The 56,970-nt window shown below is 71.1% G+C and carries 51 protein-coding genes, 1 pseudogene and 1 riboswitch (1 of these 53 only partly in view); of the genes and pseudogenes, 41 read left to right on the top strand and 11 right to left on the bottom strand.

Annotation, left to right across the window (positions count from 1 at the left end):
* Positions 1 to 1,115, bottom strand: partial view of a hypothetical protein gene (locus tag Cco03nite_RS42960; protein ID WP_203696165.1) — the 5' portion only. The gene continues 202 nt to the left of window position 1, outside the view; the window shows 1,115 of its 1,317 coding nt (coding positions 1-1,115); the start codon lies at positions 1,113 to 1,115; its stop codon lies beyond the left edge, outside the window.
* A 207-nt stretch (positions 1,116 to 1,322) separates the two neighbouring features.
* The gene (locus Cco03nite_RS43100) at positions 1,323 to 1,592 is read right to left on the bottom strand and encodes a BldC family transcriptional regulator (RefSeq protein ID WP_308440668.1); all 270 of its coding nucleotides are present in this window, start codon (positions 1,590 to 1,592) and stop codon (positions 1,323 to 1,325) included.
* A 224-nt stretch (positions 1,593 to 1,816) separates the two neighbouring features.
* On the opposite strand from Cco03nite_RS43100, the gene Cco03nite_RS29995 reads away from it, so the two are divergent.
* Together Cco03nite_RS29995 and cds1 are read left to right on the top strand one after the other, a co-directional pair.
* Positions 1,817 to 2,266 (top strand): Lrp/AsnC family transcriptional regulator, encoded by a 450-nt coding sequence (locus Cco03nite_RS29995; protein WP_203696163.1) that lies wholly within the window; start codon positions 1,817 to 1,819, stop codon positions 2,264 to 2,266.
* Positions 2,267 to 2,320: 54 nt separating this feature from the next.
* The gene (gene cds1 / locus Cco03nite_RS29990; protein ID WP_203696161.1) at positions 2,321 to 3,412 is read left to right on the top strand and encodes an L-cysteine desulfhydrase Cds1; all 1,092 of its coding nucleotides are present in this window, start codon (positions 2,321 to 2,323) and stop codon (positions 3,410 to 3,412) included.
* Positions 3,413 to 3,526: 114 nt separating this feature from the next.
* On the opposite strand, the gene Cco03nite_RS29985 is transcribed toward cds1, so the two are convergent.
* Both Cco03nite_RS29985 and Cco03nite_RS29980 read right to left on the bottom strand, forming a co-directional pair.
* Entirely contained in the window at positions 3,527 to 5,152 is a 1,626-nt protein-coding gene (locus Cco03nite_RS29985) for a DEAD/DEAH box helicase (RefSeq protein WP_373314361.1), read from the bottom strand.
* Between the two features lie 322 nt (positions 5,153 to 5,474).
* Positions 5,475 to 6,869 (bottom strand): C40 family peptidase, encoded by a 1,395-nt coding sequence (locus Cco03nite_RS29980; RefSeq protein ID WP_203696157.1) that lies wholly within the window; start codon positions 6,867 to 6,869, stop codon positions 5,475 to 5,477.
* A 149-nt stretch (positions 6,870 to 7,018) separates the two neighbouring features.
* Between Cco03nite_RS29980 and mqnE the strand changes: the two genes are divergently transcribed.
* The 6 genes from mqnE to Cco03nite_RS29950 all read left to right on the top strand — a co-directional run bounded on the left by mqnE (position 7,019) and on the right by Cco03nite_RS29950 (position 11,971).
* On the top strand, positions 7,019 to 8,188 hold the full coding sequence (gene mqnE, locus Cco03nite_RS29975) for an aminofutalosine synthase MqnE (RefSeq protein WP_203696154.1): 1,170 nt from the start codon (positions 7,019 to 7,021) through the stop codon (positions 8,186 to 8,188).
* Between the two features lie 3 nt (positions 8,189 to 8,191).
* The gene (locus Cco03nite_RS29970; RefSeq protein WP_203696147.1) at positions 8,192 to 8,626 is read left to right on the top strand and encodes a hypothetical protein; all 435 of its coding nucleotides are present in this window, start codon (positions 8,192 to 8,194) and stop codon (positions 8,624 to 8,626) included.
* A gap of 58 nt (positions 8,627 to 8,684) precedes the next feature.
* A complete protein-coding gene (locus tag Cco03nite_RS29965) occupies positions 8,685 to 8,975 on the top strand; it encodes a DUF4229 domain-containing protein (protein ID WP_203696145.1) in 291 nt (96 codons plus the stop codon).
* Between the two features lie 29 nt (positions 8,976 to 9,004).
* Positions 9,005 to 9,153: riboswitch (cobalamin riboswitch) on the top strand.
* A 103-nt stretch (positions 9,154 to 9,256) separates the two neighbouring features.
* Positions 9,257 to 10,174 (top strand): ABC transporter substrate-binding protein, encoded by a 918-nt coding sequence (locus Cco03nite_RS29960; RefSeq protein WP_203696184.1) that lies wholly within the window; start codon positions 9,257 to 9,259, stop codon positions 10,172 to 10,174.
* Position 10,175: 1 nt separating this feature from the next.
* Positions 10,176 to 11,204, top strand: a complete 1,029-nt coding sequence (locus Cco03nite_RS29955) for a FecCD family ABC transporter permease (RefSeq protein WP_203696143.1) — start codon at positions 10,176 to 10,178, stop codon at positions 11,202 to 11,204.
* A complete protein-coding gene (locus Cco03nite_RS29950) occupies positions 11,204 to 11,971 on the top strand; it encodes an ABC transporter ATP-binding protein (RefSeq protein WP_203696141.1) in 768 nt (255 codons plus the stop codon). Before Cco03nite_RS29955 ends, Cco03nite_RS29950 begins: the two co-directional genes overlap by 1 nt.
* On the opposite strand, the gene Cco03nite_RS29945 is transcribed toward Cco03nite_RS29950, so the two are convergent.
* Complete coding sequence (locus tag Cco03nite_RS29945; RefSeq protein WP_203696139.1) at positions 11,964 to 13,283, bottom strand: aminotransferase class V-fold PLP-dependent enzyme; 1,320 nt, start codon at positions 13,281 to 13,283, stop codon at positions 11,964 to 11,966. The two genes, Cco03nite_RS29950 and Cco03nite_RS29945, sit on opposite strands and share 8 nt — an antisense overlap.
* 122 nt (positions 13,284 to 13,405) lie before the next feature.
* Between Cco03nite_RS29945 and Cco03nite_RS29940 the strand changes: the two genes are divergently transcribed.
* On the top strand, positions 13,406 to 13,591 hold the full coding sequence (locus Cco03nite_RS29940) for a hypothetical protein (protein WP_203696137.1): 186 nt from the start codon (positions 13,406 to 13,408) through the stop codon (positions 13,589 to 13,591).
* A 25-nt stretch (positions 13,592 to 13,616) separates the two neighbouring features.
* The gene (locus Cco03nite_RS29935) at positions 13,617 to 13,775 is read left to right on the top strand and encodes a hypothetical protein (protein WP_239167773.1); all 159 of its coding nucleotides are present in this window, start codon (positions 13,617 to 13,619) and stop codon (positions 13,773 to 13,775) included.
* Between the two features lie 64 nt (positions 13,776 to 13,839).
* On the opposite strand, the gene Cco03nite_RS29930 is transcribed toward Cco03nite_RS29935, so the two are convergent.
* Positions 13,840 to 15,873: a HelD family protein gene (locus Cco03nite_RS29930; RefSeq protein WP_203696134.1), complete on the bottom strand. Its 2,034-nt coding sequence runs from the start codon at positions 15,871 to 15,873 to the stop codon at positions 13,840 to 13,842.
* A gap of 134 nt (positions 15,874 to 16,007) precedes the next feature.
* On the opposite strand from Cco03nite_RS29930, the gene Cco03nite_RS29925 reads away from it, so the two are divergent.
* Together Cco03nite_RS29925 and Cco03nite_RS29920 are read left to right on the top strand one after the other, a co-directional pair.
* On the top strand, positions 16,008 to 16,577 hold the full coding sequence (locus tag Cco03nite_RS29925) for an ArsR/SmtB family transcription factor (protein WP_239167772.1): 570 nt from the start codon (positions 16,008 to 16,010) through the stop codon (positions 16,575 to 16,577).
* A gap of 76 nt (positions 16,578 to 16,653) precedes the next feature.
* A complete protein-coding gene (locus tag Cco03nite_RS29920) occupies positions 16,654 to 17,502 on the top strand; it encodes a menaquinone biosynthetic enzyme MqnA/MqnD family protein (protein ID WP_373314359.1) in 849 nt (282 codons plus the stop codon).
* 6 nt (positions 17,503 to 17,508) lie between these two features.
* Here Cco03nite_RS29920 and Cco03nite_RS29915 read toward each other — a convergent pair whose 3' ends face one another.
* Entirely contained in the window at positions 17,509 to 18,453 is a 945-nt protein-coding gene (locus tag Cco03nite_RS29915; RefSeq protein ID WP_203696132.1) for a hypothetical protein, read from the bottom strand.
* A 53-nt stretch (positions 18,454 to 18,506) separates the two neighbouring features.
* On the bottom strand, positions 18,507 to 19,403 hold the full coding sequence (locus Cco03nite_RS29910; protein ID WP_203696130.1) for a serine hydrolase: 897 nt from the start codon (positions 19,401 to 19,403) through the stop codon (positions 18,507 to 18,509).
* A gap of 337 nt (positions 19,404 to 19,740) precedes the next feature.
* On the opposite strand from Cco03nite_RS29910, the gene paaA reads away from it, so the two are divergent.
* The 12 genes from paaA to Cco03nite_RS29850 all read left to right on the top strand — a co-directional run bounded on the left by paaA (position 19,741) and on the right by Cco03nite_RS29850 (position 34,460).
* Entirely contained in the window at positions 19,741 to 20,766 is a 1,026-nt protein-coding gene (gene paaA, locus Cco03nite_RS29905; protein ID WP_203696128.1) for a 1,2-phenylacetyl-CoA epoxidase subunit PaaA, read from the top strand.
* Entirely contained in the window at positions 20,763 to 21,047 is a 285-nt protein-coding gene (paaB, locus tag Cco03nite_RS29900) for a 1,2-phenylacetyl-CoA epoxidase subunit PaaB (RefSeq protein WP_239167770.1), read from the top strand. The genes paaA and paaB overlap by 4 nt, the downstream gene beginning before the upstream one ends.
* Positions 21,044 to 21,742 carry a 1,2-phenylacetyl-CoA epoxidase subunit PaaC gene (gene paaC, locus Cco03nite_RS29895; protein WP_203696126.1) on the top strand — a complete coding sequence of 233 codons (699 nt, stop codon included), beginning with the start codon at positions 21,044 to 21,046 and terminating at the stop codon, positions 21,740 to 21,742. Before paaB ends, paaC begins: the two co-directional genes overlap by 4 nt.
* An 82-nt stretch (positions 21,743 to 21,824) precedes the next feature.
* Positions 21,825 to 22,295: a 1,2-phenylacetyl-CoA epoxidase subunit PaaD gene (gene paaD / locus Cco03nite_RS29890; protein ID WP_203696124.1), complete on the top strand. Its 471-nt coding sequence runs from the start codon at positions 21,825 to 21,827 to the stop codon at positions 22,293 to 22,295.
* 10 nt (positions 22,296 to 22,305) lie between these two features.
* Positions 22,306 to 23,355, top strand: a complete 1,050-nt coding sequence (locus Cco03nite_RS29885; RefSeq protein WP_203696122.1) for a 2Fe-2S iron-sulfur cluster-binding protein — start codon at positions 22,306 to 22,308, stop codon at positions 23,353 to 23,355.
* 124 nt (positions 23,356 to 23,479) lie between these two features.
* Positions 23,480 to 26,764: a hypothetical protein gene (locus Cco03nite_RS29880; RefSeq protein WP_203696120.1), complete on the top strand. Its 3,285-nt coding sequence runs from the start codon at positions 23,480 to 23,482 to the stop codon at positions 26,762 to 26,764.
* Positions 26,765 to 26,780: 16 nt separating this feature from the next.
* A complete protein-coding gene (locus tag Cco03nite_RS29875) occupies positions 26,781 to 27,662 on the top strand; it encodes an IPT/TIG domain-containing protein (RefSeq protein ID WP_203696118.1) in 882 nt (293 codons plus the stop codon).
* Between the two features lie 5 nt (positions 27,663 to 27,667).
* Complete coding sequence (locus Cco03nite_RS29870; RefSeq protein WP_203696116.1) at positions 27,668 to 31,003, top strand: hypothetical protein; 3,336 nt, start codon at positions 27,668 to 27,670, stop codon at positions 31,001 to 31,003.
* Between the two features lie 222 nt (positions 31,004 to 31,225).
* Positions 31,226 to 32,416 (top strand): cyclic dehypoxanthinyl futalosine synthase, encoded by a 1,191-nt coding sequence (gene mqnC, locus Cco03nite_RS29865; RefSeq protein WP_203696114.1) that lies wholly within the window; start codon positions 31,226 to 31,228, stop codon positions 32,414 to 32,416.
* A 171-nt stretch (positions 32,417 to 32,587) separates the two neighbouring features.
* The gene (locus Cco03nite_RS29860; RefSeq protein ID WP_203696111.1) at positions 32,588 to 33,406 is read left to right on the top strand and encodes a hypothetical protein; all 819 of its coding nucleotides are present in this window, start codon (positions 32,588 to 32,590) and stop codon (positions 33,404 to 33,406) included.
* Between the two features lie 54 nt (positions 33,407 to 33,460).
* On the top strand, positions 33,461 to 34,156 hold the full coding sequence (locus Cco03nite_RS29855) for a demethylmenaquinone methyltransferase (RefSeq protein WP_203696104.1): 696 nt from the start codon (positions 33,461 to 33,463) through the stop codon (positions 34,154 to 34,156).
* Between the two features lie 49 nt (positions 34,157 to 34,205).
* The gene (locus Cco03nite_RS29850; RefSeq protein WP_203696102.1) at positions 34,206 to 34,460 is read left to right on the top strand and encodes a hypothetical protein; all 255 of its coding nucleotides are present in this window, start codon (positions 34,206 to 34,208) and stop codon (positions 34,458 to 34,460) included.
* A 158-nt stretch (positions 34,461 to 34,618) separates the two neighbouring features.
* Here the strand turns inward: Cco03nite_RS29850 and Cco03nite_RS29845 are convergent, their stop codons facing one another.
* Positions 34,619 to 34,747 (bottom strand): LPXTG cell wall anchor domain-containing protein, encoded by a 129-nt coding sequence (locus Cco03nite_RS29845; RefSeq protein WP_203696101.1) that lies wholly within the window; start codon positions 34,745 to 34,747, stop codon positions 34,619 to 34,621.
* Positions 34,748 to 34,992: 245 nt separating this feature from the next.
* Here Cco03nite_RS29845 and Cco03nite_RS29840 point away from each other — a divergent pair, with 245 nt between their 5' ends.
* The 17 genes and pseudogenes from Cco03nite_RS29840 to Cco03nite_RS29760 all read left to right on the top strand — a co-directional run bounded on the left by Cco03nite_RS29840 (position 34,993) and on the right by Cco03nite_RS29760 (position 54,163).
* Positions 34,993 to 36,261 (top strand): geranylgeranyl reductase family protein, encoded by a 1,269-nt coding sequence (locus tag Cco03nite_RS29840; RefSeq protein WP_203696099.1) that lies wholly within the window; start codon positions 34,993 to 34,995, stop codon positions 36,259 to 36,261.
* Positions 36,262 to 36,339: 78 nt separating this feature from the next.
* Complete coding sequence (locus Cco03nite_RS29835; RefSeq protein WP_203696097.1) at positions 36,340 to 36,708, top strand: NADH-quinone oxidoreductase subunit A; 369 nt, start codon at positions 36,340 to 36,342, stop codon at positions 36,706 to 36,708.
* Between the two features lies 1 nt (position 36,709).
* Entirely contained in the window at positions 36,710 to 37,366 is a 657-nt protein-coding gene (locus Cco03nite_RS29830) for a NuoB/complex I 20 kDa subunit family protein (protein ID WP_203696096.1), read from the top strand.
* Positions 37,339 to 38,001 (top strand): NADH-quinone oxidoreductase subunit C, encoded by a 663-nt coding sequence (locus Cco03nite_RS29825; protein WP_239167769.1) that lies wholly within the window; start codon positions 37,339 to 37,341, stop codon positions 37,999 to 38,001. Before Cco03nite_RS29830 ends, Cco03nite_RS29825 begins: the two co-directional genes overlap by 28 nt.
* 55 nt (positions 38,002 to 38,056) lie before the next feature.
* The gene (locus tag Cco03nite_RS29820; protein ID WP_203696092.1) at positions 38,057 to 39,376 is read left to right on the top strand and encodes an NADH-quinone oxidoreductase subunit D; all 1,320 of its coding nucleotides are present in this window, start codon (positions 38,057 to 38,059) and stop codon (positions 39,374 to 39,376) included.
* Positions 39,377 to 39,393: 17 nt separating this feature from the next.
* Positions 39,394 to 40,065 (top strand): annotated as a pseudogene (nuoE, locus tag Cco03nite_RS29815) (NADH-quinone oxidoreductase subunit NuoE); the annotation flags it as partial.
* Between the two features lie 26 nt (positions 40,066 to 40,091).
* On the top strand, positions 40,092 to 41,408 hold the full coding sequence (gene nuoF / locus Cco03nite_RS29810) for an NADH-quinone oxidoreductase subunit NuoF (RefSeq protein ID WP_203696090.1): 1,317 nt from the start codon (positions 40,092 to 40,094) through the stop codon (positions 41,406 to 41,408).
* Positions 41,409 to 41,410: 2 nt separating this feature from the next.
* Positions 41,411 to 43,879, top strand: coding sequence for an NADH-quinone oxidoreductase subunit G (locus tag Cco03nite_RS29805; protein ID WP_203696088.1), 2,469 nt, complete (start codon positions 41,411 to 41,413; stop codon positions 43,877 to 43,879).
* Complete coding sequence (nuoH, locus tag Cco03nite_RS29800; RefSeq protein WP_203696086.1) at positions 43,876 to 45,255, top strand: NADH-quinone oxidoreductase subunit NuoH; 1,380 nt, start codon at positions 43,876 to 43,878, stop codon at positions 45,253 to 45,255. Before Cco03nite_RS29805 ends, nuoH begins: the two co-directional genes overlap by 4 nt.
* A gap of 10 nt (positions 45,256 to 45,265) precedes the next feature.
* Positions 45,266 to 45,793 carry an NADH-quinone oxidoreductase subunit NuoI gene (nuoI, locus tag Cco03nite_RS29795; protein WP_373314360.1) on the top strand — a complete coding sequence of 176 codons (528 nt, stop codon included), beginning with the start codon at positions 45,266 to 45,268 and terminating at the stop codon, positions 45,791 to 45,793.
* The gene (locus Cco03nite_RS29790) at positions 45,793 to 46,566 is read left to right on the top strand and encodes an NADH-quinone oxidoreductase subunit J (protein ID WP_203696174.1); all 774 of its coding nucleotides are present in this window, start codon (positions 45,793 to 45,795) and stop codon (positions 46,564 to 46,566) included. The genes nuoI and Cco03nite_RS29790 overlap by 1 nt, the downstream gene beginning before the upstream one ends.
* Before the next feature lie 4 nt (positions 46,567 to 46,570).
* Positions 46,571 to 46,870, top strand: a complete 300-nt coding sequence (gene nuoK, locus Cco03nite_RS29785) for an NADH-quinone oxidoreductase subunit NuoK (RefSeq protein ID WP_203696082.1) — start codon at positions 46,571 to 46,573, stop codon at positions 46,868 to 46,870.
* A gap of 22 nt (positions 46,871 to 46,892) precedes the next feature.
* Positions 46,893 to 48,875 (top strand): NADH-quinone oxidoreductase subunit L, encoded by a 1,983-nt coding sequence (nuoL, locus tag Cco03nite_RS29780; protein WP_203696172.1) that lies wholly within the window; start codon positions 46,893 to 46,895, stop codon positions 48,873 to 48,875.
* 2 nt (positions 48,876 to 48,877) lie between these two features.
* Positions 48,878 to 50,419: an NADH-quinone oxidoreductase subunit M gene (locus tag Cco03nite_RS29775; RefSeq protein WP_203696080.1), complete on the top strand. Its 1,542-nt coding sequence runs from the start codon at positions 48,878 to 48,880 to the stop codon at positions 50,417 to 50,419.
* 2 nt (positions 50,420 to 50,421) lie between these two features.
* Positions 50,422 to 51,975 carry an NADH-quinone oxidoreductase subunit NuoN gene (nuoN, locus tag Cco03nite_RS29770; RefSeq protein ID WP_203696078.1) on the top strand — a complete coding sequence of 518 codons (1,554 nt, stop codon included), beginning with the start codon at positions 50,422 to 50,424 and terminating at the stop codon, positions 51,973 to 51,975.
* 73 nt (positions 51,976 to 52,048) lie between these two features.
* Positions 52,049 to 53,089, top strand: coding sequence for a polyprenyl synthetase family protein (locus Cco03nite_RS29765; RefSeq protein ID WP_203696076.1), 1,041 nt, complete (start codon positions 52,049 to 52,051; stop codon positions 53,087 to 53,089).
* A gap of 264 nt (positions 53,090 to 53,353) precedes the next feature.
* On the top strand, positions 53,354 to 54,163 hold the full coding sequence (locus Cco03nite_RS29760; RefSeq protein ID WP_373314358.1) for an IclR family transcriptional regulator: 810 nt from the start codon (positions 53,354 to 53,356) through the stop codon (positions 54,161 to 54,163).
* Between the two features lie 68 nt (positions 54,164 to 54,231).
* Here the strand turns inward: Cco03nite_RS29760 and Cco03nite_RS29755 are convergent, their stop codons facing one another.
* Positions 54,232 to 54,615, bottom strand: a complete 384-nt coding sequence (locus tag Cco03nite_RS29755) for a VOC family protein (RefSeq protein ID WP_203696072.1) — start codon at positions 54,613 to 54,615, stop codon at positions 54,232 to 54,234.
* A gap of 68 nt (positions 54,616 to 54,683) precedes the next feature.
* Complete coding sequence (locus tag Cco03nite_RS29750) at positions 54,684 to 56,819, bottom strand: PhoX family protein (protein ID WP_203696070.1); 2,136 nt, start codon at positions 56,817 to 56,819, stop codon at positions 54,684 to 54,686.
* Positions 56,820 to 56,970 lie beyond the last annotated feature (151 nt).

Here is a 56,970-nt window from a genome sequence, read left to right as displayed (position 1 = left end):
GTGCTGGTGGCGTCGGGGGCGCGGCGGGCGTGCCAGAGGGCGATGTTGGCCTCGCCGTTGAGGATGTCCTTCTGCAGGCGGTTGAAGGCGGGGTCGGGGTCGGTGGCGAGCTGGTCGAGGGCGGCTTCGGCGGTGTCGCGGCCGTCCGCGTCGCAGGCTCGGGAGATGCGGTTGATCAGGGCGTGCTGCTGTACGGCGGGCATGCGCAGCAGGCGGGTGCCCAGGTCGTTCTGCAGGCGTACCAGGAGGGCGGCGTCGGACAGCAGGTCGCTGAGGGTGCCGTCGGCGAGCACCGCGCGGTTCTCGGGTGCGGGGGCGAGCAGGTCGTTGAGGACGCAGACGAAGTAGGCCAGGGTCGGCAGGACGAGGATGCTCTGGCCGCCGAGCGATGCCAGGTCGAGCCGGGACAGGTGCTCGGCGCGCAGGGTGCGCTCGACGGCCCGGTAGCGGTCGGCGAGGCCCTGGCGCACCAGGGAGGCGGTGGGTGTGCCGTCGATGCCGTCCATCAGGTCGCGGCAGCTCTCGACGTTGGCCACGAGCGCGGCCCACAGGCCGTACTCGACGTCCTGCAGCAGGGGCGCGTCGGCGCCGACGTGGCGGGCGTAGTCCTCGGCCATACCCGCGCGTTTGCTCTTGACCAGGCTCTGCTCGAAGCCGGAGGCGTGCCGGGCGGCGTCGCGGGCCGGGCCGGACAGCAGCAGCATGGCGGGGGTGTTCCGGCCCGGGGCCAGCGCCTGCAGCATGGCCCGGTTGAGCGCGCCGATCAGGTCGAGGCGGCGGGTCTGGGCGGCGTCGAGCACCGGGTGGCCCAGGCCGATGGCGAGGTCGTCGGAGACCACCTCGAACACCTGGTAGGCGTTCATGCGGCCGGCGTGGTGCAGCATGGCGGGCCAGTCGTCCTCCTCGACCAGCCCGGTGAGCATCCGGGTGTTCATCGTGACGAGCTGGATGACGCCGGTGCTCTGGAGGTACTCGTGCCGCCGGGGATTCTCCGCCGAGTACGCCCAGGCGGTGAAGTCCCGGTAGGGCCCGGCGGGCATGTGCCGCCGCACGGTCTCGGTCAACGCCGAGCACGTCGCGGCCAGCAGCTGGGCGGCGCGCCGGTTGGTTGGCATGCGGCGACTCGATCCTCGGGTCCGGCACGGGCCACACGGTTCGGTGGCCCGTTCAAGGAACGTGGTGAGTCCCTTCCCGCGGGCGGGAGGCGAGCGCCGGGACGTGCCGTGTTCCTGGCGCCGGGTCAGCGCCGCTGATGAGGGTACGACCATCCGGACCGTCGTGGCGTACCGCTCGGTAGTTGTCCTGGTTGGACCGTGGCCGGGTCAGTATCCGCCCGGCCTGCTGCCCGCCGCCCGCGGTGCGGCGCCGGCGCCGGGTTGCGGTGCCGGGCTGCCCGGGGGGTTGTCCTCGTCGAACTCGCCCTCGCCCTCGAGCAGTGCCCGCACCTCCGACTCGCGGAACCGGCGGTGGCCGCCCGGCGTGCGAATGCTGCCGATGCGTCCGGCCGCTGCCCACCTGGTCACCGTCTTTGGGTCGACCCGGAACAGCGCGGCCACCTCGCCAGGTGTCAACAGGCGATCTCCTGTGTCCACGCCCACCTCCTTGCGTCGACGGAGTTGGTTCGGGCGCACCCGGTTGCCGCCTCCGCTGGGACGTACGCCCAATTAGAGCACCATCACTAGCTGATGTCCCTAAAATGGTCGTATGCACCTTTTGGGGGGTTCGCATCCATATGTTGCGAACCTCATTCGTATATTGCCCGAAGATGCGCCCCTCCGTGCCCACTCTGGAAGAAACTGCCTCTAAGGTGCTCTGTGTGGACGCGATCGACCGCAACCTGCTTGACCTGCTGCGCAACAACGCCCGCCTCTCGTACGCGGAGCTGGCGCGCCAGGTCGGCCTCTCCGCGCCGGCGGTGCACGACCGGGTCGGCAAGCTGGAGGCCTCCGGGGTGATCCGCGGCTACCACGCCGACGTCGAGCCCAGCTCCATCGACCTCGGCGTCACCGCGCTGATCGGCATCGTCGCCGACCCGGCCGTCGACATGGAGGACGTCTCCGCGGCCCTGCAAGGACTGGAGCAGATCGAGTCCTGCTACTTCATGGCCGGCGAGGAGTCCTACCTCGTCAAGGCCCGGGTCGGCACTATCGCGGAGCTGGAGCAGCTGATCGTGCAGCTGTCGCGCACCCGCGGGGTGGCCCGCACCCGCACCGCCATCGCGCTGTCCACCACCTTCGAGGGCCGCCCGCGGCCGCTGATGAGCTGAGCGGGCTCCCGCAGCCCTGCTGAGCACGGCTCGCGTAGTGCTACGGTCCGGGGCATGGAGCAGCTTGATCGGTGTTCGGACAACGACCGCGTCTGGGTGACGGAAGCGATCGGCAAGGTCGTCGCGGACGCCAACCGCAGCGCCGACACGCACCTGCTGCCGTTCCCGCTGCCGCCGTACTGGGGCATCGACCTCTACCTCAAGGACGAGTCGGTGCACCCCACCGGCTCGCTCAAGCACCGGCTCGCCCGCTCGCTGTTCCTCTACGCGCTGTGCAACGGCTGGATCCGGCCCGACACGACGGTGGTGGAGGCGTCGTCGGGTTCGACCGCGGTCTCCGAGGCGTACTTCGCGCGCATGCTGGGGCTGCCGTTCATCGCGGTGATGCCGGCCTCCACCAGCAAGGAGAAGATCGAGCTGATCGAGTTCCAGGGCGGCGAGTGCCACCTGGTCAGCGATCCGGCCCAGGTCGTGGTCGAGGCGCGGTGGCTGGCCGAGGACCGCGGCGGGCACTTCATGGACCAGTTCACCTACGCCGAGCGGGCCACCGACTGGCGGGGCAACAACAACATCGCGGAGTCGATCTTCCAGCAGATGGAGCTGGAGCGGCACCCCGTGCCGTCCTGGATCGTGATCGGCGCGGGCACCGGCGGCACCTCGGCCACCATCGGCCGGTACGTCCGCTACCAGCGCCACTGCACGAAGATCCTGGTCGTCGACCCGGAGAACTCCGCGTTCTACCCGTCGTACGAGTCCGGCGACGTGACGGTGACGACCGGCAAGGGCTCGCGGATCGAAGGCATTGGCCGCCCCCGGGTCGAGGCGTCCTTCCAGCCCCACGTGGTGGACCGCATGGTCCGGGTGCCCGACGCGGGCTCGCTCGCCGCCATGCGGGTCGCCTCCGAGGTGCTGGGCCGCCGGGTGGGCGGCTCGACCGGCACCAACCTGTGGGGGGCGTTCGGGTTGATCGCCGGGATGCTGGCCCGCAGCGAGCGGGGATCCGTGGTCACCCTGCTGTGCGACGGCGGGGAGCGGTACGCGCACACCTACTACGACAACACGTGGCTCAAGGACCAGAACCTCGACCTCACCGAGGCGCTGGCCACGGTCCGCACCTTCCTGGCCACCGGCACCTGGCAGGAGTGACCACGGCGAAGGGCTCCGTGCGCCGCCGGTGTGGCGGGGCACGGAGCCCTTTCGTCGTTCACGGGGTCCGGTGAGCCGTGGCCGCCTCAGCAGCCGCGGCCCGTCGACCCGGTGTCAGTTCGCGGAGCGGCGGTCGCCCGACGGGCGGTCACCGCGGAACGGCCGGTCGCCCTGGGGACGGTCGCCGTACGAGCGCTCGCGGAACGGGCGGTCGCCCTGCGCGCGGTCACCGCGGAACGGCCGGTCACCCTGCGGTCGGTCACCGCTGCGGAACGGCCGGTCGCCCTGGGGGCGGTCGCCGTAGGAACGCTCGCGGAACGGGCGGTCGCCCTGGGGGCGGTCGCCGTACGAGCGCTCGCGGAAGGGACGGTCGCCCTGCGGGCGGTCGCCGTACGAACGCTCCCGGAACGGACGGTCGCCGTACTGGCGCGGGCCGCGGTCGCCGTAGCCGCGTCCGCCGTCGCGGCGCTGGCCGCCACGCTGGAAGCGCGGCTCCGGCTCGTCGACCACGGGGCGGCCGGACGGCTCCTGGGCGCCGGTCAGCTCGACCAGCTTCGGGTCGTCGACGCGCAGCCGGTGCTCGGCGGGCTTGGCCACGCCGGCCTTCTCCATCATCGAGATGGTGGAGCGGCGCTGCTTGGGCAGCACCAGGGTGGCCACCGCGCCGGACTCGCCGGCCCGCGCGGTGCGGCCCGCCCGGTGCAGGTAGTCCTTGGGGTCCTTCGGCGGGTCGATGTGCACGACGAGCGAGACGCCGTCGACGTGGATGCCGCGGGCGGCCACGTCGGTGGCGACGAGGACGCTCATCCGGCCCTCCTTGAACTGCGCCAGGGTGCGCGTACGCACACTCTGGGTCTTGCCGCCGTGCAGGCCGCCGGCCCGCACGCCGACCTCGCGCAGCTGCTCCACCAGGCGGTCCACGCCCATCTGGGTGCGCGCGAACATGATCGTCCGACCCGGACGGTTCGCGATCGCCGCGGTGACCTTGAACTTCTCCTGCGGCGGGATCAGCAGCATCATGTGGTCCATGGTGGACACCGCAGCCGCCGGCGGGGCGGTCGAGTGCGTCACCGGGTTGTTCAGGAACCGCTTGACCAGCGTGTCCACGTCACCGTCGAGGGTGGCCGAGAACAGCAGGCGCTGCCCGCCGGCCGGGGTCTTGGCCATCAGCTCGGTGACGTCGGGCAGGAAGCCCATGTCGGCCATCTGGTCGGCCTCGTCCAGGACGGTGACCTCGATGTCGTCCAGCGCGCAGGCGCCGCGCTGGATCAGGTCGCCGAGGCGGCCCGGGGTGGCGATCATCACGTCGAGGCCGCGCTGCAGGCCCAGGATCTGCCGGTCGTACGGCACGCCGCCGACCGCGGTGCCGGTGTACAGCTCCATCGCCTTGGCCAGCGGGCGCAGCGCGTCCGCGACCTGCATGGCCAGCTCGCGCGTGGGCACCAGGACCAGGGCCTTGGGGTGGTGCGGGCGGGCCGGCTTGCCCTCGGCGATGCGCGCCAGCAGCGGCAGTCCGAAAGCGAGGGTCTTGCCGGAGCCGGTCTGGCCACGGCCGAGCACGTCGCGTCCGGCCAGCGCGTCCGGCAGCGTGGCGGCCTGGATCTCGAAGGGCCGGGTGATGCCGAGGCGGGTCAGCTCGCGCACCATGGCGCGCGGGAGGCCGAGCTCGGCGAAGGTCGGGACGTGCTCCACGGCGGCCTCGTCGGCGGCGGTGTCCGCGGCCTCGACGACGTCCGTCACGGTGGTGGCCGCCGCTGCGGCGTCCGTCTCGGCGGGGGCCTTCTCGGCCGCGGCCTTGCCCTCGTTGTCGATGTTGATCTCGAAGACGGACGGGAACAGGGCAGGGTCGTGCATAGTCAAAGCGAAACCTCTCGGGTGGCGCATCCCCGCGCCGCGCGGCCTCGTGCCGCTGCAAGTCACCCGCAGGAACGCTCAAAAGGCGCGCCGAGCGCGCCCAGAACAACCCGTTGAGTGTACCGGGCGTTGCGGTCACCGCCGCCCGAATAACACGTCGGTGTATCGGGCGTCACCCCGCAGGACCGTCGTCGCGGGGTGACGCGCGTCACGCGGCGGGAACCGGGTCGGGGTCCGGCGACGACGACTCGGCCGGCTTCGGGCTCTCGGCCGGCGGCTTCGGGGACGGCGACTCGGCCGGCTTCGGCGAGGGCGACGGCGAGGTGCTGGCCGGGGCGCTCGGCGAGCTGGACGGCGAGGTGCCGGTCGTCGGGCTCGGCGAGGTGGTCTTGGTCGGCGACGGCGTGGTGCCGTGCGTCGGGTTCGGCTGGTTCGGCGCCGGCACCGCGTCGACCACCCGGGTCGCGAAGTCGATGCTGCCCAGGCTGACCGACGCGCGCCGCACCACGTCGCCGGTGCGCGGTGAGTGGACCATCCAGCCGTCGCCGAGGTACATGCCGACGTGGTGGATGGTGCGCCAGTCGTTCGGGTCGGTGGCGAAGAAGACCAGGTCACCGGGGAGCAGCGCGTACTTGCTCACGGTCTTGTGACGGGTGCCGTAGTACTGGTCCTTGGCGACGCGGTTGAGGGTGATCCCGGCGGCCTTGTACGACGCCAGCATGAGGCCGGAGCAGTCGTAGGTGTTCGGGCCCTCGTCGCCCCAGCGGTAGGGCTTGCCGCGCTGGCTGAGCGCGAACAGGACGGCCTTCTGCGCCTTGGCCGCGGCGACCAGCCCGGCGTTGCTCTTGCCGGGGCTGTAGTTGCCGAGGTTCTGCTCCTGGATCTCGCGCAGCCGGTCCGCTTCGGACTGAAGCTCGGCGAGGCGCCGCTTCAGCTCCAGGAACGCGACCTCTTTGCGCTTGAACTCCTTCTCCACGGCCGAATACGCCGTGGAGGCCTGCTGCTCGGCGGTGATGGCGGCGGTGAGCACCGTGTAGGCCTGGCGCTCGGCCTGCTGCGCGGTGGCGAGGTCGTTGAGCACGGCCTCGGTCTCCGGCGTGGACTCGGTGCGCGGGATCAGCTGTCCCAGCTCGCCGAGCGAGTCGCCCAGCCGCGGCGGCGCCTTCACGGCGGCCTGGTATTCGGCGACGGCCGCGGCCTCGGCGGCCTCCTTGGCCACGCGCAGCGTGTCGGCGGTGGCCCGCCAGGCGTAGTCGGCCATCGCCTTGGCCACGACCGAGTTGGTGTAGGCCTGGTACAGCTCGCTGCGGCGGGCGCCGAGCACGGACAGCTCCAGCTCGGCGGCGCTGTACTGCGCCAGCAGCGCGGCCTGGGCGGTCAGCGGCTGGGTGCGGGGCATGCTCAGCGAGCCGAACGGCAGCGTCGGCAGCCCGTCGGGCTGGGGGCGCAGGCCGGCGTCCGGAATCGACGTGATCTTCGAGCCGATCGGCGGGTCCGCGGACGCGGGCACGGCGATGCCACCGGCGATGAGCGCGCTGAGAACAGCCGAACCCACCGCGACCTGACTCTGCCGTCGAGCCTGCCCGCTACGACGCTTGGACATCGTTGGCCCCGTCCTCCCCGTTGGTCCCACAAAGTTCCTACCGGAAATCACGATCGCTGTCGACCCTTCTGTCCCGGTGGCGTCTAGGTGAACACCAGCTGTCAAGGGCAGCAGCAGGCACGTCGGGGCCACGTCGTAGGCTCACTGCCATGGACGTGGGTTTGAAGCGGGAGCTGGAGCAGAAGGTCTACGCCGGAGAGCGGCTCAGCCGCGAAGACGGCGAGGCGCTCTACGCGAGTGACGATCTGGCCTGGCTGGGGCGGCTCGCGCACCACGTCCGGACGGAGAAGAACGGCGACCGGGTGATGTTCAACGTCAACCGGCACCTGAACCTGACGAACGTCTGCTCGGCAAGTTGTGCGTACTGCTCGTTCCAGCGCAAGCCGGGCGAGAAGGACGCCTACACCATGCGGGTGGAGCAGGCCGTCGCCAAGGCGCTGGAGATGAAGGACGAGCAGCTCACCGAGCTGCACATCGTCAACGGTCTGCACCCGACGCTGCCGTGGCGCTACTACCCGCGCGTGCTCAAGGAGCTCAAGCAGGCGCTGCCGAACGTCAAGCTGAAGGCGTTCACCGCGACCGAGGTGCAGTGGTTCGAGAAGATCTCCGGCCTGACCGCCGACGCGATCCTCGACGAGCTGATGGAGGCGGGCCTGGAGTCGCTGACCGGCGGTGGCGCCGAGATCTTCGACTGGGAGGTCCGCCAGCACATCGTCGACCACGCCTGCCACTGGGAGGACTGGTCGCGCATCCACCGGCTGGCGCACAGCAAGGGCCTGCGCACCCCCTCGACCATGCTGTACGGCCACATCGAGGAGCCGCGGCACCGCGTGGACCACGTGCTGCGCCTGCGCGAGCTGCAGGACGAGACCGGCGGCTTCACCGTCTTCATCCCGCTGCGCTACCAGCACGACTTCCACGACAGCGCGGACGGCAAGATCCGCAACCGGATCCAGGCGCGCACCACGATGGCGAGCCCGGCCGAGTCGCTGAAGACGTTCGCGGTGTCCCGGCTGATGCTGGACAACTTCGACCACGTCAAGTGCTTCTGGGTCATGCACGGCCTGTCGCTGGCCCAGCTGTCGCTGAACTTCGGCGTCGACGACCTGGACGGCTCGGTCGTCGAGTACAAGATCACGCACGACGCGGACTCGTACGGCACCCCGAACACCATGCACCGCGACGACCTGCTCCACCTGATCTGGGACGCGGGCTTCACCCCGGTCGAGCGGGACACCCGCTACCAGGTCGTCAAGGAGTACGGCGCGCCGGTCAGCATGGCCGAGCGGCGCAGCGAGCCGCAGCAGGTCTGGGCCTGACGGGTGGCCGATCCGCAGAGCCCGGCCGACGAGCAGCGCAAGGGCCCGCGGCGGGACGCCTCCGGGCGCATCGTCTCGCTCACCGACCTGGTGGGGTACGCGCTGGCCGGGTACGCGATCAGCGTGCTCGGCATGGTCGCCTTCGACGGCCTGTTCGCGCTGCTCGGCATGGGCGAGTTCGGTGACCTCACCGGCTGGCTCGCGGTGATCTTCCCGGCGATCATCTTCGTGGAGCAGTTCAAGGCGGCGGCGGGCCACCGCGGGCGGCTCGCCGTGGCCCCGGCCGCCGGGCTGGCGGCCGTGGTGCTCGGCGTGCTCGCGGTGGGCGTGGCGTCGGGCTTGCCGCCGCTGGTCTCCGGCGGGCTGGGCGCGCTGGTCACCACGGTGGTGTACGCGGTGCTCTGGCACCTCGGCCTGGCGGTCGCCGAACGGGGCTGACCGACCCTCCACGCGGGGCTGACCGAGGCCGGACAGGTTCGGCGGCTACCCTGGACCGGTGAGTCCTGCTGTCAAGTACACGCTCGCCAGGCTGATGCTCTTCCTGGCCGTCTTCGCCGCGCTGTGGTTCGTGCCGAACCTGAGCATGCTGCTCAAGTTGATGATCGCCATCCTGGTGTCGGCGGCGGCCAGCTACTTCCTGCTGCGCAACCTGCGCGACGACGTGGCGGCCCAGGTCGAGGGCGTGGTGGACCGCCGCAAGGCCGAGAAGGACCGGCTGCGCGCCGCCCTGGCCGGCGAGGACGAGGCCGCCGCGCCCGTCGAAGAGGTCCACAAGACCCAGGCGTGATGAGCCTGCGCACATCCTCCACTCCGCGTCGTGAGCATCGGCACGGGTGTGTATTAGCGTGTCGCCTGACTGTCCCGCAGCGAAGCCGGTGCGAACCCGGCGCTGTCCCGCAACTGTGATCCCACTCGATCTTCTCGGGTGGGCGAGCCAGGTCGCCTGCGGCAGTCGCGAACCACGCTCTCGAGGAAGGGCGTCTCGCGGACCGGGCTGCCCCACCTGATCGGGCCCTGTCGGCGAAGGACCTGCCTCGACCGATAGGAGGATCAGTGCGTACCCGTTTCCTGTCCCGCCGTGCGCTCGGCGCGCTGGCCGCCGCCGGCCTGGTGGCCGCGCTCGCGGCCTGCGCCACGAACGACCCGGCGACCCCTGCCGCGTCCGGCGCCGCTGCCGCGTACCCGGTGACCGTCGGCTCGGTGACCCTGCCCGCGCAGCCCGTGAAGATCGTTTCGCTGTCGCCGACCACGACCGAGATGCTCTTCGCGCTCGGCGCCGGCGGCCAGGTCGTCGCCGTCGACGACAACTCGAACTTCCCGGCGGACGCGCCGAAGACGGAGCTGTCCGGCTTCCAGCCCAACGCCGAGGCCGTCGCGGCCAAGAGCCCCGACCTGGTGGTGCTCAGCACCGACGCCAACAACGTCGTCGCCCAGCTGACCACCCTCAAGATCCCGGTGTACGTGGCCCCCGCCGCGGTCACGCTGGAGGACACGTACCAGCAGCTCGCCGAGCTGGGCGAGCTGACCGGGCACAAGGCCGAGGCGGCCGCGCTCACCCAGAAGATGAAGGACGACATCGCCAAGCTGGTCAAGGACCTGCCGAAGCGTGCGACCCCGCTGTCCTACTACTACGAGCTGGACCCGACGCTGTACTCGGTGACCTCGAAGACGTTCATCGGCTCGCTGTTCGAGCTGGCCGGGCTGAAGAACGTGGCCGACGCCGCCGACACCAAGGGCAGCGGATACCCGCAGCTCACCGCCGAGTCGCTGGTCAAGTCGAACCCCGACCTGATCTTCCTGGCCGACACCAAGTGCTGCCAGCAGAGCCTGGACAGCGTGAAGGCACGCGCCGGCTGGGCGGGCATGACCGCCGTCAGCAAGGGCCAGGTCATCGCGCTGGACGACGACATCGCCTCGCGCTGGGGCCCCCGCGTCGTCGACCTGATCCGCGCGATCGTCGAGGCCGCGAACAAGGTCCCGGCCTGACGTGACGACCCTGCGACCGGCACGGCTGCGCCCCGGGTGGCTCGCCGCCGGGATCGGAGCCGTGCTGGTCGCGCTCGTCGCCGGGGTCGCCCTGGGCCCGGTGACGCTACCGCCCGGCTCGGTCGCGGCGGAGCTGCTCAACCTGATCCCCGGCGTGGACCTGCCGTCGGGGCTGGACGAGCGCGAGATCGCCATCATCACCGAGCTGCGGCTGCCGCGGGTGGTGCTGGGCCTGCTGGTCGGCGCGATGCTGTCCCTGGCGGGCGGCTGCTACCAGGGCGTCTTCCGCAACCCGCTGGCCGACCCGTACCTGCTCGGTGTCGCCGCCGGAGCCGGGCTGGGCGCGACCATGGCGATCGCGTTCCGGGCCGGGGCGGTGCTGCCACCGGCCGCGTTCGCCGGGGCGGGCATCGCGGTCGTGGTCACCTACCTGCTCGGGGTGGCCGGTGGGCGGGACCGCTCGTCGGCGACGCTGATCCTGGCCGGGGTGGCCGTGTCCAGCTTCCTCGCCGCGATCCAGACCTACCTGCTGCAGCGCAACGTGGACACCATCCGCGAGGTGTACTCCTGGCTGCTCGGGCGGCTGGCCACCAACGGCTGGCACGAGGTGACGCTGCTGCTGCCGTACGCGCTGGTCACCACGGTCGTGGTGCTGGCCCTGCGCCGGGAGCTGGACGTGCTCAGCGTCGGCGACACCGAGGCGGCGAGCCTGGGCCTGCACCCGCAGCGCTCCCGGCTCATCCTGCTGGCCGCGGCCTCGCTGGGCACCGCCGCGGCGGTCGCCGTGTCAGGGCTGATCGGCTTCGTCGGCATCATCGTGCCGCACGTGGTGCGCCTGCTGGCCGGTGGCTCGTACCGGTCGATCCTGCCGCTGTCGCTGCTGTTCGGCGCGGCCTTCCTGGCCCTGGCGGACCTGGCCGCGCGCACCCTGATCGCCCCGGGCGAGCTGCCGATCGGCGTGGTCACCGCGTTCTTCGGCGCGCCGTTCTTCATCCTGGTGCTGCGCTCGACCCGGCGGGTGAGCGTCTGATGCTGGCCGTCGAGGACGTCCGGGTGACCCTGGGCGACGCCGAGATCCTGCACGGCGTGGACCTGACCGTGGCCTCCGGCGAGTGGGTGACCGTGATCGGCCCCAACGGCGCGGGCAAGTCGACCCTGCTGCGGGCCGTCGGTGGTGCGGTGCCGTTTCACGGAAAGATCATCATTGACGGTACGCCGACCAGCGCGCTGCCGCGCCGCCGCCGCGCCCAGCTCGTGGCGACCGTCGCCCAGCAGCCCGTGGTGCCGCCCGGCATGCGGGTGCTCGACTACGTGCTGCTCGGGCGCACCCCCTACATCGCCCCGCTGGGCCGGGAGTCGGCGCAGGATCTGTCCATCGTGGAGCAGGTGCTCGACTCCCTCGAACTGCGCCGGTTCACCGGCCGCGAGCTGGAGACGCTGTCCGGCGGCGAGCGCCAGCGGGTGTTCCTGGCCCGCGCGCTGGCCCAGGGCGCGCCACTGCTGCTGCTCGACGAGCCCACCTCGGCCCTGGACATCGGCCACCAGCAGGAGGTGCTGGAGCTGGTCGACCGGCTGCGCCGGGAACGCTCGCTGACCGTGCTGGCCACCATGCACGACCTGTCCATCGCCGGCGAGTACGCCGACCGCCTGGTGCTGCTCGCCGATGGCCGGGTCGCCGCCGACGGGCCGCCCGCGCAGGTGCTGACCGAGGAGCTGCTCGCGCTGCACTACCGCGCCCGGGTCCGGGTGATCGCGGGCGAGTTCGGCCCGATCGTGGTCCCGGTGCGCGTCAGCTGATCTCGCGTACCGCCGCGAGCGCCCGGTCCACGTCAGCCTCGTTCGTCACGATGCTCGTCCCGAACCGCAGGTAGGACGGGTTGTACGGCGTCGTGCTGGTGATGATGTCCTTGGCCGCCAGCACGGAGACCGCCGCGGCCGGGCTCATCGACTTCAGCTCGCAGCAGACCAGCCCGGCGGACAGCTCTGCCGCCTTCGGCGTGATCAGCTCGACGCCGTCGATCGCGGCCAGGCCTTCCTTGAGCCGGGTCGCCAGCTCGGTCGTACGCGCCGCGACGCGGGCGCGGGTCAGTGCGGCGTGGAAGTCGAAGGCCTGCTCCAGCGCCCACAGGTGCTCGAAGTTGTGGTAGCCGCCCGGGGACGCCGACGGCGCGGGCAGGGCCGGGTCGAAGCCCAGCCAGTGCGCGAAGCCCGCCTGCTCGAACGTGGGGATGGCGGGCCGGAACCGGGCCCAGGCCTCGGGCCGGCCCCAGACCATCCCGGTGCCGCGCGGGCCGAACAGCCACTTGTGGCACCCGGAGACGAGGAAGTCGCAGCCCAGCTCGGCGGGTCCGGCGTCGACCGCGCCGAAGCCGTGCACCCCGTCCACGCACAGCAGCGCCCGCTTCTCCGGGGGCAGGTCGCGGTTGTGCGCGGCCAGCACGTCGGCGATCGCCCGGATTGGCATGCGCAACCCGGTGCTGGAATGGACCCAGGTCACCGCGACGATCCTGGTCGCCGGGGTGAGCGACTTGGCGACGGCCTGCGCGATCTGGTCGGCGCTCGCCGTGGCGGGCTCGGCGAACAGCCGCACCCTGCGCACCGTCACCCCGTCGCGGGCCGCGCGCAGCCGCAGCGACTCGTGCGTGGAGTAGAAGTCGTGCTCGGTGGTGAGCACCTCGTCGCCGGGCCGCAGCGCGATCCCGCCGTAGAGCAGGCCGAGGCCCATCGTGGTCGAGTCGGTGAAGTACACGTGGTCGCCGGACCCGCCGAGATACTTGCCCGCCGCGAGGTGCAGCCGCTGCCGCGCGTTCTCCTCCTGGGAGTGCAGGTAGCCGACCGTGTCCCGGTCCAGGCCCTCGCGATGCCGCGAGATCGCGGTCCGTACGTCGGTCGGCGGGCTGGCGAACACGAATGCTGCGAACTGCGCCTTGGCCGTGTCCAGCAGGAACTGCCGCCGAACGCTGTCCCAGCTGTTCGGGTCCAGTGGCGCGTACACGGGCGGCGGATTCTCGACGACCGTGTCCCCGTCGCATGCCGACAGTGCGCCCAGCGCAGCGGTGGCGGTCAATCCGCCCAGCAGCCCCCGACGGCTGACAGAAAGCTCACCCATCGCCATATCGGACCACGACCGCCGCCTGTCCGCCATCGGAAACAGGGCGGGTTCCTCACCGCAGCGCCGCGCACATCACCGACGTAGTCAATAGACTTGTGGCGTTCCTGGGGAGGTGACGGTTGCACGAGGACCGCGTCAAAGACGAGTTCGCCCGGATCGAACTCGTCACTCGCATGCAGCGCGACGGCGAGATGATCAGCCAGTATGAGTACGGCCTGACATTTCATCGTCGTCGGGTGGAAGCTGATCGATACCAGTTGGGCAGGCTCGACGAGAGGTTGGAGGTCGGTCGTGACAGTGGATGAGCACATCGCCGCACTTCATGCGTTCATGCGTGCGGATCATGAGGAATACATCGCCCAGGTACGCGGCTGGGCGGAGAGCGCCGATGCGGAGGGCCGTGTCGCGGCCGCTCGGCAGCACTGGGGCCACGTCCGTACGCTGGAGGCCATGGACAAGCCGTGGGAGACCAAGCCACGCGCTGCCTGACATCATCCCGCGACCTTCCACCAGAGCCCCGCCCGGACCTGCCGTGCGGGGCTCTGGCCTGTCGTCAAGCGCGCAAGGGTTCCGGGAGGGGTTCGGTGTGCAGGACGATGAGGCTGGTGACGGCGCGGGTGAGGGCGACGTAGAGGCGGTGCAGGCCGCGCGGTTCGGCGGCGACGATGGCGGCGGGTTCCAGCACGATCACGTGGTCGTACTCCAGACCCTTGACCATGGTGGCCGGCACGACGGTGAGGCGGCCGTCGCCGTCCAGGTCGGACGGTTCGAGACCGGCCGCGTGCAGGGCGTCGAGCACGTCCGGCACGGCCGCGTCGGCGGCGATGACGCCGACCGAGCCCTCGCGGGTCAGCGCGGTCCGGGCCGCGGCGACCACGTCGGCGGACTCGGTGACCTCCAGCGAGCCGTCCCGGCGCAGCGAGCGGGCCGGCGGCACCGCCACGTCGAGGGCGGGCAGCAGCCGGTTGGCCAACGCCACCACCGCGGACGGGACCCGGAAGCCGGTGCTCAGCGGCACGATGCGGCCGTCGGGGCGGCCCAGGTGGCCGAGCATGTCGCGCCAGTCGCGGGCGGCCCACGGCGTGGTGCCCTGGGCGAGGTCGCCGAGGATGGTCAGCGAGCCGTGGCCGCTGCGCCGGGCCAGCGCCCGTGCCTGCATCGGGGACAGGTCCTGCGCCTCGTCGACGACGATGTGCCCGAACCCGGCCGGGCGGTCGAGCAGCCCGGCGATCTCGTCGGCCAGCACCGCGTCGGCCGCGGTCCACGGGGCGCTACGCAGGCTGCGCGGCGGCTTGGCCCAGTGCAGCAGTTCCTGCTCCTCGGGGGCGAGCAGCCCGTCGGCGGCCCGGCTCAGCGCTTCGGCGTCGGTGTAGAGGTCGGCGAGCAGCTGCTGCGGGGTGACCGCGGGCCAGCAGTGGTCCAGCAGTTCGGCCACGGGCTTGACCTTGCCCATCTTGCGCAGCCAGGAGTCCGGCGGGGAGTCGCCGCGGCGGGCCTCGGACTGCCGTTGCAGCAGCCCCACCACCCGGGCGCGTACCCGCTCCCGGCCCAGCGCGTACGGCGGCTGCTCGCGGCGGACCTCGTCGACGACGCGGCGCAGCACGCCCTCGTCGACGCGCCAGCGGTACGAGCCGTCCGAGACGGTGATCGGCCCGGTGGGGCGGGCGATCCGGGCCCACAGGGCGCGGTGCAGCACCTGCGCCATCCGCGCGTCGTGCTTGAGGGTGGCGGCCGCGACACCGTCCTCGGCGCGCACCGGCAGGTGGTCGAGCAGCTCGGCGACGGTGGACTGGGAGACCTCCAGCTCGCCGAGGGCGGGCAGGACTGCGGAGATGTAGTGCAGGAACGCGCGGTTGGGGCCGATGATCATCACGCCGGACCGGCGCAGCCGCTCCCGGTGCAGGTAGACCAGGTACGCGGCGCGGTGCAGGCCGACCGCGGTCTTACCGGTGCCGGGCGCGCCCTGTACGCAGATGGTGTCCTCCAGATCGGCGCGGACCAGCTCGTCCTGCTCGGGCTGGATGGTCGCGACGATGTCGCGCATCGGGCCGACGCGGGGCCGCTCGATCTCGGCGGTGAGGATGGCGCTGTCGGTGCCCAGCTCCTCGCCGTGGTCGAGGTGCTCGTCCTCGAAGCTGGTCAGCGCCGTGGCGCCGCCGGGTGCGGCGGGCGCCCAGCCGAACCGGCGGCGCACCGCGACGTCCTGGGGATCGCGCACGCTGGCCTGGTAGAACCGGCGCGACATGGGCGCACGCCAGTCGAGTACCAGCGGCTCGCCGACCGCGTCGGAGACGTGCCGCCGGCCGATGTGCCAGCGTTCGGCTCCCATGGTCAGCTTGCCGAAGAACAGCGGCACGGCGGGGTCGTCGGAGAGTTCCTTGATGCGCTGGGCCATCTGGCGGCCGAGCTGCTCGGCGGTGTACGCGTCGCCGGCGACCTGGTCGCCGACAGAGAACAGCTGCTCGGCGCGCTCGCGCATGGCCTTCAGCGCGGCGCGGGAGGTGACCAGGTGGGCTCGTTCGGCGGACAGCTCGTCGGTGGGCGATGTGGTGGGGGTCTCGTGGGCGGTCGGAGTTACGGCGGTCATGGCCGTCCTCTCGGGTGAGAAAGATCGGCCGCCCGGCGCTGCGCTCGGTGGATAAGCGCTGTCGGCAGTGCCCTTCACAATCGACCGACCATGGTAGCTGTCATCGACGGGCAGTCACGTGATTTTCTTTACCGGTGAGCTCCGAGGGACTGCTGAAGATCACCGACCCGTCGGTGATGCGGGCGCTGGCGCATCCGGCCCGTATTGCGATCATGGATCATCTCTCCGCCACCGGTGAGGACGCGACGGCCACCGAGTGTGCGGAGATGGTCGGCCTGTCCCCCAGCGCGACCAGCTACCACCTGCGGGCGCTGGCCAAGGCGGGGCTGATCGAGGACGCGCCGAGCCGGGGCGACGGCCGGGAACGAGTGTGGCGCGCCCGCACTCGCGGCTGGGAGGTGGAGATCGGCCCGGACGGCGGCTCCGAAGCCCGTGCGGCCGAGAGCGCGGTGGCCGGGGTCTTCCTGGCCCAGGGCGACGAACGGGTGCGCCGATGGCTGTCGCGCTCGCACGAGGAGACGACGCAGTGGTACGACGCCGCGCTGATGAGCGAGTTCGGCATCGTCATCACCGCCGACGAGCTGACCGCGCTCACCGACAAGATGGCCGAGCTGCTGGAGCCGTACAAGGTGAGCAAGCGCCAGGAGGTGCCCGACGACGCACGGCGGGTCACCTGCCAGATACGCGCGGTGCCGGTCGACTGACCGGACCCGCCACTCAGGTCACACCTGCCGCGGGCACCGCCCGAATGGTCGCCCGCGGCGGGTAGGCTCCCTGATCATGAACGCGGTGCGGCGTCCCCGGGTAGGGCACATCCAGTTCCTGAACTGTCTCCCGATCTACTGGGGACTGATGCGCTCAGGCGCCCTGATCGACGTCGAGCTGCGCAAGGACACCCCCGACCGGCTGAGTGAGGCGCTGGTCGCCGGCGACCTCGACATCGGCCCGATCTCGCTGGTGGAGTACCTGCGCCACGCCGACGAGCTGCTGCTGCTGCCCGACCTCGCGGTCGGCTCGGACGGCCCGGTGCTGTCGGTCAACGTGGTCTCCACCAAGCCGCTGCAGGAGCTGGACGGCACCCGGGTCGCGCTGGGCAGCACCTCGCGCACCAGCGTGCTGCTCGCGCAGATGCTGCTGCTGGAGCGCTACGGCGCGAGCCCCGACTACTTCACCTGCCCGCCCGACCTGACGCAGATGCTGCTGGAGGCCGACGCGGCGGTGCTCATCGGCGACACGGCGCTGCGCGCGCTGTTCGAGGCGCCCAAGCGCGGGCTGGCGGTCACCGACCTGGGCCAGGCCTGGCGCGAGTGGACCGGCCTGCCGATGGTGTTCGCGGTGTGGGCGGTCCGGCGCGACTTCGCCGCCGCGCACCCCGGCCTGGTCAAGGACGTGCACCAGGCGTTCCTGCGCTCGCGCGACCTGTGCGTGGACAACCTGGACGAGGTCGCCGCGTCGGCGGCCCGCTGGGAGCCCTTCGACGCCGCCACGCTCGCCTCGTACTTCCGCGTGCTGGACTTCTCGCTGGGCGGCCGGCAGATCAACGGGCTGCGCGAGTTCGCCAGGCGGGCCGCGCTGGCCGGCCACGCCCCGGCGCTGCCCGCGGGCGGCCCGGAGTTCATGGAGCTGTAGCCCCGGTCAGACCAGCTCGGTCTTGGTGCGCAGCTGGGCGGCGACGGACTTGGCGATCTCGCCGCCGTGCGTCCAGGACGTGCTCAGCGGGAAGCGGGTCAGCACGGCCATGGTCCAGTCGTCGCCCAGGGCCAGGCAGTTGACGTTCCATTCCTTGGTGGCCTGCCGGTCGACCCAGCCGTTCTTGATGGCGATACGCGACTGCTCGCCCGCCGGGAACGCCTTGCGGATGCCGAAGTCGCCGGTGCCGCGTACCGCGCGCATCTCGCCGACGAGGTAGCTGGTCCAGGTGGGGCCGGCCGCCCGGCCGGTGCCGATGGCGTGCGCGATGCGGCAGGTGTCGCGCGCGGACAGCCGGGTGGTGCTCCAGCCGTCGCCCGCCTTGGAGTCGGTCAGCCCGCAGACGTCGATCAGGCGCGCGATCGTCGCCGAGCGGCCCAGCTCCGCGTACAGCGTGGAGGCGGGGCCGTTGGCGCTGTCCCGGATCATCGTGCGGATCTCGTTCATCCGGGTCGAGCTGGGCGTCTGGCCCGCCTCGGCGGCGCGGCGCAGGTAGTCGGCGGCCAGCCAGGCCTTGATCATCGAGGCGGTCATGTTGGTCTGGTTGAGGTTCTTGGAGCCGACGATCTTGCCGGTCTTCCGGTCCATCAGGGCCCAGCTCCACCAGGCGCTGGTCTTCACGGTGACCAGCGAGCCCGCCTCCGGGGCGGTCAGCACGTCCACTTCCGCGTGTGCCACCCCCGGTCGTCCGGGCTGCACCGGCGCGCTGAGGGCGGTCGCGGACTCCGGGCTCGCCGAGGCGCTCGGCGCCACGGCAGGGTCCTGCCAGTTCGCGGCGACGGCGGGTGCGCCGCTGCCACGGCCGGCCAGCCAGAAACCACCGCCGGCCAGGGCGGCCAGTCCGGCGGTGCCGGCCAGCAGCGCGCGCCGACGGGAGAACAGCTCTGTCATGAGGGGGAACTCCGGGGAGGGGAGGGCGGCGCGGAGGGGTGCTCCGCCGGGGGTCAGGTCAGCGGTGGGGTCACCAGCTGCCGCGCCACGTCGGCGCAGACGTCGGCCCCGTACTGCAGGCCGTTCTCGACGGGGTATCGGGTCATCACGTTCATGATCCAGTCATCGCTGATGGCGAGGCAGTTCAGGTGCCAGTTGCTGTCGGCGCCGATGGCCGTCCAGCCGTTCTTGATGGCGAGGGTGCGGGCGAGGGTGTCCGGCACGCCGTCGATGATGCCCCACCGGCCGCCGCCCGTGGTCGCGAACTGCTCCTCGGGGGCCGTCGAACCGGTCACCTGGCGCATCTCGGAGAGCACCCAGCCGGTCCAGGTCGGGCCCGCCGCCGTGCCGTCGGCCACGCACTGGGCCAGCCGGACCGCGTCGCGCGGGGACATCTGGGTGCGGCTCCACCACTGGTCGAACAGGGTGGTGTCGGTCAGGCCGCAGATGTCGATCATCCGCTGGACGACCTCGTTGCCGCCGCCGGACAGGTAGAGGGCCTGCGCGGCGCGGTCGTCGGAGTGCCGGATCGCGGCGCCCGCCTGGGCCAGCTCCTGCGGGGTCACGGCCTGCCCGGACTCGGCGGCGCGGCGCAGGTGGTCGGCGACCAGCCACACCTTGATCATCGACTCGGTGCTGCTGGTCTGCGTGGCGTTGCGGGACGCGATGATCTCGCCGGTGTGCCGGTCGAGCATGGCGTAGCCGATGAAGTCGCCGGTGAAGGCGAGGTTGACCCGGCCTGCGGTCAGCGACCGGCTCGGCCGCTCGGCGGCGCGGGCGGAACCGCCCTGCTTCGCGGCGGCGGGCTTCGCGGCGCTCGCGGCCGGGACGGGGGCCGTGGTGGCCGACGGGGCCGCGGCGGGCACGGCGGTGGCGGCCGGGGGCGGAGTCTCGCCTGCTTCTGCGCTCACCCGGACATTCTGCGAGCCGGTGAGAGCAGCGGCGGCACTAGGGGCCACCAGCGCGAAGACCAGAACGCCCAGCGCGATCGTCGCGGCGGTGAGAGGGGTACGGCGGCGCATGTTGAGGGGTGCTCCCGTTCGACGGCATTGTCGTGGGTCGCCCGGGTATGGGGTGGTCCCGGATTGGCAGCAACGGTAGGTCGCACCGCAGTGAGCTGCCATATCCGAGTCTTGCTCGCGCTCATTCCCCATGCCAGTGGTGACGCAGGTCACGTCCGTGCGGGCACGGGAGCGCTGGTTGTGACAGTTGTTGCGCCGATACGCGCAAAGCTGTAACACTGGCCGCATGGAGACGGGTATGCCTGGCGTTGCCGGCGCGGAAAGCCTGCTCGGCGAGGTCGAGGAGGCCGAGGCCGCGCTGCGCGAGGCCGCCGATCGGGCGCTGGACGGCGAGGCGTCGTTCGAGGCCGTGATCGCCGCCGATCAGAAGATCGAACCGCGGGACGCCATGCCCGACGCGTACCGGGCCGGGCTGATCCGCCAGATCGCCCAGCACGCGCACTCCGAGATCATCGGTATGCAGCCCGAGGGCAACTGGATCAGCCGCGCCCCCTCGCTGCGGCGCAAGGCGATCCTGCTGGCCAAGGTGCAGGACGAGGCCGGGCACGGGCTCTACCTGTACGCGGCCGCCGAGACGTTGGGCGTCAGCCGGGCCGAGCTGGACACCGCCCTGCTCACCGGCAAGCAGAAGTACAGCTCGATCTTCAACTACCCCACGCTCAGCTGGGCCGACGTCGGCGCGATCGGCTGGCTGGTGGACGGCGCGGCGATCGTGAACCAGGTGCCGCTGTGCCGCTGCTCGTACGGGCCGTACGCGCGCGCCATGATCCGCGTGTGCAAGGAGGAGTCCTTCCACCAGCGCCAGGGCTACCAGTCGCTGTACGTGCTCGCCCAGGGCACCCCGGAGCAGCGGGCGATGGCGCAGGACGCGGTGGACCGCTGGTGGTATCCGTCGCTGGCGATGTTCGGCCCGCCGGACGCGGACTCGACGCACTCGGCGCAGTCCATGGCCTGGAGGGTCAAGCGCTTCTCCAACGACGAGCTGCGCCAGCGCTTCGTGGACATGTGCGTGCCGCAGGCGGAGATCCTCGGCGTGACCCTGCCCGACCCGGACCTCAAGTGGAACGAGGAGCGCGGGCACTACGACTACACGTCTCCGGACTTCGAGGAGCTGATGCGGGTGGTCAAGGGCGACGGCCCCTGCAACCGCCAGCGCCTGGCGCACCGCAACCGGGCACACGAAGACGGCGCGTGGGTGCGCGAAGCAGCCGCGGCATACGCGGCGAAGAACAGCAGGAAGGTAGTGGCGTGACGAGCGACGAACCTCTGTGGGAGGTGTTCATCCGGCCTCGGCGCGGGCTGGCGCACACCCACGCCGGCAGCCTGCACGCGCCGGACGCGGGCATGGCCCTGCGCCACGCGCGCGACCTCTACACCCGCCGCCAGGAGGGTGTCTCCATCTGGGTGGTGCCCGCCGCGGAGATCACCGCGTCGAGCCCCGACGAGAAGGACTCCTTCTTCGACCCGGCGGCCGACAAGATCTACCGGCACCCGACGTTCTACGAGCTGCCGGAGGGGGTGGCCCACCTGTGAGTGAGGTTGCCACTGAAGTGGAGCTGCTGGGGCTCGGGGACGATGCGCTGATCGCGGCGCAGCGGCTGGCCGAGTGGGTGTCGCGCGCCCCCACGCTGGAGGAGGACGTGGCGCTGGCCAACATCGCCCTCGACCAGCTCGGCGCGGCCCGGATGCTGCTGGCCGCCGTCGGCGACGAGGACGAGCTGGCCTACCGGCGCGACGACCACCAGTTCCGCAACTGCCTGCTGGCCGAGCTGCCGCTCGGACCGGGCCGCGGCGACCTGGACTTCGGCTGGACGATGAGCTGGCTGCTGATGCTGTCGGCGGCGCAGCTGCTGCGCTACACCGACCTCGCGGGCGGCTCCGACGAGCAGGCCGCGGCGATCGGGGCGAAGGCGGTCAAGGAGTCGACCTACCACCTCGACCACGCCAGGCAGTGGATGCTGCGGCTGGGCGGCGGGACCGAGGAGTCGCAGCGCCGGGTGCAGCAGGGGCTGGACGGGCTGTGGCCGTACGGCCACGAGCTGACCGAGGGCATCCGGGACCGCTGGCTGGCGATCGTCGAGCCGGTGCTCGCCGAGGCGGGCCTGAAGCGCCCCGACGACCGCTGGCGGCCGGGCGGCGGCCGGGACGGACGGCACACCGAGCACCTGAGCTACCTGCTGGCCGAGATGCAGTCGCTGCACCGGGCGCACCCCGGGGCGCAGTGGTGAGCATGACGCGGCTCGCCGACCCGGTCCGCCCGGCGGGCAGGGCGGGTCGGCGAGTGGACGCAGCCGACGGAGGGAGACCGTGATGACGGCGACGCGGGCCGATGCCGCAGCGATCGCGGGCGCGGTGCCCGACCCGGAGCTGCGCGTCGTGACGATCGGCGAGCTGGGCATCGTGCGCGGCGCGGAGCAGGCCGAGGACGGCCACGTCGTCGTGACGATCACGCCGACGTATTCCGGCTGCCCGGCGATGGACGCGATCCGCGACGACATCCGGTCCGCGCTGGCCGCGGCCGGGTACGCCGACGTCGAGGTCAAGACCGTGCTCAGCCCGGCCTGGTCCACTGACATGATCACCGAGTCCGGCTGGGCGGCGCTGGAGCGCACCGGCATCGCTGCGCCGGGCCCGTCCGGCACGCCGACGTGCCCGCGTTGCGGGCACCAGGGCCGGCCGACGCCGGTGCTGCAGATCAGCCGGTACGCCTCGACGCCGTGTCAGAGCCTGTGGAGCTGCCGCTCCTGCCTGGAACCCTTCAACGCCATCAAGAAACTGTGAGCACGCCGCTGTGAGCACGACCTTCCACGAGCTGACCGTCACCGCGGTCGAGCAGCTGACCCCGTCCGCGGTGGCGCTGACCTTCGCGGTGCCCGCCGAGCTGCGGCCGGCCTTCACGTTCCGGCCGGGGCAGCATGTGACCGTACGCCTGGACGACGAGCTGCGCCGCTCGTACTCGATCTGCTCCACGCCCGCGCAGCTGCGCGAGCGGGGCACGCTGACGATCGGCGTGAAGCGGGTGCCCGGCGGGGTCTTCTCCACCCGGGCGCAGGCGCTCGCGGCGGGCGAGACGCTGCCGGTGCTGCCGCCGCTGGGCCGGTTCACCACCGAGCTGGACCCGGCCCGCTCCCGCCGGTACGGCGCGATCGTGGCGGGGTCCGGGATCACGCCGGTGCTGTCGCTGGTGTCCACGGCGCTGGAGACGGAGCCGGGCAGCACGTTCGCGGTGGTCTGCGGCAACCGCAGCGCCGCCGAGGTGATGTTCGCCGACGCGCTGGCCGACCTGAAGGACCGCTTCCCGGGCCGCTTGCAGCTGGTGCACGTGCTGTCCCGGGAGACGCAGCCGAGCGACCTGCTGTCGGGCCGGTTGGACGCCGACCGGGTGACGACGCTGCTCAAGGAGTTCGACCTGGGCGGGGTGCAGGAGTGGTTCCTGTGCGGGCCGCTGGGCGTGGTGCGTTCGGCGCGGGAGGCGCTGGCGGCGGTGGCCGCGTCCGGCAAGGTGCACGTCGAGCTGTTCCACGCGGAGGAGCCGCCACCGCCGGTCGCCGACGTGGCGGGCGGCGACGTGGAGGTCTCCATCGTCCTGGACGGACGGTCCACGGACTTCACCATGGACCGGTCCGAGCGGGTGCTGGACGCGGCGCTGCGGCACCGCGGCGAGCTGCCGTACGCGTGCAAGGGCGGGGTCTGCTCGACCTGCCGCGCGAAGGTGGTCTCGGGCGCGGTGCAGATGGCCGCGAACTGGGCGCTGGAGCCCGACGAGGTGGCCGCAGGATACGTGCTGACCTGCCAGTCGAGCCCGACGAGCGAGGAGCTGGTGCTCGACTTCGACGCCTGACGGGCAAACCCGTCGTTTCCCGATCAGTGCATCGGGCGTGTTGTGTTCCAAATCGGGCAAATGCCGCGTACAACACAGATGACCGGAGATCACCGGTGATCCTGCGCGGCCGAATGGGACAGCCATGCCCGAGGAAGAAGTTCGCGACGAAGCCGCGGCGCCGACCACGTTCGCGCGACGCAAGCTGCTCGGCCTGGTCGCCGCGGGCGGCGGTGTGGCACTCGCCGCGAAGCTGGGCCTGGACGGCATCCCCCGGCAGCCGCTGGCGCTGCTGGAGAACCTGCTCGGCCCGCTGCTGGAGTCGGTGCCGCCACCGGGCAGCCTGCTGGTGGCGCGCGGCGACGACGGGCTGCTGCTCGGCTTCTCGTTCGTCAACCTGGAGGTGCGCGCGCCGAGCTTCGGCCAGCCCGCCCGCCTGGTGCTGACCGACTCGTCCACCGCCGGGCAGATCGTGCTCGGCCTGGGCCCGCAGAGCCTGCTGGAGCAGGCGTTCTACGACGACGGCGGCGGCGTGGACGCGCCGGACGACCCGGTGCCCGCGCTGGTGTCCGGGCCGAGCCGGCTGGTCTTCACCGTGCCGCCCGGCTCCGCGCCGGTGCTGTACAACCTGAGCACGCTGCTGAACCTGGTCGCGTTCCCGCTGGCCGTCAGCGCCGCGGCCAACGGCACGGCCACCCCGTCCGCGCAGCCCGCCCCCGGGGTCACCGCCATCGAGGCGCCCTACCGGCTGCTGCTGTCCCCGCCCGCGAGCGCCGCGTTCACCGCGTCGCGGATCCCGGTGACCCGCAACGGGCGCAGCGAGCTGTGGCACGCCCGCGCGATCGCGCAGCGCCTGCCCAACGGCTCCGCCGACGAGCGGCCGGTGCCGGTGCCCGTACGCGCCATCTGGAACAGCGACCGGGACGGGCCGGTCACCGGTGCGCCGTGGGCGCTGGCGGAGAACACCGTCGCGCTCACCCCGGCCGACCGGGCCAGGCTCGTCGACGCCACCACCACGCCCACCGACGGCGTGAACATCCCGGCGCAGGCCTCGCTGCTGCTGGTGTCGGCGATGGGCGCGAGCCTGGACATCACCGGGGCCTGGCCGACCCGCGACGACGTGGTGGCCTGGCGGCACCGTTCCTACCTCGGCCGCGACAACTACGTGAAGGTCGAGGAGCCGGGTTTCCTGTTCCCGTTCGGATTCCGGGCCACCCGCGTGAAGATCACCGAGCGGGTCATCGACGACGGCATCGCCATCCTGCGCAAGCGCATCTTCATCGTGGTGCGCGAGCCCGAGATCGTGTTCAACCGTCCCGACCAGCGCAACGACGGCCGCAACCTGGCCTTCGTGAAGGCGGTGACGACCACCCTGGTCTCCCCGCCGCTGCTGGCCGACCAGACGCCGATCGGCGCCGGCGGCGCGACCTGGATCGAGGTGCGCGACGACAACGGCGACCGCACCCGCCTGCGCTACCAGCTGCAGCTCATGGACCGGACCGACCGGGTGGTCACCGCCGACCTGCCGATGATCTGGGTGCCGGCGGGCGACCTGGACGACCCGAACATCCCCGACGATCCGGCCACACCGCAGCAGACGGGCACGGCGTACGACCGCGCGAAGATGGTGGAGATCGTCAACGCCTACAACGGGACCGGCGCGGGAGACCGCACCCTGCACCTGGCCGGGCAGCGGCTGGCGTTCGTCGCGCCGGTGAAGGCCGCCGACCTGCCCCCGAACGCCCGCCCCGAGGACCCGGCGCTGCCCACGTTCGACGTGGAGATCCTCGCCGAGCCGACCGACGGCACGCTGACCTCGATGGACCTGTACACGAAGCGGCTGCTCGGGGCGTTCCCGACGATGGGCACCGTCGATGTGCCCTACCTCGCGGCGCTTCCGGTGGCCGCGCCGGTCGCCGCCGGGCGCCGGGCCGCCGCGACCAAGGCCGCGAAGTCGCAGGTACGCCTGGAGGCGCTGGACTCCGTCGGCGGCGAGGCGGGCGGCACCGCCGCGATCGAGTACGCCGCCGAGTACCTGGCCGGCGCCTTCGGCGGCACCGCGAACGCCGGTGAGGTGTGGGCGACCATCGCCGCCCCGCCGAAGCTCGCCGTGCCCCAGCAGACCGGTGGCGGGCTGGCCGCGCCGCAGCTGTCGGTGCAGGGCCTGTCCCGGGCGTTCGGCCCGATCGCCGACCCGGTCGCGATCGCCAAGGGCGACTTCCGGCCCGACGAGTACTTCAAGCTGCCCGACATCACCCTGCTCGGCGGCATCCCGCTGCGTGAGGTGGTGGACGGCAACGCCCCGGTGATCTCGCAGCCGCGGGCGCTGGAGGGCGACCACGTGCCCAAGGTGGTCACGGTGCGCACCGCGCAGGCCGTCGACACCGTCATCACCTGGAAACCGTTGCTGCGTACGGCACTGGACAACCTGTTCGTGCCGTCCACGGCCGAGGCGGACAAGCGCCTGGAGCTGAAGGCCGAGTTCCACACCGACCTGTCCAGCGGCGCGACCAGCAGCAAGGTCACCGGCGAGCTGCGCGACTTCACGCTCAACTTCGTCGGCACCGGAGCGCGCGGCTTCATCAGCCAGCGGGTCGCCAAGCTGCGCTTCGAGAGCCGCGACGGCGCGAAGCCCAGCATCGACATCCAGCTCGGCGCGGTGGAGTTCCAGGGCGACCTGCGCTTCCTGAACGACCTGCGCAGCCTGCTGCCGTCGCTGCCCGGCGGGGTGAAGCTGGACATCAGCCCGCGCGGCGTCACCGCGGGCCTCACCATCGCGCTGCCGGCCGTGGCGATCGGCGTGGTGCTGATCCGCAACATGTCCCTCGGCATCCTGTTCGACCTGCCGTTCAACGGCGACCAGGCGATCCTGACGTTCAGCTTCGCGACCCGGGAGAACCCGTTCCAGGTCACCGTGAGCGCGTTCGGCGGCGGCGGTTTCCTGGCGCTGGGCATGGGCACCCGAGGGGTGCAGCAGATCGAGGGCGCGCTGGAGTTCGGCGCGGCGGTCGCGCTGGACTTCGGGGTGGCCAGCGGCTCGGTGTCCATCATGGCCGGCATCTACTTCAAGTACGCCCAGCGCCAGTCGGCCGACGGCAGCAACGCCGCGCCGGCCGGGGAGACGTTCATCATCACCGGCTACGTACGCGCGGTGGGCAAGCTGGACGTGCTCGGGCTGATCCACGTGACGGTCGAGTTCTACCTGGGCCTGACGTATTTCAAGGAGACCGTGCCGGAGCCGCTGCCCGCCCCGCCGGGCCGGGTGCAGGGCGAGGCGACGCTGACCATCCGGGTCGAGGTGCTGCTGTTCAGCGCGGACGTGAGCGTGTCCATGCGCAAGGAGTTCGCGGGCGGGCCCGACCCGACGTTCGGCCAGCAGATCACCGCCGGCGACTGGGCCGCGTACTGCGCGGCGTTCGCCACCGCCTGAGCGAGGAGAGTGGGACATGCCCTTCACCGAGACGTTCCTGTGCACGCCGCTGCCGGATGGCATCACGGGCAGCAAGGTGCGCATCGCCGTGCTGGTGAGCCCGCGGCTGGGCGGTGACGCGGCCGACGACCTGGACAACTGGCCCGACGTGCGGGACTGGCCGGACATCCGGCCCACCTGGCAGGTGACCATCAAGCAGGGCGACACCGAGGCGGTGCTCACCGGCACCGAGGTCGTGCCCGCGGCCGGCTACGACGACGCCACCTGGGAGCAGCTGTTCCCGCACACCATGCAGGTCACGCCGTACGTGCCGGTGGACCGGTCGGAAGCGCGGATCTACTCGTACCCGGTGGCCAAGGTTGTGGAGTTCGTCAAGGAGCTGCACACCAAGGTGCTGACGGGTTCGCGTACGCAGTTCCCGACGCTCACCGAGCTGCAGGACGACGACGTGTTCAAGGCGCTCAAGCAGGCGCTCGACCCGGTCAACCTGGGCGAGCTGCAGGATCGGTGGTCGGAGGGTCCCGAGGAGGACGCCGACGACCCGTTCTCGGCTTTCGCGCCGCTGGAGTTCATCTACGGGTCGCGCCCCGGTTCCGCGCCCCCGCCCCTGCCGACGGAGCCGCCCGTGGTCACGAACGTGGATCCGGACACCGGGGTCGTCGGCGGGCGCACCGTGGTGACGATCACCGGCGAGAACTTCTTCGAGCCGATCCGGGTCTTCTTCGGCAGCAACCTGGCCACCGAGGTCGAGGTGCTCGACGAGGAGACCCTCAAGTGCCGCTCGCCACGCGCGGGCTTCCTCGACGTCGAGGTCGACGTGCGGGTCGAGACCAACAGGGGCGCCAGCCCGGTCTCGCCCGACGCCAAGTTCACCTACTACGTACCCGGACCCAGGTGAGATCAGTGCCGCAGCAGCCCACCTTCGACGTGCAGGGCGCCCTCGCGGCGATGGCCGACTACCCGGTCATGCTGCGCCGCCTCGGCGTCATCCGCGTCATCGAGGTCGACCTCGCCGGGTCGGGCATCGACCCGGCCGACGCCGGCCCGGTGACCGTCAAAGCCAAGCCGACCTGGTCCACCAGGCTCCCGGACGCCCAGGTCGACCGGCCCGCGGTGACGGTGCCCGCGTACCTGTCGCCGACCCGGTTCTCGCTGTTCGCCGACGGCCGCGTCGACGCCACCGCCACCAAACTGTCGGTGACCGAACTGGACACCGACAGCGCCGGCGTGCGCCTGCTCGACCTGGCCCGCCAGGTCGTCAACGCCGAGCGCGAGAACGCCGCAGCGGCGGCCAAGAACCCGCCCGAGCTGCCGCCGGTGTCGCTGCCGAACCGGCTGTCGCTGCCGTCGCTGCGCAACGCGGGTATCTGCGTCGCCCAGCAGAGCCGCGCCGTGGACCTGCGGAACCGGCTGGAGTCGGGCAAGGACCTGGTGTCGGCGTCGGACGACAAGACGGTCACCGACGCCCGGCACGCGGTGCTCGGCCACGTGCTCGACGTGTGGGACGACCGCACCGGGCGCTGGCACTCGCTGTGCGCCCGCCGGGGCACGTACCGGCTGCCGGGCGGGACGACCTTCACGCACGACGACGAGGGTCCGATCTCGATGGCGGTGACCGCCCGCGACCAGGCCGAGCCGGACGACACGCTGTACCTGCACCAGTCGCTGGTGCGCTGGACCGGGTGGAGCCTGGTCGCCCCGCGGCCGGGCCAGCCGGTGGTCACCGAGGACGAGGGCCGGGTGCCGTCCGCGCCCGAGGGCCCGGGGCTGCCCGGGTTCTCCGTCGGCTTCACCGCCAAGCCGGGTTCGCTGCCGCGGCTGCGGTTCGGCGTCGGGTACCGCTTCCAGCTGCGCATCGTCAACGCCGCCGGCCACGTCGAGCCGCTGCAGCCGGCCTCGGCCGACTTCAGCCGGGCGGTGCCCGCCGGGTCCGCGCCGCCCGCGAAGTACCTGCGCTTCGAGCCGATCTCGTCGCCCGTGGTCGTCGCGCAGGCCCCGATGACCGAGGGCGAGTCGCTGGAGACGCTGGTGATCCGGCCCGACCCGTGGCCCGGCGGCATCATCGGCAGCATCCTTGCGCCGATCCTGGGCACCGGCTCGACCCGGCACCTCGCGCCGCCGAAGGTCAACCAGCAGCTGTGCGAGGAGCACGGCGGGTTCGACAACGCGCAGGGCGTGCCGGACCCCGGCCGGTACTCGCTGATCGCCCAGCGCGACGCCGCGGACCTGGCCACCGTCGGCACCGCCGACCCGAACCGGGCGGGTCAGCGCTACTACTCGGGCACCACGCTGCCGGTGAGCTGGCTCGCCGACCCGATCTCGCGCGGGTTCGCGCTGGCCGGGCTGCCCGGTGGCCTGGTCAAGGTGGCCTTCGACCCGGTGGCGGGGCAGTCCTGGCCCAACGTGCGCGCGGCCCGGCTCCAGCTGATCGACGGCACGGGCACGCCGCAGTGGAACGCGCTGCTGCGGGTGCTGACCGTGCCGGTGCCCCGCGGCGAGCGGCGCGAGGTGCGGTTGAGCAGCTACCTCAACAACGCCGACCTGGCCCTGCTGGGCCACTTGGGCTGGCTGGCCGACAGCGGCGCGTCCGCGTCGACGATCGCGGCGGTACGCGCCGACACGGCCGCGGGGCAGTGCTGGCAGATCACCCCGTACCGGATGCTGACCCTGGTCAACGCGGTGCGGGTGCCGGTGACCGCGCCGGTGCTCGACACGGTCGCCTTCGTCGACGCCGACGAGCCGCGCGAGCCGGGTTCGCACCGGCAGGATCTCGCGGTCGCCGCGACCGTGCACCGGCCCAGCACCGGCACGCTGACCATGACCGCGACCTGGACCGACCTGCTCGACGACCCGATCGAGCAGCCGGCCGGGCCGGAGAACCGGGTCCGGCGGGCGATCCCGCAGGTGCTGGCCGCCGAAGGTAGGCCGTTGCCGGAGTTGACCGTCGGTTACGCGCCCGACCCGGCGACCGGTGCGCAGGTGCGCTTCACCGCGACGCAGGGTTTCGGCGACACCCGCCGCCGCGTGGTCAGCTACGCGCTGACCGGCACCACCCGGTACATGGAGTACTTCGCCCAGCGCGGCCGGGTCGTGCTGCGCGGCAGCACGGCGACGCAGGTCGCGCGCGCCGGCATCGCCCCCGGCACGGATGTGGTGCGCTCGCTGGACGGCACGCTCACCTACCGCCGGACCATCGACTACACGGTGAACGAGGCCCAGGGCACCATCGCGCGCATCCCGAGCGGCGCCATCCCGAACGACGCCACCGTCGAGGTCGCGCTGGTGGCGCTGCCGGTGAGCCGGCCGAGTGCCGGGCAGCCGCTGGTGGTGGACCTGCCGAGCACCGCCCGGCCGCTGCCGCCGAAGCCGGCCTGGATCGTGCCGACCTTCGGCTGGACCGAGTCGTCGGCCAACCTCGGCCGCACCCGGACCAGGGCGCGCTCCGGCGGCGGCCTGCGCGTCTTCCTGGAGCGCGGGTGGTACTCCTCCGGCGTGGGCGAGCAGCTCGCCGTCGTGCTGGCCGACGGCAGCATGTCCGGCGACGACGAGCAGCTGCGCACGATCGTGACCCGGCGGGCCGCCGACCCGGTGACCGCACGCACCGCGACGCCCACCGAGTTCCCCGCCGCGGCCGAGTTCACGCTGGCCAAGGCTCGGGTGGCGGGGATCGTGCCGGTCGAGCTGCCCGAGCGGACGGTCTCCGTCGCCGCGCACGACGTCGTCTTCGACACCGAACGCAAGCGCTGGGCCTGCGACATCGTGCTGCCGCCGGGCAGTCAGCACCAGCCGTTCGTCAGCCTGGTGCTGGCCCGCTACCAGCCGAACTCGCTGGACGGGCTGCACCTGTCGCCGGTGGCCCAGGTGGAGTGGGTGCAGCTCGCCCCGGACCGCACCGCGACCGCGGTGACGGAACTGCTGGACCTGACCAAGGTGACGGTGACCGTGGCAGGGCGCTCGCCGTCGGGCACCGCCGCGGTGCCGGGCCAGCCGAACGCGGTGTCGGTGCTGGTGCAGTCGGCGTCCGGGCTCAACCCGGGCGACCTGGACTGGACCGTGGTCGGCCCGGCCGACGGGCAGCGCCTCACCGCCGCCGCGCAGCCCGGCGGGACGACGCTGTGGACGGGCACGCTGCGGCTGCCCACGTCGCGCCTGCTGCGGGCGTACCGGCTGGTCATCGTGGAGCAGGAGCAGCACGCCGGCGGCGGCCGCCTGGTCTACAGCGACGTCATCCGCCTGTGACCCACGCGCCCGTCCGGGCTGCGATCCAGCGAGACCCGCCCCGGCCGCCCTGGCCCACCGACTCGCCAGGCACATGTGCGTATCTTGAAGCCGCTTTCGGCCATGTGCCTGGCAAGTCGAACGATCATGGACCGGCCGTGACCAGCGCGTCCGCCGTGGAAGGAAGGCGCTGTGACGGACCAGCCAGATCAGGCACGGCGGCGACCCGATAGTCTCGGTGGCGTGACTGCGAACCGGGAGATCGACAGCATCGTGCAGCGGGCCGCGGACGGCGGCCGGATCAGCTCCGAGGAGGCGCTGCTGCTGTACACCGACGCGCCGTTCCACGCGCTCGGTGAGGCCGCAGACGCGGTGCGCCGCCGCCGCTACCCGGACGGCGTGGTCACGTACCTGATCGATCGCAACATCAACTACACCAACGTGTGCGTGACGGCGTGCAAGTTCTGCGCCTTCTACCGGGCCCCCAAGCACAGCGAGGGCTGGACCCACGACACCGCCGAGATCCTGCGCCGCTGCGGCGAGGCGGTCGAGCTCGGCGCGACGCAGGTGATGCTGCAGGGCGGGCACCACCCCGACTACGGCGTGGACTACTACGAGAACCTGTTCTCCTCGGTGAAGCAGGCGTTCCCGCAGCTCATGATCCACTCGATCGGGCCCAGCGAGATCCTGCACATGGCCAAGGTCTCCGGCGTCTCCATCGAGGACGCCGTCGTGCGCATCAAGGCGGCCGGGCTCGACTCCATCGCGGGCGCGGGCGCGGAGATGCTGCCCGACCGGCCGCGCAAGGCGATCGCGCCGCTCAAGGAGTCCGGCGCGCGCTGGCTGGAGGTCATGGAGGTGGCGCACCGGCACGGGGTCGAGTCCACCGCGACCATGATGATGGGCACCGGCGAGACCAACGCCGAGCGCATCGAGCACCTCACCATGATCCGCGACGTGCAGGACCGCACCGGAGGCTTCCGCGCCTTCATCCCGTGGACCTACCAGCCCGAGAACAACCACCTCAAGGGGCGTACGCAGGCGACCTCGCTGGAGTACCTGCGCCTCATCGCGGTGGCCCGGCTCTTCTTCGACAACGTCGCGCACCTGCAGGCGTCCTGGCTGACCACCGGCAAGGACGTCGGCCAGCTCGCGCTGCACATGGGCGTGGACGACCTGGGCTCGATCATGCTGGAGGAGAACGTCATCTCCTCGGCGGGTGCCAAGCACCGGTCCAACCTGCACGACCTGGTCCAGCTCATCCGCACCGCCGGGCGCATTCCGGCCCAGCGCGACACGCTGTACCGGCACCTGAACGTGCACTGGACCCCGGCCGACGACCCCACCGACGAGCGCGTGACCTCGCACTTCTCCTCGATCGCGATCGAGGGCGGCGGCGTCGGCAAGCAGCTCCCGCTGGTGGAGGCGCGCTGAGCCCGGCGCTTCGCCGGCAAGATCGGTGTTTCGGGTCAGGAAGTCGGGTGGGACCGCACTTCCTGACCCGAACTCGTGATCATCCCCACCCGGTGCGTGACTGATCGGCCTATGGGCCGGTCCCGGGCGCGGGGTTACCGTCCAGGGTTGGCGACCCGTGGGAGGACGGCGATGGAACGGCACGTGATCAGGTTCGCGACGGTGCTGACGGCACTGCTCGCCGGGCTGGGCGTCGTCGCGTCACCCGCCTGGGCGGCCGACTCCGATCTCAAGGTGCAGTCGGGGGACGGCCAGAACGGCGCGATCGGGCAGACCGTGAGCGTGCCGCTGGGCATGGCCGACAACGGCCCCGACCCGATCGGAGCCAGCCCGGTGACGCTGACCTACCGGGCTCCGGCGGGTGCGGTGATCGTCCGGGCCAACGGCGGGACGAACTGCCAGTTCAACGCCTCCCGCACCACGGCACGCTGCCAGCTCGGGGCCGGCTGGCGCGCGGACATCGCCCTCAAGAAGCCCGGCGAGTTCGTCAACCGCAACCTCGACCTGCGGATCGAAAGCAAGATCACCGCTCCGGGTTCGTTCACCGTGAACTGCGAGTGCGACCCGAAGAAGGGCAACAACGCCACGAACGTCGTGCTCAACGGCGTCACCAAACCGCTGCCGAGCGCCTCGCCCACCCCGTCGGCGAAGCCGTCGCGCTCCGCTACCCCGTCGCCCAGCCCGTCGGCGACCCCGAGCGAGACGCCCGAGATCACGGACGAGCCGGTGGCCGAGGAGTCGGCGGACCCGGTCGTGGCCGAGCCGTCCGGGCCGGGGACGTCCGGCAGCGCCACGCTGAGCGGGATGATGCTGATCGGCTTCGGGGTCGTGCTGCTCGGCCTGGTCGGGCTGGGTGGAGCCGCCTACCTGTGGCGGGCGCGTTCCGGTCGCGACGGTGACGGCGACGGTGACGGCGGCGTCGACATGGACGCGACACAGGTGATCAGGTAGCGCAGTGTGGCGGCCGCCGCAGCGCGCCCGGACGGCGTTTGGCAGAGTGGCGATGTGAGCCGCGCAGACCTGGATAAAGAGCCGTACGAGATCGCCGCCATGTTCGACGGCGTCGCGGAGAAGTACGACAAGACCAACTCCGTGCTGTCGTTCGGCCAGGACAAGGGCTGGCGTCGCGCCACCCGGGCCGCGCTGAACCTCAAGCGCGGCGAGAAGGTGCTCGACCTGGGCGCGGGCACCGGTGTCTCCACCGAGGAACTGGCCCGCTCGGGGGCGTACGTGGTCGGCGTCGACCTGTCCCTGGGCATGCTCGCGGTGGGCCGCCGCGACCGGCCGCACGTGCCGCTGGTCGCCGGGGACGCGCTCGCGCTGCCGTTCCCCGACGCCACCTTCGACGCGGTGACCACGTCGTTCGTCATCCGGAACGTGGCCAACACCCCGGCGGCGCTGCGCGAGCTGGCCCGGGTCACCAAGCCGGGCGGCCGCCTGGTGATCTGCGAGTTCTCGCACCCCGTCAACGGCGCGTTCCGCACGGTGTACCTGCAGTACCTGATGCGCTCGCTGCCCGCGGTGGCCCGCAAGGTGTCCAGCAACCCCGAGGCGTACGTCTACCTCGCCGAGTCGATCCGGGCCTGGCCCAACCAGAACGAGTTCGCCAAGATCATTGGCGAGAACGCCTGGTCGCAGGTGAAGTACCGCAACCTCACCGGCGGCATCGTGGCCCTGCACCGGGCCGTCAAGCCCGCCTGATCCGGGCGTTCGCCGGACACGGCCCGCCGCGCCGCCGCACGATCGAGTCATGCGGTATGACGAGAGCGCGGTGATCGGCGTCCTCGGCGGCGGCTACGGCGAACCACCGGTGCGCGTCGCCGACCTGGAGGAAGCGGCCCGGCTCGCCGCGGCCCGCCGCGCGGCAGCGCGTGCCGAGGTGCCCGCCGAGGCCACGCGGCCCGAATTGACCACGCGGCCCGAATTGACCACGCGGCCCGGGGGAAACGTGCTTCCCGAGGCGCAGCCGTGCGGCGATGCCACCCGCACCCTTCCACCTGCCTGAGGTGTCCCGCCAGTGCGCTGGAACTTCGCCGTCAGCTTGCCGGATCGCGGTGACCGGGGACTGTCCGCGAGCGGCGACCGGCCATCAAGATCTGTTTTTGTGGACGCCTGTGGTTGTCATAGCGACGTCCAGCGTCCACAGAAACAGATCTTGGACCGTCAGGCACGGCGGCGGCCGATCGGCACCAGGATCGCGCCGGCCAGCATGATCGCGGCGCCGGTGCCGGCCACCGTGTAGATCTTGGTGCCGGTCAGCGGCAGCTCACCTGCGGCGGGCGTGCTGCTCATGGGGGACGCCGAGGTCGTCGCGGTGCCCATGGCCGTCGTGAGAGGCCATCAAACAGGGGTATCGGTGAATGTCTCGACGACCTCGGGCGGACAAATCGGAAACGACGCTCCGCGTGCCACAGATCTTTACTTAGGTTCACCTAACCACTACGGGTCGCGGGTGCAGTTCTAGACTGCTCGCCGGACTTGCTTGTGAAGACTTTCACGAGCCCCGAACGAGCGTTAAGGCCGAGGTGGAGGTGAGCATGACACCGACCGATGTCGATGCGGATGTGATCGTCGTTGGAGCCGGTCCGGGTGGCTCCGCTGCTGCCTATCACCTTGCCAAGCACGGTGCGAAGGTGCTGCTGCTGGAGAAGACCGAGTTCCCCCGGGAGAAGGTCTGCGGTGACGGACTGACCCCGCGCGCGGTCAAGCAGCTGATCGACATGGGCGTCGACGTGAGCCCCGAAGCCGGCTGGCTGCACAACAAGGGCCTGCGGGTCATCGGCGGCGGCGTGCGGCTGGAGCTGGACTGGCCCGACCTGGCCAGCTTCCCCGACTTCGGCCTCGTGCGCACCCGCATGGACTTCGACGACATGCTCGCCAAGCGCGCCGTCGCCGCGGGCGCCGACCTGCGCACCGGCCACAACGTCACCGGCCCGGTGCTGGACACCGACGGCCGCGTGGTCGGCGTCGAGGTGCGCACCCCAGACGGTGACCGGACGCTGCGCTCCCACCTGGTGGTGGCCGCCGACGGCGTGTCCGGCCGGTTCGCGCTCGCGCTGGGCATGGCCAAGCGCGAGGACCGCCCGATGGGCGTCGCGGTGCGCCGCTACTACCACAGCCCGGTCAAGGCGAACGACGACTACCTGGAGTCCTGGCTCGAACTGCGCAGCCGGGAGGCGGGCGCGGCGCAGCTGCCGGGTTACGGCTGGATCTTCGGGCTCGGCGACGGCCGGGTGAACGTGGGCCTGGGCGTGCTGAACTCGTCGAAGGCCTACCAGGCGACGAACTACCGCACCATGCTCACCGACTGGATCGGCAGCACGCCCGAGGAGTGGGGCCTGACGGAGGAGAACGCCGACGGCAAGATCCTCGGCGCGGCCCTGCCGATGGGGTTCAACCGCACGCCCCACTACACGCGGGGCATGATGCTGGTGGGCGACTCGGGCGGCATGGTCAACCCCTTCAACGGCGAGGGCATCGCGTACGCGATGGAGTCCGGCCAGCTGGCCGCGGAGGTCCTGATCCAGGCCCTGGCGCGCCCGGCGGGCCCGGCGCGGGAGCTGGCGCTGCAGGCGTACCCGAGCGAGTTGAAGCGCCGGTTCGGTGGTTATTACCGAATCGGCGGGATCTTCGTGAAGCTGATCGGCAATCCGCAGATCATGAAGGTGGCTACGAAGCACGGGATGCCGCACCCGACGCTGATGCGGTTCGTGCTCAAGCTGTTGGCGAACCTCACCGATCCGCGGGGTGGCGACTCCATGGACCGGATCATCAATGCCATGTCCCGCGTGGCACCCGCGGTGTAGCGGGCCGCGGGGCGAGGATCATATCCGAGCTGCAAGCAGGCGAAACACTCATCAACCGGGAAGAAAGGACGTAGGCAGGTGTCGCTCTCCGCGTACGTGCCCATCGTTGGGCTCTTCGCGCTGGCCGCGGCCTTCGGGCTTTTCTCGGTCACGGCCGCGCCCTTCATCGGACCCCGCCGCTTCAACAAGGCGAAGCTCGACGCCTACGAGTGCGGCATCGAGCCGACCCCTCAGCCGGTCGGCGGCGGACGCTTCCCGATCAAGTTCTACTTGACCGCGATGCTCTTCATCGTCTTCGACATCGAGATCATCTTCCTCTACCCCTGGGCCGTCAGCTTCGACGCGTTCCAGGGGTGGTTCGTCTTCGTCGAGATGCTTCTGTTCATCGGCACGGTGTTCGTCGCGTACGCCTACGTGTGGCGTCGCGGCGGCCTGGATTGGGACTGACATGGGACTCGAAGAGAAGCTCCCCTCCGGGGTGCTGCTCACCACCGTCCAGGGGCTCGTCAACTGGACCCGTAAGGCCAGCTTCTGGCCGGCCACCTTCGGCCTGGCCTGCTGCGCCATCGAGATGATGGCCACCGGTGCGGCCCGGTTCGACTCGGGCCGCTTCGGCATGGAGGTCTTCCGGGCGTCGCCCCGCCAGGCCGACCTGATGATCGTGGCCGGCCGGGTCAGCCAGAAGATGGCCCCGGTGCTGCGCCAGATCTACGACCAGATGCCCGACCCCAAGTGGGTGCTGTCGATGGGCGTCTGCGCCTCGTCGGGCGGCATGTTCAACAACTACGCGATCGTGCAGGGTGTGGACCACATCGTGCCCGTCGACATGTACCTGCCGGGCTGCCCGCCGCGGCCGGAGATGCTGCTCGACGCGATCCTCAAGCTGCACGACAAGATCCTCGCCGAGCCGCTGGGCGCCGGCGGCCGCAAGATGCTGGCCGCCAAGGAGGCGCGCGAGGGCAAGCCCGTGGTCGCCCCGGGTGCGATGCCGTCGAGCTACCGCTACAACAAGGCGCTGCGCGCCGAGTGGGAGCAGGCCGCGGCCGAGGGCCGCGAGGAGCAGCTGCGGATCACGAAGTGGATGGAGCGGGGGAACCACCGGTGACCACACAGGGTGAAGGACTGTTTGGGGTCACCGGCAGTGGTGACACCTCCGGCTTCGGCGGCCTGGTCCGTAAGCGGCCGGTGCAGCTGGACGCGCAGCGGCCGTACGGCGGCTGGTACGACGAGGTCGTGGACGCGCTGGAGGAGGCCTACCCGGGCTTCTCCGACGCGATCGAGCGCGTCGTCATCGACCGCGGTGAGCTGACCCTGCACATCGTCCCGGCGAAGATCGCCGAGGTGTGCCAGATCCTGCGCGACGACATGTCGCTGCGGTACGAGCTGTGCTCGTCGGTGTCCGGCGTGGACTACATCGCCGAGGAGCGCCGCCTGCACGTGGTGTACCACCTCACCTCGATGACCTACCGCCGCCGCATCCGCCTGGAGTGCGCGGTCACCGCGGCCGACCCGCACCTGCCCAGCGTCACCGCGGTCTACCCGACCGCGGACTGGCAGGAGCGCGAGACCTACGACATGTTCGGCGTGATCTTCGACGGCCACCCGAACCTGACCCGCATCCTCATGCCGGACGACTGGGACGGTTTCCCGCAGCGCAAGGACTACCCGCTGGGTGGCGTGCCGGTCGAGTACAAGGGCGCCGAGATCCCGCCGCCCGACAGCCGGAGGGCGTACCGGTGAGCGCGAGGAACGAAGCGAAGCGGAGTCCCGCAAGCGCCACCTTCAGGAGGCACCGATGAGCAACGCTGGTTACGCGCAGGAGCGCGAGACGACCGAGGGCAAGGTCTTCACGGTCACCGGCGGCGACTGGGACTCGATCGTCTCGGGCGTCGACCCGCTGCACGACGAGCGCATCGTCGTCAACATGGGTCCCCAGCACCCGTCCACGCACGGCGTGCTGCGCCTGGTGCTGGAGATGGAGGGCGAGACCGTCACCGAGGCCCGCCTCGTCGTCGGCTACCTGCACACGGGCATCGAGAAGAACATGGAGTACCGCACCTGGACGCAGGGCTCCACGTTCGTGACCCGCATGGACTACCTCGCCCCGATCTTCAACGAGACGGCGTACAGCCTCGCGGTGGAGAAGTTGCTGGGCATCGAGGTCACCGAGCGCGCCAACACCATCCGCGTGCTGATGATGGAGCTCAACCGGATCTCCTCCCACCTGGTGTGGCTGGCGACCACCGGTATGGAGCTCGGCGCGCTGTCGATGATGATCTACGGCTTCCGCGAGCGTGAGTTCATCCTCGACATCTTCGAGATGATCACCGGTCTGCGGATGAACATGGCCTACGTGCGCCCGGGCGGCGTCGCGCAGGACGTGCCGGACACCGCGATCACGAAGATCCGCGAGTTCCTCGACTTCATGCCCAAGCGCATCAAGGAGTACGAGGACCTGCTGTCCGGCCAGCCGATCTGGACCGCGCGCACCAAGGGCGTCGCGGTGCTGGACGTCACCGGCTGCGTGGCGCTCGGCGTCACCGGCCCGGTGCTGCGCAGCTCCGGCCTGGGCTGGGACCTGCGCAAGACCATGCCGTACTGCGGTTACGAGACGTACGACTTCGACGTGCCGACCCAGCCCGAGGGTGACGTGTTCGCGCGTTACCTGGTCCGGATCGCCGAGATGCGCGAATCTCTGAAGATCATCGAGCAGGCGCTGGACCGGCTCAAGCCCGGCCCGATCATGGTCGAGGACCGGAAGATCGCGTGGCCCGCGCAGCTCGCGCTCGGCAACGACGGCCTGGGCAACTCGCTGGAGCACGTGGCGCACATCATGGGCCAGTCCATGGAGTCCCTGATCCACCACTTCAAGCTGGTCACCGAGGGCTTCCGGGTCCCGGCCGGCCAGGTGTACGTGCCGATCGAGGGCCCCCGCGGCGAGCTGGGCGCGCACGTGATCTCGGATGGGGGCACCCGGCCGTTCCGGGTGCACATGCGGGAGCCGAGCTTCGTGAACCTGCAGGCAATTCCGGCCATGGCCGAGGGCGGCCTGCTGGCGGACGTGATCGCGGGTGGAGCCAGCCTCGACCCGGTGATGGGTGGGTGTGACCGATGACAGCGCCGCAGCAGTCGGTGGACGTGTTCGACGAGAAGACCCGGGAGCTGGCGCGCGAGATCATCGCGCGCTTCCCGGAGGGCAAGGAGCGCTCGGCACTGCTGCCGATGCTGCACCTGGTCCAGTCGGTCGAGGGGTACGTCTCCCCGGCCGGTGTGTCGTTCTGCGCCGAGCAGCTCAACCTGACCAAGGCCCAGGTCGGCGCGGTCGCCACCTTCTACACCATGTACAAGCGCCGCCCGACCGGCGAGTACCTGGTCAGCGTCTGCACCAACACCCTGTGCAACGTGCTCGGCGGGCAGGAGGTCTACGACACCCTGTCGGAGACCCTGGGCGTCGGCCACGACGAGACCACCGAGGACGGCAAGATCACGCTGGAGCACGCCGAGTGCCTCGCCGCGTGCGACTACGGCCCGGTGCTCACCGTCAACTACGACTTCTTCGACAACGTGACCCCGGAGAGCGCGCTCGACGTCGTCGGCAAGCTCAAGGCCGGGCAGCGGCCGATGCCGACCCGCGGCGCGCGCCTGTGCTCGTTGAAGGAGACGGCGTTGCAGCTGGCGGGCTTCGCCGACGAGCGCGAGGGCGCGGTCGCCGACGGCCCGGCGGGCGACTCGACGCTGCGCGGCGTGCGCCTGGCGCAGCAGCACGGGATCAGCCCGGCCGGTTTCGACATCAACACGCCCATCCCGACTCCCTCGAAGGAGGCGGCGAAGTGAGCACTCCAAGTGCCGCCACCCTGGCCAAGCTCACCCCGGTCCTCACCAAGCGCTGGCTGTCCCCCGACGCCTGGCGCCTCGACGTGTACGAGCGCCTGGACGGCTACGCCGCCCTGCGCAAGGCCCTGGCCGTGCACCCGGACGACCTGATCGCCCTGATCAAGGACTCCGGCCTGCGCGGCCGCGGCGGCGCGGGCTTCCCGACCGGGCTCAAGTGGGGCTTCATCCCGCAGAACGACGGCAAGCCGCACTACCTGGTCGTCAACGCCGACGAGGGCGAGCCGGGCACCTGCAAGGACCTGCCGCTGATGTCGCACGACCCGCACTCGCTGGTCGAGGGCGTCATCATCGCGTCGTACGCGATCCGCGCCAACCGCGCCTACATCTACATCCGCGGCGAGGCGGTGCAGGCCGCGCGGCGGCTGCGCCACGCGGTGCAGGAGGCCTACAAGGCCGGCTACCTCGGCAAGAACATCCTGGGCAGCGGGTACGACCTCGACCTGGTGGTGCACTCCGGCGCGGGCGCCTACATCTGCGGCGAGGAGACGGCGCTGCTGGACTCGCTGGAGGGCTTCCGCGGCCAGCCGCGCCTGCGCCCGCCGTTCCCGGCGACGCACGGCCTCTACGCCAGCCCCACCGTCGTCAACAACGTGGGCACCATTGCCAGCGTGCCGTACATCGTGCTGGGCGGGGCCGCCTGGTGGAAGACGATGGGCACGGAGAAGTCGTCCGGTCCGATGATCTACTCGCTGTCCGGCCGGGTGAAGAACCCGGGCCAGTACGAGTGCTCGATGGGCATCACGCTGCGCGAGCTGATCGAGCTGGCCGGCGGCATGCAGGACGGCCACCAGCTGCGGTTCTGGACCCCCGGTGGTTCGTCGACGCCGCTGCTCACCGGTGACCACATCGACACCGCGATGGACTTCGAGTCGGTCGCCGCGGCGGGCTCGATCCTGGGCACCACGGCCGTCCAGCTCTTCAGCGACCAGGACTGCCCGGTCTACGCGACCTACCGGTGGCTGGAGTTCTACCACCACGAGTCGTGCGGCAAGTGCACCCCGTGCCGCGAGGGCAACTACTGGATGGTGCGGGTCTACCGGCGCATCCTCTCCGGCGAGGGCACGCTCGAGGACCTGGACACCCTGCTGGACACCGCTGCCAACATCCTGGGCCGCTCCTTCTGCGGTCTCGGCGACGGCGCGACCAGCCCGGTGACCTCCTCCCTGCAGTACTTCAAGCAGGACTACCTGGACTACATCGAGGGTCGCAAGGCGCCGAAGCTCAGCGCCCACGCCCTGGCAGGAGCGCACTGACAATGAGCCAGGAAGTACAGAAGCACACCGACACCGTCACGCTCACCATCGACGGCATCGAGGTGACCGCGCCCAAGGGCGAGCTGGTCATCCGTACCGCCGAGCGGCTGGGCATCGACATCCCGCGGTTCTGCGACCACCCGCTGCTGGCCCCGGCCGGTGCCTGCCGCCAGTGCCTGGTGGACGTGGAGGGCCAGCGCAAGCCGGTCGCCTCGTGCACCCAGACGGTGGCCGACGGCATGGTGGTGCGCACGCAGCTGACCTCCGAGGTCGCCCGCAAGGCGCAGGAGGGTGTGATGGAGCTGCTGCTCATCAACCACCCGCTGGACTGCCCCATGTGCGACAAGGGCGGCGAGTGCCCGCTGCAGAACCAGGCGATGCAGGTCGGCCGGCCGGAGTCGCGCTTCCGCGAGGAGAAGCGCGAGTACGAGAAGCCGATCAACATCTCCGCGCAGGTGCTGCTGGACCGCGAGCGCTGCGTGCTCTGCCAGCGCTGCACCCGGTTCTCCGAGGAGATCGCGGGCGACAAGTTCATCGACCTGATGGACCGCTCGTCGGCCGAGCAGATCGGCATCTACCGCGACGCGAGCTTCGGCCACCCGCGCGACCACGGCACGATCGACGAGCTGGCGTACGACCAGGAGGACCCGGAGCCGGGCGACGTCCCGTTCAACTCCTACTTCTCCGGCAACACGATCCAGATCTGCCCGGTCGGCGCGCTCACCAGCGAGCAGTACCGCTTCCGCGCCCGGCCGTTCGACCTGGTGTCCTCGCCGAGCAAGTGCGAGCACTGCGCCTCGGGCTGCGACATGCGCACCGACCACCGCCGCGGCAAGGTGCTGCGCCGGATGGCCGGTGACGACCCGCAGGTCAACGAGGAGTGGAACTGCGACAAGGGCCGGTGGGGCTTCCGCTACGCCACCGCCTTCGACCGGCTCACCACCCCGCTGGTGCGCGACGCCGAGAGCGGCGAGCTGCGCGAGGCCTCCTGGACCGAGGCGCTGTCCGTCGCGGCCGAGGGCCTGCGGGCCGCCCGGGACGGCGCGTACGGCGTCGGCGTGCTGACCGGCGGCCGGCTGACCGTCGAGGACGCGTACGCGTACGCGAAGTTCAGCCGCATCGCGCTGGGCAGCAACGACATCGACTTCCGGGCCCGCCCGCTGTCCGCCGAGGAGGCCGAGTTCCTGGCCTCGTCGGTCGTCGGCGAGCAGTCGGTCACCTACACCGACCTGGAGCAGGCCAAGCACGTGGTGCTGGTCGGCTTCGAGCCGGAGGAGGAGAGCCCGATCGTCCTGCTCCGCCTGCGCAAGGCGGCGGCCAAGGGCAAGCTCAAGGTCACCTCGGTGGCCCCGTTCCTGACCCGCGGCGCGGAGAAGGCCGGCGCGACGCTGGCCGAGTGCGTGCCCGGCCAGGAGCCGGCGGTGCTGTCCGGCCTGGAGCTGGAGCCGGGCACGATCGTGCTGGTCGGCGAGCGCCTGGCCGTGGTCCGCGGCGGCTTCTCCGCGGCGGCGAGCCTGGCCGCGCGTACCGGCGCGAAGCTGGCCTGGGTGCCGCGGCGCGCGGGTGACCGCGGCGCGGTCGACGCGGGCTGCCTGCCCACGCTGCTGCCCGGTGGCCGCTCGGTCGCCGACGCGGCCGCGCGGGCCGAGCTGTCGGCGGCCTGGGGCGTCGCGGCGGGCGTGATCCCGAGCCAGACCGGCCGGGACACCGACGCGATCCTGGCCGCGGCCGCCTCCGGCAAGCTGGGCGCGCTGGTCGTGGCGGGTGTCGACCCGGCCGACCTGAGCGACCCGAAGGCCGCCGAGGAGGCGCTGGACAAGGTCGGCTTCCTGGTCTCGCTGGAGCTGCGGATGAGCGCCGTGTCGCGGCGCGCGAACGTGGTGTTCCCGGTGGCCGCGCCGGCCGAGAAGGCCGGCTCGTACGTGAACTGGGAAGGCCGCCTGCGCACCTACGAGCAGGCGCTGGAGACCCCGAACACCGGTGCGAAGCTGACCGACGCCCGGGTGCTCGACGCCCTGGCCGCCCGCCTGGGCGTCACGCTGGGCACCGGCGACGTGCTGGCGGTGCGCCGCGAGCTGGGCAGCCTGCCCGCGACGGGCCAGCAGCGCCCGGCCGCGCCGGCCGAGGTGGGCGCGGCCGCGCCCGCGCTGAAGCAGAACGAGGCGATCCTGGCCAGCTGGGCGCAGCTGATCGACCTGGGCAGCCTCACCGACGGCGACGAGGTGCTGGCCGGCACCGCCCGCCCGCCGGTGGTGCGCCTGTCGAAGGCCCGCGCCACCGCGCTGGGTGTCGCCGACGGCGACCCGGTGACCGTCGGGACCGCGCGGGGTGCGATCACCCTGCCGGCCGCGATCACCGAGATCGCCGATGACGTCGTCTGGGTGCCGACCAACTCCCCGGGTTCCACGCTGCGCCGCACGCTCGGCGCGAACCCGGGCGCGGTCGTGACCGTGAGCGGAGGAAGCAAATGATCCTCGCCCCCGTCGGGTTCCTCGCCGAGGACCCCGCGACCGGCGATCCGACGCTGGTCGACTTCGGGCATGACCCGTGGTGGATCGTCCTCATCAAGGTGGTCGGCGTCTTCGTCTTCCTCGTGGTGATGACCCTGTTCACCATCTGGTACGAGCGCCGCGTGGTGGCCCGGATGCAGGTGCGTCCCGGCCCCAACCGGCACGGTCCCTTCGGTCTGCTGCAGTCGCTGGCCGACGGTCTGAAGCTGGCGTTCAAGGAAGACATCATGCCGCTGAAGGCGGACAAGGTGGTCTTCTTCATCGCGCCGGTGATCTCCACGGTCTGCGCGTTCACCGCGTTCTCGATCATGCCGTTCGGCCCGTTCGTGTCGATGTTCGGCACGCGCACGCCGCTGCAGCTGACCGACATCCCGGTGGCGGTGCTGCTGGTGCTGGCCTGCTCGGGCATGGGCATCTACGGCATCGTGCTGGGCGGCTGGGCGTCGGGCTCGACGTACCCGCTGCTCGGCGGCCTGCGCTCCAGCGCCCAGCTGATCTCGTACGAGGTCGCGATGGGCCTGTCGTTCGTGGCCGTCTTCATGACCGCGGGCACGATGAGCACCTCGGAGATCGTCAACGCGCAGGCCCAGGGCTCCCCGGTGAACCTGTTCGGCTTCGAGTTCACCGCGCCGAGCTGGTTCTTCCTGCTGCTGCTGCCGAGCTTCATCATCTACTCGATCTCGGCGGTCGGCGAGACCAACCGGGCCCCGTTCGACCTTCCCGAGGCCGAGTCGGAGCTGGTCGGCGGCTTCCACACCGAGTACTCGTCGCTGAAGTTCGCGCTGTTCTTCCTGGCCGAGTACATCAACATGGTGACCGTCTCCGGCCTGTGCGCCACCCTCTTCCTGGGCGGCTGGCGCGCGCCGACGTCGTTCGAGGGCTTCTGGCCGGGCATCAACTCCGGCTGGTGGCCGCTGCTGTGGTTCACCATCAAGGTGCTGCTGCTGCTGTTCGTCTTCATCTGGCTGCGGGGCACGCTGCCCCGGCTGCGCTACGACCAGTTCATGCGCTTCGGCTGGAAGGTCCTCATCCCGGTCAACCTGGTGTGGATCCTCACCCTGGCCGGCATCAAGACGCTGCAGAAGTCGTCCTCGATGAGCCAGTTCGACAAGCTCTTCGCCGCCGGCATCGTGGTCGGCGTGATCCTGCTGCTGGCGCTGCTGTGGCCGCAGAAGAAGGAGGAGCCGGTCCTGCCCGTCGAGGAGCAGGTGGCCCGGCGCCCCGAGGGCAGCTTCCCGCTGCCGCCGATGGACCTGCAGGTGCCGGTGAGCCCGCGCGCCAAGCGGCTGACCGCCGAGCGCGAGACCGTGCCCGCGACTACCGAAGAGGAGGTGTGACGTGGGTTCGATGACGGATGCCGTCAAGGGCTTCGGCGTGACGTTCTCTCACATGTTCAAGAAGACCGTCACCACGCAGTACCCGGAGAAGCCGGACCCGACGGCCCCGCGTTACCACGGCCGGCACATCCTCAACCGCTACCCGGACGGCCTGGAGAAGTGCATCGGCTGCGAGCTGTGCGCGTGGGCCTGCCCGGCGGACGCGATCTTCGTCGAGGGCGGCGACAACACCGACGAGGAGCGTTTCTCGCCCGGTGAGCGGTACGCGGCCAACTACCAGATCAACTACGCCCGGTGCATCTTCTGCGGTCTGTGCATCGAGGCCTGCCCGACCCGCTCGCTCACCATGAGCAACGAGTACGAGCTGGCCCGCGACAACCGGCAGGACCTGATCTTCACGAAGGAGCAGCTGCTCGCGCCGCTGCTGCCCGGCATGGAGCAGCCACCGCACCCGATGCGGCTGGGCGACACCGAGAAGGACTACTACCTGGGCGCCCCGGCGAACCCGGGTACGTCGGCGGGAGCTGAGACCCGATGATGCTTTCGACTCAGGTGCTCGCCGCGGCGGCCGAGGTGTCCGGCGGGGAGAAGTGGACCTTCTTCCTGCTGGCCCCGCTCGCGGTCATCGGCGCGCTGGGGATGGTGATCGCGCGCAACGCGGTGCACTCCGCGCTGTGGCTGGTGCTGACCATGCTCAGCCTGGGCGTCTTCTACATCGTGCAGGCCGGTCCGTTCATCGGCATGGTGCAGATCATCGTCTACACCGGCGCGATCATGATGCTCTTCCTGTTCGTGCTGATGCTGGTCGGCCGCGACGCGTCCGACTCGGTGATCGAGACGCTGCGCGGCCAGAAGGTCGTCGCGATCCTGCTCGGCCTGGGCCTGGCGGGCCTGCTCGGCCTCGGCGTGTTCCAGGCCACCCGGGACATGCCGGTGGCCGGCCTGGACAAGGCCAACGTGCACGGCAACGTGCAGGGCATCGCCGGGCTGCTGTTCGGCCCGTACGTCTGGGTCTTCGAGGTCACCTCGGCGCTGCTCATCACCGCGGCGGTCGGCGCGATGCTGCTGGCCCACCGCGAGCGCGAAAAGGGCGAGCGGGTCGGCCAGGTCGCGCAGATGAAGGCGCGCTTCGAGCCGGGCAACTACCCCGGCCCCAAGCCGGGCCCTGGTGTCTTCGCGAACTCCACCTCGGTGGCCACCCCGGCGAAGCTGCCGGACGGCACCCCCGCCGAGCGGAGCATCTCGCCGATCCTGCCGACGCGCGAGCTGACCTCGGCCGAGATCGCCAACAAGCACACCGAGGGGAAGTGACCCGATGACCCCCATGTACTACATCGTGCTGTCGGCCGTGCTGTTCAGCATCGGCGCCGTCGGCGTGCTGATCCGGCGCAACGCCATCGTGCTGTTCATGTGCATCGAGCTGATGCTCAACGCCTCGAACCTGGCACTGGTCACCTTCGCCCGGATGAACGGGACCCTGGACGGCCAGATCATGGCCTTCTTCTCGATGGTGGTCGCGGCAGCGGAGGTCGTCGTCGGTCTGGCCATCATCATGTCGATCTTCCGCACGCGACGCTCGGCGAGCGTCGACGACGCGAACCTGCTGAAGTACTGAGGCGGAGATGCAACCAACTCTGATGCTCGCCGAGGCGGCACAGGCTAGCGCTGGCGACGCCTCCGCTGCACTGCAGGCAGCGGTCGCTTACGCGCCCGCGACCGGAATCCTTTCGTACATGTGGCTGCTGATCGCCGTTCCGGCGGTCAGCGCCCTGATCCTGCTGACGACCGGCCGCTGGGCCGACAAGTGGGGCCACTGGCTCGGCTGCGCCGCGGTGCTGTTCTCGTTCGTGCTCGGCGCGGCGATGTTCTTCGAGCTGCGCGACCTGCCCAACCGGGCGGTGCAGCTCGACCTGTACAGCTTCATCCCGGTCGGCTCGCTGCAGGTGGACTTCGGTTTCCTGTTCGACCCGCTGACCGCCTGCTTCGTGCTGCTGATCACGGGTGTGGGTTTCCTGATCCACCTGTACGCGACCGGCTACATGGCCCACGACGAGGGCCGTCGCCGCTTCTTCGGGTACTTCAACCTGTTCATCGCGGCGATGCTGCTGCTGGTGCTCGGCAACAACTACGTGATGCTCTACTTCGGCTGGGAAGGCGTGGGTCTCGCGTCCTACCTGCTGATCTCCTTCTGGTACGGCCGGCCGTCCGCGGCCACCGCCGGCAAGAAGGCGTTCATCATGAACCGCGTCGGTGACGCGGGTCTGGTGCTCGGCATCTTCGTCATGTTCGCCCAGCTCGGCTCGGTCAACTACGACGTGGTGTTCAGCAACGCCGGCCTGCTGCCCAGCACGACGATCCTGGTGCTCGGCCTGCTGCTGCTGCTCGGCGCGTGCGGCAAGTCCGGCCAGTTCCCGCTGCAGGCGTGGTTGCCCGACGCGATGGAGGGCCCGACCCCGGTCTCGGCCCTGATCCACGCCGCGACGATGGTGACCGCCGGTGTCTACCTGATCGCCCGCTCCAACCCGATCTTCTCGGCGAACCTGACGCTGCAGACGGTCGTGGTCAGCGTCGGCGCGCTCACCCTGCTGCTGGGCTGCATCATCGGCTCGGCCAAGGACGACATCAAGCGCGTGCTCGCCTGGTCGACCGTGTCGCAGATCGGCTACATGTTCCTCGGCGTCGGGCTGGGCGGCGGCGCGTACGCGCTGGCCATCATCCACCTGCTGGCGCACGGCTTCTTCAAGGCCAACATGTTCCTCGGCGCCGGTTCGGTCATGCACGGCATGAACGACCAGGTGGACATCCGCCGCTTCGGCGGGCTGTGGAAGTACATGAAGATCACCTGGCTCACCTTCATGATGGGCTGGCTGGCGATCATCGGCATCCCGCCGCTGAGCGGCTTCTTCACCAAGGAGCCGATCATCGTGGCCGCCTTCGCGCGGCCCGGCTGGACCGGCTGGCTCTACGGCTTCGCGGCGCTGATCGGCGCGGGCCTGACCGCGTTCTACATGACCCGCCTGTTCATCCTGACCTTCCACGGGCCGAAGCGGTGGACCACCGCCAAGGAAGGCTCGGTCGACCAGCACCCGCACGAGTCCCCGTGGGTGATGACGATCCCGCTGATCCTGCTGGCGCTCGGCTCGATCTTCGCCGGCTGGCTGATGGCCTCCCCGGTCGCGGAGTGGCTCACCCCCGTGCTGGGCCCGCCGGTCGAGGAGCACCCGACGACGCTGTCCCACACCACCATCACCGTCCTCAGCCTGGCGCTGACGGTGGCGGGTGCGGGTCTGGCGTACGCGCTGTTCAACAAGGGCACGGCGCTGGAGCCGCAGCCGGCCGGCGCGCTGGTCACCGCCGCCCGCAACAACCTCTACACCGACGCCTTCAACGAGGCCGTGTTCGAGAAGCCGGGCAAGTGGTTCACCCGGGCACTGGTCTTCGTCGACAACAAGGGCGTGGACGGGCTCGTCAACGGGCTCGCGGCGCTGGTCGGCGGGGGCTCGGGCAGGCTGCGGCGGCTCCAGACCGGTTTCGTGCGGTCGTACGCGCTCTCGATGCTTCTCGGCGGGGTGCTGGTGCTCGGCGCCTTCGCCGCGGTGCAGCTCGGCTGGATGGGATAACGATGAAATACCTGTCAATCCTGACCCTCGCGCCGCTGATCGGCGCGCTGACGGTCGCGTTCGTCCCGCGGGCCAAGCCGGAGCTGGCCAAGCGGCTGGCGCTGATCTGGTCGATCGTGGTGCTGGCGGTGGGCGTGGCGACCTGGGTCGCCTACAAGCCCGGCGGCCCGCGCCTGCAGCTGCAGGAGTCCTACACCTGGATCCCGGCGTGGGGCGCGAAGTTCAGCTTCGCCGTCGACGGCATCGCCCTGGTGATGATCGCGCTGATCGCGCTGCTGGTGCCGCTGGTGATCCTGGCCAGCTGGCACGACGCGGAGAAGAGCAAGCGCAGCGTCCCGGCGTACTTCGCCCTGCTGCTGGCGCTCGAAGGCACCATGATCGGCACCTTCACCTCCGCCGACGTGCTGCTGTTCTACCTCTTCTTCGAGGTCATGCTGGTGCCGATGTACTTCATCATCGGCTCGTTCGGCACCGACGTGCCGGCCAAGCAGCGCCAGTACGCCGCGGTGAAGTTCTTCCTCTACTCGCTGGTCGGCGGCCTGCTCATGCTGGCCGCGGTCATCGGCATGTGGGTGTACGGCGGCCACACCTTCGACTGGCAGACGCTGACCAACGTCGAGTTCACCACCACCGTGCAGCGGTGGCTGTTCCTCGGCTTCTTCATCGCGTTCGCCATCAAGGCGCCGTTCTTCCCGTTCCACACCTGGCTGCCCGACGCCGGCGGGGCGGCTCCGGCCGGCGCCGCGGCGCTGCTGGTCGGCGTGATGGACAAGGTCGGCACGTTCGGCATCCTGCGCTACTGCCTCCCGCTGTTCCCGGAGGCGTCGCGCTGGTTCGCGCCGTGGGCGATCGGCCTGTCGGTGATCGGCATCATCTACGCGGCGCTGGTGGCGATCGGCCAGAAGGACCTCAAGCGCCTGGTCAGCTACACCTCGATCGCGCACTTCGGCTTCATCGGCGTCGGCATCTTCGCCTTCACCTACCAGGCCGGCTCCGGCGCGGTGCTGTACATGGTCAACCACGGTCTCGCCACCGGCCTGCTGTTCCTGGTCGTGGGCATGTTCGTGGCGCGCCGCGGCAGCACGCTGGTGACCGACTTCGGCGGCGCGGGCAAGCTGCTGCCGCTGCTGGCGGGCATCTTCTTCATCGCGGGCATGGCCTCGCTGGCGCTGCCGGGCCTGGCCCCGTTCGTCAGCGAGTTCCTGGTGCTCATCGGGACGTTCACGGTGAACAAGCCGGTGGCGGTCATCGCGACGATCGGCATCATCCTCGCCGCGGCGTACGTGCTGTGGATGATCCAGCGCACCACGCAGGGCAACACCAACCCCGCACTGCTCGACCTCGCGCCGATGAAGCGCGACCTGTCGCTGCGTGAGGGCATCGTGGTGGCCCCGCTGATCGTGCTGCTGATCGTGCTGGGCTTCTACCCGAAGCCGGTGCTCGATGTGATCAATCCGGCGGTGCAGGCCACGCTGACCGACGTGGTCACCCCGGAGCGGGCCGACCCGGCGCCCGCCACCTCCACTGTGGAAGCAGGAAAGTGACCATGGGCGAAGATTTTTCCGTCAACCTGCCGGACCTGAACTACGCCGCCCTGGCGCCGATGCTGATCCTGTTCGGCGCGGCGTGCCTCGGGGTGCTCGTCGAGGCGTTCGTGCCGCGCCGGGCGCGCAACGCCGTGCAGCTGGTGCTGGGCCTGCTGGCCCTGGTCGCCGCGCTGGTCGCCGTGCTGCTGCACGCGCCGGACGTGACCGACTCCAACGCGCTGACCGGGGCGCTGTCGCTCTCGATCGACCAGGCCGGCCTGTTCCTGCAGGGCGCGATCCTGGTGCTGGCGATCGTCTCGCTGCTGCTGTTCGGTGAGCGCACGCTGGAGAACGGCGGCCCGTTCGTGGCCCAGGCCGCGATCACCGTCGGTTCGGAACTCGACCGCCGGCAGGCGGCCAAGGAGTCGGGCGCGACCGAGGTCTACCCGCTGGCCATCTTCGCTGTCGGCGGCATGATGCTCTTCGTGACCTCGAACAACCTGCTGGTCATGTTCGTGGCGCTGGAGGTCTTCTCGCTCCCGCTGTACCTGCTCTGCGCGCTCGCCCGGCGCAAGCGGCTGCTGTCGCAGGAGGCCGCGCTCAAGTACTTCCTGCTCGGCGCGTACGCCTCGGCGTTCTTCCTGTTCGGCCTCGCGATGATCTACGGCTTCGCCGGCGCGGTCGACTTCCGGACGATCCACGCCTCAGTGACCGGCTCGACGAACAGCCCGATCCTGCTGTTCATCGGCCTCGCGATGCTGTCCATCGGCCTGCTGTTCAAGGCCGCCGCGGCACCGTTCCACGTCTGGACGCCCGACGTCTACCAGGGCGCGCCGACCGCGGTCACCGCGTTCATGGCCGCCTGCACCAAGGTCGCCGCGTTCGGCGCGCTGGCCCGGGTGCTCTACGTCGGCTTCGACGGGCTCGGCTGGGAGTTCACGCCGGTGCTCGGCGTCATCGCGGTGCTGACCATGCTGATCGGCGCGATCCTCGCGGTCACCCAGACGGACCTCAAGCGCCTGCTGGCCTACTCGTCCATCGCCAACGCCGGCTACCTGCTGGTCGGTGTGCTGGGCGGCGGCAAGCAGGGCCTGAGCAGCATGCTGTTCTACCTCGTGGCGTACGGCTTCCTCGTGATCGCGGCCTTCGCGATGCTCACGCTGGTCCGCGACGCCGACGGGGAGGCCACGCACCTGGCCCGCTGGGCGGGCCTGGGCAGGCGGTCCCCGCTGTTCGCCGGAGTCTTCACCTTCCTGCTGCTGGGCTTCGCGGGTATCCCGCTGACCAGCGGTTTCGTGGCGAAGTTCGCGGTGTTCGGCGCGGGCATCAACGGCGACCAGACCTGGCTGGTGCTCTTCGGCGTGCTGAGCAGCATCATCCTCGCCTTCCCGTACCTGCGGGTCGTCGTCATGATGTGGCTGAGCGAGCCCGGTGAGACGACCCCGAGCGTCTCCATCCCGGGCATGCTGACCTCGACCGCGCTGATGATCGGCGTGCTGGTCACGCTGGTGCTGGGCGTCTGGCCGAGTCCGCTGCTCGACCTGACGACCGACGTGTCCAACTTCATCCGGTAGGTAGGCGTAAATCCGAGGCTCCCCCCACGACCCGTCCACTGGGTATGGGGGGAGCTTCGATCATGTGAGAGCCATGTGGCATCGTGAGGACGTGGTGAGCAGCGTGAACGGTCGTACTGCCCGGAGCACCGGTGTCCGGTTCGAGGACCCTGCCCTGGAAGCCTCGGTGATGGCGCACCTGGCGTCGGTGGAGGACCGCCTGCGCGAGTGCGTCGAGTCCGCGGACCCCTTCGTCAGCGAAGCCGCCAAGCACCTGATGGAGGCCGGCGGTAAGCGGTTCCGGCCGATGCTGGTCGCGGTCTGCGCGCACTTCGGCGACCCCGCCGCGCCCGAACTCGTGGACGCGTCGACGGTGCTGGAGCTGACCCACGTCGCCACGCTCTACCACGACGACGTCATGGACGAGGCGCTGGTGCGCCGCGGCACGCCCAGCGCCAACGCTCGCTGGGGCAACTCGCTGGCCATCCTCGTCGGCGACTTCCTCTTCTCCCGCGCCGCGGAGCTGGCCGCGGGCCTCGGCCCCGACGCGGTGCGCATCCAGGCGCAGACGTTCGCGCAGCTGGTGCACGGCCAGATCGCCGAGACGGTGGGCCCGCGCGACGCCGACCCGGTCGAGCACCACCTCAAGGTGCTCGACGGCAAGACCGCGTCGCTGATGGCGACCTGCGGCACCTTCGGCGGCATGTTCTCCGGCGCGTCCCCGGCCGTCACCGCGGCCCTCACCACGTACTGCGAGACGCTGGGGCTGGCCTTCCAGCTCTCCGACGACCTGCTCGACATCTCCAGCGAGTCCACGGAGTCGGGCAAGACCCCCGGCACCGACCTGCGCGAGGGCGTGCCCACGCTGCCCGTGCTCTACGCGCTGGCCTCCGACGACAGCGACCCGGCCGCGGTGCGGCTGCGCCAGATCCTCGCCGACGGCCCGGTCACCGACGACGCGCTGCACGCCGAGGCCCTGGAGCTGCTGCGCGACAGCGTGGCGCTCAAGCGGGCCCGGGAGACCGTACGCGGCTACGCCGAGCAGGCCCGCGCCCAGCTGCAGGGGCTGCCCCGCAACGCGGCCCGCGACGCGCTGGAGTCCCTCTGCGACGTCATCGCCGACCGCATCAGCTGAGCTGCCGCACCCCGTTTTGTCATAGACGATGGCCTATGACATCGAGTTCGATCTACGACCACTCGATGTCATAGGCCATCGTCTATCAAGAGCGGGGGTGGCGATGCGCGGCCGGGGGAACTTTCCGGGGTCGCGGGACGGGTGAAGGTGCCGGTGGGTGACGGTCTCCGCTGTCCAGATTGGATCGAGGGATTTCGTTACGTCGGGCCTCTTCACGTCAGGCGTGCATTTGCATATCGTAGGTGCGACTGCATGGAGGTGACGGTGCGAGACTCAGCGGTTCCGCCATCGGACATGGTCAGCAGCGTGGCGCGAGCGCTGCGGGTGCTGGAGGTGGTGGGCGAGTCGCCCACCGGGCTGTCCCCCAAGCAGATCGCGCGCCGATGCGACATCACCATCGCCGCCGCGTACCGGATGCTGCGCACGCTCGCCCATCAGGGTTACGTGATGCGCCGCGCCGACGGGGCGTACACGCTGGGCCTCGCGGTCGCCGATCGCTTCCGCGAGCTGGTCAGCGCGATGCGCGGGCCCGCCGAGGTCGGCACGGTGCTGCGCCGCGCCAGCGCCGAGATCGGCTACAGCCACTACCTGGGCAGCTTCGTCGACGGCCGGATCGCGATCACCGCCGTGGCCGAGGGCTTCCGCTCGCCGCACGTCGAGGACCTGGTGCCCGGCTTCGACGAGGGCGCGCACGCGACCGCGCTGGGCAAGAACCTGCTGGCCACGCTCGACCAGGCGCAGCGCGAGCGCTACCTCAAGGAGCACGGCATGCGGGCCTTCACCCAGGCCACGCTGCGCTCGCACACGGCGCTCGACGCTGACATCGCGGCGGGTATGCGCCGCGGCATGCAGGTGGAGATCGGGCAGTTCCGCCCGGGGGTGGCCTGCGCGTCGGTGTCCGTGCAGACGGCCGGCGACCTGTCGCAGCGCTTCGTGGTCGCCTGCGCGCTGCCGGCGGTCGACCTGGTGAAGCAGGCGCCGATGATCCGGGAACGGCTGCACGCGACTGCCCGCACGCTTCAAGCGGCCCTCAACGCCCCGCTGACGGCCGCACACGGTGCGGCCGCGGCCTGACCCACTTCGGCGGTCCACAGCCCGGCAGTCGACCGGGAAGGCACCGCGACGGTGGCGCGTGTAGTGGGTCAGTCGGACAGGAAGAGGCAGAACGGGTGGCCGGCCGGGTCGAGGAAGACGCGGACGTCGTCCTGCGGCTGAAATCCGGCGAGCGTCGCGCCGGCGGCCACGGCGTGCGCCCCGGCGGTCGCCAGGTCGTCGACGGCGATGTCCAGGTGCACCATCATCTGCGGCTCGCCGGGGCCGGCCGGCCACACCGGGCGTGCGTACGCCGACTCGGTCTGGAACGACAGGCCCGGCCCGCCGCCGGGGCCGCGCAGTTTGACCCAGTCGGGTTCGTCCTGCTCCCGGGCCCAGCCGAGCAGCCGTTCGTAGAAGGCGGCCAGCGCCTGCGCGTCGGGCGAGTCCAGCACGATGCCGGACAGCTCCAGCCGGGGCATGCTCTCGGTCATGCCGGTCAGCCTAGACGCGAACGGCGCCCGCGGCCCGAAGGCCGCGAGCGCCGCTGGTAGGAGCAGGGTCAGCTGCCGACGGGGCGGCCGTCGAGCCGCCACACGCCGACGATGCCCGGCTTGGCGTAGTCGCCGTCGGGCCAGGTGCTGGCCGGCTTGTCCATGGACGCGCCGCTGATCTCGCCCGGGTGCTGCGGGGCGACGAACACCGTCCTGTTGTCCACGCTGATGAACGGGCCGCAGGCCTCGGCCCCGCGGGGCACGGTGAGGAACTGCTTGAGGTGGCCGGCCTCCGGGCCGCTCAGCGCGGTCGCGAACAGTCCGTCGTTGGACAGCAGCGCGTTGCCGTCCGTGGAGATCCACAGATTGCCCGCGCCGTCGAACGCCAGGTTGTCCGGGCAGGAGATCGGCGAGACCTTGGTCTTGTCGTACCCCATGAAGTAGGTCGACGGGTCCGCCGGGTCACCGCAGACGATCGGGACCGCCCAGGTGAACGTGGTGCCGGTGTGGTTGCCGCCGTCCTCGGTGATCTCGAAGATGTGCCCGTGCTTGTTGGCGTTGCGCGGGTTGGCCTCGTCGGCCGGCGCGTTGCGGCCGCCGGTGGTGCCGCGGGCCGTGTTGTTGGTCAGCGCGGCGTAGATCTTGCCGGTGACCGGGTTCGGCTCGACGTCCTCCGGGCGGTCCATCTTGGTCGGGTTGACCAGGTCGGCCGCGAGGCGGGTGTGCACCAGGATCTGCTCGACGGTCCAGCCCGGCACCATCGGCTTGTTGTCCTTGACCAGCGGGATCCAGACGCCGGTGCCGTTGAACGCGCCGTCGCTGGGCAGCTTGCCGGTGCCGTCGATCTCGGCGGCGCTGGTGTAGCCGAGCTGCGCCACGTACAGGTCGCCGGACTCCAGCAGGGACATGTTCTGCTTGCGGGCCCAGTACGAGTCGCCGCGGGTGAACTTCTTGTGCGACACGAACTTGTACATGTAGTCGTGCCGCTCGTCGTCGCCCATGTACGCCACGACGTGCCCGCTGCCGGCGACGATCACGTTCGCGCCCTCGTGCTTGAACCGGCCCAGCGCGGTGTGCTTGCGTGGGGTCGAGCCCGGGTCGAACGGGTCCACCTCGACGATCCAGCCGTGGCGGTTGATCTCGTTCGGGGTCACGGCCAGGTCGAACCGGGCGTCGACCCGGTCCCACTTGCGCGAGCCGCTCGGGTAGCGGGCCGTGGTGGAGACGCCGTACCGGGCCAGCGAGGCCTTGGCCTCCTCGGGCGCGCTGTCGCCGCCGACGAAGTACTGGTTCCAGTTCTCCTCGCCGGACAGCACCGTGCCCCACGGGGTCACGCCGCCGGCGCAGTTGTTGAACGTGCCGATGACCTTCTTGCCGGTCGGGTCGGCGGCGGTCTTCAGCAGCGCCGAGCCCGCGGCCGGGCCGGTCACCGCGAAGACCGTGGACAGGCCGGTGATGCGCCGGTTGTACGGCCGCCGCCCCTTGCCGGCCACGACCCACTGCCCGGTGCGCCCGACCCGCTCCAGCTCCACGACCGACATGCCGTGCGCGGCGATGGTGGCCTGGATCTGGTCGGTGGTGAGCCCGTCCAGGCCGGCGAACCCGGGGAACATCAGCTCCTCGTTGGTGTACTCGTGGTTGCAGACCAGCAGCGCGCGGTCGCCGTCGCGGCCCAGCGGCAGCACCGCGACGAAGTCGTTGTTGTAGCCGAACTGCTTCGACTGGGTGGCCGCGCTCTGCTTCGCCGGGTCGAAGTCCGCCGCGCCCGGCACGACCTCGTCACCCCAGCGGATGATCACGTTGTGGTCGTACCCGTTGGGCACCACCAGGTTGTCCAGCGTGTTCGGGGGGATCGGCGAGAACGTCAACGCGGTCGGCCTGCCCGTGCGGGTCAGCGCCTCCAGCGAGAACTCCTCGGCCGCGCCGGCCCCGCCCGCCTCGGCGAACGCCGGGGTCGCTGCGGTGGCGCCGGCTACCGCACCGGCGAAGCCGAGCGCGATCGCGCCGGCCGAGCCGGCCTTGAGCATGCCGCGCCGGGACACCTCGGCCTGCACGACGTCGCCGAAGTACTCGTTCGACGACGTGTTCGGGGCCGGGTGGTCACAGGCGTTGCCGCAGCGGTACAGGCAGGTCATGGACGACCGGCTGCCTCCGCTGTGGCCGTCCCCGCCGAGCAGGGGGAGCCGGCGGCGGGATTCGTTCATGGGAGTTGCCTCCATACGTCGGGTCGACAGGGTGTGCCGTCGTCCGGAACGTAGGTAGCCCGGGTGAGCCGCGCTCATCCCATGGATGAACCCCGCATGAACACCACCAGGCAGCCGCGCCGCAGCGCCCCGCCCCCGCGCCGCAACTCTT

This window comes from Catellatospora coxensis, from assembly GCF_016862635.1.
Classification (GTDB): Bacteria; Actinomycetota; Actinomycetes; order Mycobacteriales; family Micromonosporaceae; genus Catellatospora; species Catellatospora coxensis.
This window is presented reverse-complemented; position numbering and strand designations above follow the sequence as displayed.

What these genes read in the sequence shown, in the direction of transcription:
- cds1 (WP_203696161.1), top strand. Translation starts at nt 2,321, where the DNA reads ATGGAGCAGCTTGATCGGTGTTCGGACAACGACCGCGTCTGGGTGACG.
- Cco03nite_RS29980 (WP_203696157.1), bottom strand. Translation starts at nt 6,869, where the DNA reads ATGTCCAAGCGTCGTAGCGGGCAGGCTCGACGGCAGAGTCAGGTCGCG.
- mqnE (WP_203696154.1), top strand. Translation starts at nt 7,019, where the DNA reads ATGGACGTGGGTTTGAAGCGGGAGCTGGAGCAGAAGGTCTACGCCGGA.
- Cco03nite_RS29950 (WP_203696141.1), top strand. Translation starts at nt 11,204, where the DNA reads ATGCTGGCCGTCGAGGACGTCCGGGTGACCCTGGGCGACGCCGAGATC.
- Cco03nite_RS29945 (WP_203696139.1), bottom strand. Translation starts at nt 13,283, where the DNA reads ATGGGTGAGCTTTCTGTCAGCCGTCGGGGGCTGCTGGGCGGATTGACC.
- Cco03nite_RS29935 (WP_239167773.1), top strand. Translation starts at nt 13,617, where the DNA reads ATGCGTGCGGATCATGAGGAATACATCGCCCAGGTACGCGGCTGGGCG.
- Cco03nite_RS29930 (WP_203696134.1), bottom strand. Translation starts at nt 15,873, where the DNA reads ATGACCGCCGTAACTCCGACCGCCCACGAGACCCCCACCACATCGCCC.
- Cco03nite_RS29920 (WP_373314359.1), top strand. Translation starts at nt 16,654, where the DNA reads ATGAACGCGGTGCGGCGTCCCCGGGTAGGGCACATCCAGTTCCTGAAC.
- Cco03nite_RS29915 (WP_203696132.1), bottom strand. Translation starts at nt 18,453, where the DNA reads ATGACAGAGCTGTTCTCCCGTCGGCGCGCGCTGCTGGCCGGCACCGCC.
- paaA (WP_203696128.1), top strand. Translation starts at nt 19,741, where the DNA reads ATGGAGACGGGTATGCCTGGCGTTGCCGGCGCGGAAAGCCTGCTCGGC.
- paaD (WP_203696124.1), top strand. Translation starts at nt 21,825, where the DNA reads ATGACGGCGACGCGGGCCGATGCCGCAGCGATCGCGGGCGCGGTGCCC.
- Cco03nite_RS29880 (WP_203696120.1), top strand. Translation starts at nt 23,480, where the DNA reads ATGCCCGAGGAAGAAGTTCGCGACGAAGCCGCGGCGCCGACCACGTTC.
- Cco03nite_RS29875 (WP_203696118.1), top strand. Translation starts at nt 26,781, where the DNA reads ATGCCCTTCACCGAGACGTTCCTGTGCACGCCGCTGCCGGATGGCATC.
- Cco03nite_RS29860 (WP_203696111.1), top strand. Translation starts at nt 32,588, where the DNA reads ATGGAACGGCACGTGATCAGGTTCGCGACGGTGCTGACGGCACTGCTC.
- Cco03nite_RS29850 (WP_203696102.1), top strand. Translation starts at nt 34,206, where the DNA reads ATGCGGTATGACGAGAGCGCGGTGATCGGCGTCCTCGGCGGCGGCTAC.
- Cco03nite_RS29845 (WP_203696101.1), bottom strand. Translation starts at nt 34,747, where the DNA reads ATGAGCAGCACGCCCGCCGCAGGTGAGCTGCCGCTGACCGGCACCAAG.
- Cco03nite_RS29840 (WP_203696099.1), top strand. Translation starts at nt 34,993, where the DNA reads ATGACACCGACCGATGTCGATGCGGATGTGATCGTCGTTGGAGCCGGT.
- Cco03nite_RS29830 (WP_203696096.1), top strand. Translation starts at nt 36,710, where the DNA reads ATGGGACTCGAAGAGAAGCTCCCCTCCGGGGTGCTGCTCACCACCGTC.
- Cco03nite_RS29820 (WP_203696092.1), top strand. Translation starts at nt 38,057, where the DNA reads ATGAGCAACGCTGGTTACGCGCAGGAGCGCGAGACGACCGAGGGCAAG.
- Cco03nite_RS29805 (WP_203696088.1), top strand. Translation starts at nt 41,411, where the DNA reads ATGAGCCAGGAAGTACAGAAGCACACCGACACCGTCACGCTCACCATC.
- nuoH (WP_203696086.1), top strand. Translation starts at nt 43,876, where the DNA reads ATGATCCTCGCCCCCGTCGGGTTCCTCGCCGAGGACCCCGCGACCGGC.
- nuoI (WP_373314360.1), top strand. Translation starts at nt 45,266, where the DNA reads ATGACGGATGCCGTCAAGGGCTTCGGCGTGACGTTCTCTCACATGTTC.
- Cco03nite_RS29790 (WP_203696174.1), top strand. Translation starts at nt 45,793, where the DNA reads ATGCTTTCGACTCAGGTGCTCGCCGCGGCGGCCGAGGTGTCCGGCGGG.
- nuoK (WP_203696082.1), top strand. Translation starts at nt 46,571, where the DNA reads ATGACCCCCATGTACTACATCGTGCTGTCGGCCGTGCTGTTCAGCATC.
- nuoL (WP_203696172.1), top strand. Translation starts at nt 46,893, where the DNA reads ATGCTCGCCGAGGCGGCACAGGCTAGCGCTGGCGACGCCTCCGCTGCA.
- Cco03nite_RS29775 (WP_203696080.1), top strand. Translation starts at nt 48,878, where the DNA reads ATGAAATACCTGTCAATCCTGACCCTCGCGCCGCTGATCGGCGCGCTG.
- nuoN (WP_203696078.1), top strand. Translation starts at nt 50,422, where the DNA reads ATGGGCGAAGATTTTTCCGTCAACCTGCCGGACCTGAACTACGCCGCC.
- Cco03nite_RS29765 (WP_203696076.1), top strand. Translation starts at nt 52,049, where the DNA reads ATGTGGCATCGTGAGGACGTGGTGAGCAGCGTGAACGGTCGTACTGCC.
- Cco03nite_RS29755 (WP_203696072.1), bottom strand. Translation starts at nt 54,615, where the DNA reads ATGACCGAGAGCATGCCCCGGCTGGAGCTGTCCGGCATCGTGCTGGAC.
- Cco03nite_RS29750 (WP_203696070.1), bottom strand. Translation starts at nt 56,819, where the DNA reads ATGAACGAATCCCGCCGCCGGCTCCCCCTGCTCGGCGGGGACGGCCAC.